Source organism: Methanobrevibacter sp. (assembly GCF_017468685.1).
Classification (GTDB): Archaea; Methanobacteriota; Methanobacteria; order Methanobacteriales; family Methanobacteriaceae; genus Methanocatella.
Genome location: NZ_JAFUHT010000009.1, coordinates 1 through 55578 on the forward strand (window position 1 = coordinate 1; position 55578 = coordinate 55578).

General features: G+C 33.0%; 49 protein-coding genes and 1 rRNA gene. 20 read left to right on the forward strand and 30 right to left on the reverse strand.

Features of this window, described 5'->3' with window-relative positions:
• Positions 1-140 precede the first annotated feature (140 nt).
• A 5S ribosomal RNA gene (gene rrf / locus IJ258_RS01380) occupies positions 141-258 on the forward strand.
• Positions 259-370: 112 nt separating this feature from the next.
• Positions 371-1372, forward strand: a complete 1002-nt coding sequence (locus IJ258_RS01385; RefSeq protein ID WP_394355649.1) for a transcription initiation factor IIB — start codon at positions 371-373, stop codon at positions 1370-1372.
• Positions 1373-1798: 426 nt separating this feature from the next.
• Here IJ258_RS01385 and IJ258_RS01390 read toward each other — a convergent pair whose 3' ends face one another.
• From IJ258_RS01390 to IJ258_RS01405, 4 genes are all read right to left on the reverse strand, one after another.
• On the reverse strand, positions 1799-3451 hold the full coding sequence (locus tag IJ258_RS01390) for an AarF/ABC1/UbiB kinase family protein (protein ID WP_292801895.1): 1653 nt from the start codon (positions 3449-3451) through the stop codon (positions 1799-1801).
• 34 nt (positions 3452-3485) lie between these two features.
• On the reverse strand, positions 3486-5411 hold the full coding sequence (locus tag IJ258_RS01395; protein ID WP_292801897.1) for an endonuclease MutS2: 1926 nt from the start codon (positions 5409-5411) through the stop codon (positions 3486-3488).
• 79 nt (positions 5412-5490) lie between these two features.
• On the reverse strand, positions 5491-7905 hold the full coding sequence (locus IJ258_RS01400; protein WP_292801899.1) for a U32 family peptidase: 2415 nt from the start codon (positions 7903-7905) through the stop codon (positions 5491-5493).
• On the reverse strand, positions 7892-10393 hold the full coding sequence (locus IJ258_RS01405) for a U32 family peptidase (RefSeq protein ID WP_292801901.1): 2502 nt from the start codon (positions 10391-10393) through the stop codon (positions 7892-7894). The genes IJ258_RS01400 and IJ258_RS01405 overlap by 14 nt, the downstream gene beginning before the upstream one ends.
• A 469-nt stretch (positions 10394-10862) precedes the next feature.
• On the opposite strand from IJ258_RS01405, the gene IJ258_RS01410 reads away from it, so the two are divergent.
• From IJ258_RS01410 to tmk, 4 genes are all read left to right on the forward strand, one after another.
• Positions 10863-12428 (forward strand): nitrogenase component 1, encoded by a 1566-nt coding sequence (locus tag IJ258_RS01410; protein ID WP_292801903.1) that lies wholly within the window; start codon positions 10863-10865, stop codon positions 12426-12428.
• Between the two features lie 45 nt (positions 12429-12473).
• On the forward strand, positions 12474-13844 hold the full coding sequence (locus IJ258_RS01415; RefSeq protein WP_292801905.1) for a nitrogenase component 1: 1371 nt from the start codon (positions 12474-12476) through the stop codon (positions 13842-13844).
• 22 nt (positions 13845-13866) lie between these two features.
• Complete coding sequence (locus tag IJ258_RS01420) at positions 13867-14739, forward strand: nitrogenase iron protein NifH (protein ID WP_292801907.1); 873 nt, start codon at positions 13867-13869, stop codon at positions 14737-14739.
• A 206-nt stretch (positions 14740-14945) separates the two neighbouring features.
• Positions 14946-15524: a dTMP kinase gene (gene tmk, locus IJ258_RS01425; RefSeq protein ID WP_292801909.1), complete on the forward strand. Its 579-nt coding sequence runs from the start codon at positions 14946-14948 to the stop codon at positions 15522-15524.
• 120 nt (positions 15525-15644) lie between these two features.
• On the opposite strand, the gene IJ258_RS01430 is transcribed toward tmk, so the two are convergent.
• Complete coding sequence (locus tag IJ258_RS01430; RefSeq protein ID WP_292801911.1) at positions 15645-15827, reverse strand: hypothetical protein; 183 nt, start codon at positions 15825-15827, stop codon at positions 15645-15647.
• A gap of 46 nt (positions 15828-15873) precedes the next feature.
• Positions 15874-17079, reverse strand: a complete 1206-nt coding sequence (locus IJ258_RS01435) for a PLP-dependent aspartate aminotransferase family protein (RefSeq protein ID WP_292801913.1) — start codon at positions 17077-17079, stop codon at positions 15874-15876.
• A 274-nt stretch (positions 17080-17353) separates the two neighbouring features.
• On the opposite strand from IJ258_RS01435, the gene IJ258_RS01440 reads away from it, so the two are divergent.
• From IJ258_RS01440 to IJ258_RS01450, 3 genes are all read left to right on the forward strand, one after another.
• Positions 17354-17620, forward strand: a complete 267-nt coding sequence (locus IJ258_RS01440) for a rhodanese-like domain-containing protein (RefSeq protein WP_292802004.1) — start codon at positions 17354-17356, stop codon at positions 17618-17620.
• 116 nt (positions 17621-17736) lie between these two features.
• Complete coding sequence (locus IJ258_RS01445) at positions 17737-17961, forward strand: DsrE/DsrF/DrsH-like family protein (protein WP_292801915.1); 225 nt, start codon at positions 17737-17739, stop codon at positions 17959-17961.
• An 8-nt stretch (positions 17962-17969) separates the two neighbouring features.
• Positions 17970-18734: a carbon-nitrogen hydrolase family protein gene (locus tag IJ258_RS01450; protein WP_292801918.1), complete on the forward strand. Its 765-nt coding sequence runs from the start codon at positions 17970-17972 to the stop codon at positions 18732-18734.
• Positions 18735-18760: 26 nt separating this feature from the next.
• Here the strand turns inward: IJ258_RS01450 and IJ258_RS01455 are convergent, their stop codons facing one another.
• The 8 genes from IJ258_RS01455 to mcm form a co-directional block, all read right to left on the reverse strand.
• Entirely contained in the window at positions 18761-18967 is a 207-nt protein-coding gene (locus IJ258_RS01455; RefSeq protein WP_366514555.1) for a hypothetical protein, read from the reverse strand.
• Positions 18968-18970: 3 nt separating this feature from the next.
• On the reverse strand, positions 18971-19933 hold the full coding sequence (locus IJ258_RS01460; RefSeq protein ID WP_292801922.1) for a tyrosine--tRNA ligase: 963 nt from the start codon (positions 19931-19933) through the stop codon (positions 18971-18973).
• Positions 19934-19941: 8 nt separating this feature from the next.
• The gene (locus tag IJ258_RS01465) at positions 19942-20985 is read right to left on the reverse strand and encodes a 60S ribosomal export protein NMD3 (protein ID WP_292801924.1); all 1044 of its coding nucleotides are present in this window, start codon (positions 20983-20985) and stop codon (positions 19942-19944) included.
• 33 nt (positions 20986-21018) lie between these two features.
• Positions 21019-21426, reverse strand: a complete 408-nt coding sequence (locus IJ258_RS01470; protein ID WP_292801926.1) for a translation initiation factor IF-2 subunit beta — start codon at positions 21424-21426, stop codon at positions 21019-21021.
• A 122-nt stretch (positions 21427-21548) separates the two neighbouring features.
• Entirely contained in the window at positions 21549-22364 is an 816-nt protein-coding gene (locus IJ258_RS01475; protein ID WP_292801928.1) for a hypothetical protein, read from the reverse strand.
• Between the two features lie 222 nt (positions 22365-22586).
• Positions 22587-24956, reverse strand: a complete 2370-nt coding sequence (locus IJ258_RS01480) for a hypothetical protein (RefSeq protein ID WP_292801930.1) — start codon at positions 24954-24956, stop codon at positions 22587-22589.
• Between the two features lie 199 nt (positions 24957-25155).
• Positions 25156-28005, reverse strand: coding sequence for a hypothetical protein (locus IJ258_RS01485; RefSeq protein ID WP_292801932.1), 2850 nt, complete (start codon positions 28003-28005; stop codon positions 25156-25158).
• A 407-nt stretch (positions 28006-28412) separates the two neighbouring features.
• Positions 28413-30416, reverse strand: a complete 2004-nt coding sequence (mcm, locus tag IJ258_RS01490; protein ID WP_292801934.1) for a minichromosome maintenance protein MCM — start codon at positions 30414-30416, stop codon at positions 28413-28415.
• A gap of 116 nt (positions 30417-30532) precedes the next feature.
• On the opposite strand from mcm, the gene IJ258_RS01495 reads away from it, so the two are divergent.
• A complete protein-coding gene (locus tag IJ258_RS01495; RefSeq protein ID WP_292801936.1) occupies positions 30533-30952 on the forward strand; it encodes a hypothetical protein in 420 nt (139 codons plus the stop codon).
• Here IJ258_RS01495 and IJ258_RS01500 read toward each other — a convergent pair whose 3' ends face one another.
• Positions 30953-31585, reverse strand: a complete 633-nt coding sequence (locus tag IJ258_RS01500) for an RlmE family RNA methyltransferase (RefSeq protein ID WP_292801938.1) — start codon at positions 31583-31585, stop codon at positions 30953-30955.
• A gap of 1 nt (position 31586) precedes the next feature.
• Positions 31587-32126 (reverse strand): metallophosphoesterase, encoded by a 540-nt coding sequence (locus tag IJ258_RS01505; protein WP_292801940.1) that lies wholly within the window; start codon positions 32124-32126, stop codon positions 31587-31589.
• A 114-nt stretch (positions 32127-32240) separates the two neighbouring features.
• Here IJ258_RS01505 and IJ258_RS01510 point away from each other — a divergent pair, with 114 nt between their 5' ends.
• Positions 32241-33332, forward strand: coding sequence for a formate--phosphoribosylaminoimidazolecarboxamide ligase (locus tag IJ258_RS01510; RefSeq protein ID WP_292801942.1), 1092 nt, complete (start codon positions 32241-32243; stop codon positions 33330-33332).
• A gap of 5 nt (positions 33333-33337) precedes the next feature.
• Here the strand turns inward: IJ258_RS01510 and IJ258_RS01515 are convergent, their stop codons facing one another.
• The 3 genes from IJ258_RS01515 to IJ258_RS01525 all read right to left on the reverse strand — a co-directional run bounded on the left by IJ258_RS01515 (position 33338) and on the right by IJ258_RS01525 (position 36796).
• Entirely contained in the window at positions 33338-33742 is a 405-nt protein-coding gene (locus IJ258_RS01515; RefSeq protein WP_292801944.1) for a hypothetical protein, read from the reverse strand.
• A gap of 18 nt (positions 33743-33760) precedes the next feature.
• Complete coding sequence (locus IJ258_RS01520; RefSeq protein WP_292801946.1) at positions 33761-34129, reverse strand: DUF5518 domain-containing protein; 369 nt, start codon at positions 34127-34129, stop codon at positions 33761-33763.
• A 69-nt stretch (positions 34130-34198) separates the two neighbouring features.
• Positions 34199-36796, reverse strand: a complete 2598-nt coding sequence (locus tag IJ258_RS01525) for an ATP-dependent helicase (protein ID WP_292801948.1) — start codon at positions 36794-36796, stop codon at positions 34199-34201.
• 258 nt (positions 36797-37054) lie between these two features.
• On the opposite strand from IJ258_RS01525, the gene IJ258_RS01530 reads away from it, so the two are divergent.
• Positions 37055-37825 carry an SDR family NAD(P)-dependent oxidoreductase gene (locus IJ258_RS01530; protein WP_292801950.1) on the forward strand — a complete coding sequence of 257 codons (771 nt, stop codon included), beginning with the start codon at positions 37055-37057 and terminating at the stop codon, positions 37823-37825.
• Positions 37826-37954: 129 nt separating this feature from the next.
• Positions 37955-38803 (forward strand): HEAT repeat domain-containing protein, encoded by an 849-nt coding sequence (locus IJ258_RS01535; protein ID WP_292801952.1) that lies wholly within the window; start codon positions 37955-37957, stop codon positions 38801-38803.
• Here IJ258_RS01535 and IJ258_RS01540 read toward each other — a convergent pair.
• Complete coding sequence (locus tag IJ258_RS01540; RefSeq protein ID WP_292801954.1) at positions 38795-39619, reverse strand: carbon-nitrogen hydrolase family protein; 825 nt, start codon at positions 39617-39619, stop codon at positions 38795-38797. The genes IJ258_RS01535 and IJ258_RS01540 overlap by 9 nt on opposite strands.
• Before the next feature lie 43 nt (positions 39620-39662).
• The gene (locus IJ258_RS01545; RefSeq protein WP_292801956.1) at positions 39663-40391 is read right to left on the reverse strand and encodes a PsbP-related protein; all 729 of its coding nucleotides are present in this window, start codon (positions 40389-40391) and stop codon (positions 39663-39665) included.
• A 70-nt stretch (positions 40392-40461) separates the two neighbouring features.
• Between IJ258_RS01545 and IJ258_RS01550 the strand changes: the two genes are divergently transcribed.
• On the forward strand, positions 40462-40941 hold the full coding sequence (locus IJ258_RS01550) for a hypothetical protein (protein ID WP_292801958.1): 480 nt from the start codon (positions 40462-40464) through the stop codon (positions 40939-40941).
• On the opposite strand, the gene nucS is transcribed toward IJ258_RS01550, so the two are convergent.
• Complete coding sequence (gene nucS, locus IJ258_RS01555; protein WP_292801960.1) at positions 40938-41720, reverse strand: endonuclease NucS; 783 nt, start codon at positions 41718-41720, stop codon at positions 40938-40940. The two genes, IJ258_RS01550 and nucS, sit on opposite strands and share 4 nt — an antisense overlap.
• Positions 41721-41872: 152 nt before the next feature.
• Between nucS and IJ258_RS01560 the strand changes: the two genes are divergently transcribed.
• The 3 genes from IJ258_RS01560 (at position 41873) to IJ258_RS01570 (ending at position 44156) form a co-directional block, all read left to right on the forward strand.
• Positions 41873-42793, forward strand: coding sequence for an alpha/beta fold hydrolase (locus IJ258_RS01560; RefSeq protein ID WP_292801962.1), 921 nt, complete (start codon positions 41873-41875; stop codon positions 42791-42793).
• Positions 42783-43055, forward strand: a complete 273-nt coding sequence (locus IJ258_RS01565; RefSeq protein ID WP_292801964.1) for a DUF5750 family protein — start codon at positions 42783-42785, stop codon at positions 43053-43055. The genes IJ258_RS01560 and IJ258_RS01565 overlap by 11 nt, the downstream gene beginning before the upstream one ends.
• Before the next feature lie 99 nt (positions 43056-43154).
• On the forward strand, positions 43155-44156 hold the full coding sequence (locus tag IJ258_RS01570) for an alpha/beta fold hydrolase (RefSeq protein ID WP_292801966.1): 1002 nt from the start codon (positions 43155-43157) through the stop codon (positions 44154-44156).
• Positions 44157-44169: 13 nt separating this feature from the next.
• Here IJ258_RS01570 and nadA read toward each other — a convergent pair whose 3' ends face one another.
• From nadA to rnz, 3 genes are read right to left on the reverse strand one after another with little or no spacing between them, the layout of a single operon-like run.
• On the reverse strand, positions 44170-45087 hold the full coding sequence (gene nadA / locus IJ258_RS01575) for a quinolinate synthase NadA (RefSeq protein ID WP_292801968.1): 918 nt from the start codon (positions 45085-45087) through the stop codon (positions 44170-44172).
• Positions 45080-45841, reverse strand: coding sequence for a mechanosensitive ion channel family protein (locus IJ258_RS01580; RefSeq protein ID WP_292801970.1), 762 nt, complete (start codon positions 45839-45841; stop codon positions 45080-45082). The genes nadA and IJ258_RS01580 overlap by 8 nt, the downstream gene beginning before the upstream one ends.
• Positions 45838-46737: a ribonuclease Z gene (rnz, locus tag IJ258_RS01585; protein ID WP_292801972.1), complete on the reverse strand. Its 900-nt coding sequence runs from the start codon at positions 46735-46737 to the stop codon at positions 45838-45840. The genes IJ258_RS01580 and rnz overlap by 4 nt, the downstream gene beginning before the upstream one ends.
• A 69-nt stretch (positions 46738-46806) precedes the next feature.
• Here rnz and nadC point away from each other — a divergent pair, with 69 nt between their 5' ends.
• The gene (gene nadC / locus IJ258_RS01590) at positions 46807-47643 is read left to right on the forward strand and encodes a carboxylating nicotinate-nucleotide diphosphorylase (protein ID WP_292801974.1); all 837 of its coding nucleotides are present in this window, start codon (positions 46807-46809) and stop codon (positions 47641-47643) included.
• Here the strand turns inward: nadC and IJ258_RS01595 are convergent.
• Positions 47632-49152, reverse strand: a complete 1521-nt coding sequence (locus tag IJ258_RS01595) for a DEAD/DEAH box helicase (RefSeq protein ID WP_292801976.1) — start codon at positions 49150-49152, stop codon at positions 47632-47634. The genes nadC and IJ258_RS01595 overlap by 12 nt on opposite strands.
• A 178-nt stretch (positions 49153-49330) precedes the next feature.
• Between IJ258_RS01595 and carA the strand changes: the two genes are divergently transcribed.
• Together carA and carB are read left to right on the forward strand one after the other, a co-directional pair.
• A complete protein-coding gene (carA, locus tag IJ258_RS01600; RefSeq protein WP_292801978.1) occupies positions 49331-50413 on the forward strand; it encodes a glutamine-hydrolyzing carbamoyl-phosphate synthase small subunit in 1083 nt (360 codons plus the stop codon).
• Positions 50413-53589: a carbamoyl-phosphate synthase large subunit gene (gene carB, locus IJ258_RS01605; RefSeq protein ID WP_292801981.1), complete on the forward strand. Its 3177-nt coding sequence runs from the start codon at positions 50413-50415 to the stop codon at positions 53587-53589. The genes carA and carB overlap by 1 nt, the downstream gene beginning before the upstream one ends.
• 18 nt (positions 53590-53607) lie before the next feature.
• Here carB and IJ258_RS01610 read toward each other — a convergent pair whose 3' ends face one another.
• The 4 genes from IJ258_RS01610 to IJ258_RS01625 form a co-directional block, all read right to left on the reverse strand.
• A complete protein-coding gene (locus IJ258_RS01610) occupies positions 53608-54201 on the reverse strand; it encodes a zinc ribbon domain-containing protein (protein WP_292801983.1) in 594 nt (197 codons plus the stop codon).
• A 191-nt stretch (positions 54202-54392) separates the two neighbouring features.
• Positions 54393-54518, reverse strand: a complete 126-nt coding sequence (locus IJ258_RS01615) for a hypothetical protein (RefSeq protein WP_292801996.1) — start codon at positions 54516-54518, stop codon at positions 54393-54395.
• A gap of 40 nt (positions 54519-54558) precedes the next feature.
• The gene (locus IJ258_RS01620; protein ID WP_292801998.1) at positions 54559-54783 is read right to left on the reverse strand and encodes a hypothetical protein; all 225 of its coding nucleotides are present in this window, start codon (positions 54781-54783) and stop codon (positions 54559-54561) included.
• A 68-nt stretch (positions 54784-54851) separates the two neighbouring features.
• The coding region (locus IJ258_RS01625; protein WP_292802000.1) for a hypothetical protein at positions 54852-55578 on the reverse strand (727 nt) is incomplete at its 5' end.

The window sequence follows — 55578 nt, forward strand, 5'->3', positions numbered from 1 at the left end:
TCGATCCCAGTAGTGAAGTCCTTTTGTGTTTTGTTTGTGTACTATGGTTTTCTATGGGAATTTCATTTCGCTGCAAGCCTTTTATATACAAATCTTTACTCTAATTACTTATTATTTTATCATTTTCATAACATAATGAGTATTGCGGTCATAGCATGGGGGTTATACCTGGTCTCGTTTCGATCCCAGTAGTGAAGTCCTTTTGTGTTTTGTTTGTGTACTATGGTTTTCTATGGGAATTTCATTTCGCTGCAAGCTCATTATATTATAATGTACTCTGAATTTATACAACCATCTAAATTTGAAAGTATGTAAAAACTAATTATACTATTTTTATCCTTTTTTAATTAGTTTTGATTGTCGAATACCATTGGAATTTTATTCCTGTCCTGAGGAGGATGATATTATAACAACCAAAACCACCGAAGTTTATCATGAAGTTAGACCGCATGATCTCTTTCATGACAATGAAGTTAAACCTTGTCCTATCTGTAGTTCTACTGAAAGAATAGTTGACGATAGGAAAGCTGAAGTTACTTGTGCCCGTTGCGGATTAGTTTTAGATGAAAACATCATTGACAACGGTCCGGAATGGAGAGCATTTGACCATGACCAGAAGCTTAAGCGTACTAGAGTTGGTGCTCCATCAACTTATGCAATTGCTGATAAGGGTTTGCCTACTGATATTGACAGGCGAAATAAAGACAGTAAAGGCCGTAATATTCCCGAAGCAAATAGGCAGCAATTATATCGTTTAAGAAGATGGAATAAGCGTTTGAGAATTTCTAATGCAAGTGAAAGGAATTTGGCATTTGCTTTAAGTGAACTTGATCGTGAATCTTCCAAGTTAGGCATTCCCCGTTCCATTCGTGAGGATGCTGCTGTGATTTACAGAAAAGCCGCTCGAAATAAGCTCATTCGTGGAAGAAGTATTGAAAGTATGGTTGCAGCTTCAATTTATACTGCTTGTCGACGAAATAATATTCCACGTTCTTTGGAGGAAGTTTCTGAGGTATCAAATATTTCCAAAAAACAAATTGGTAAAAATTACAGGTTTTTGTCAAGAAAACTTAATATTAAATTGAAACCTACTTCACCTATTGATTATATTCCAAGGTTTGCAAGCCTGTTGGATTTGTCTGGTGAAGCTGAATCCAAGGCAATTGAAATTATTAATCAATCAATTAAAAAAGGGTTAAATAACGGTAAAGGTCCTGTAGGTATGGCTGCAGCTGCTTTGTATATATCTTCAATTCTGTTAAATGAAAGAAGAACCCAAAGTGATGTTGCTGAAGTTGCAGGAGTTACTGAAGTGACAATAAGAAATCGTTATAAGGAGTTGTCTGAACAGGTGGATAGTATTATCATCTAATCTATCCAATCATTTTTGTATCATTACCTTGTTCAAATTACTCTTAAGAAAGTTTTCTTTCGCTTCAACACCGGGACTATTTGGAGTAATTATACATAATTCATACACCACGGGGACTGAAACATTTCATCAAGATTCATATCTTGATTATTTTCTATTTTTTTTAAAAGAAATCATTAAATATCATTTTTTACATAATATTATTGTCGTATCATTTTTTGACCAATGCCTACGGTCCTTCTATGAGGGAAGCTTTTGCTGTTGATGATTAGGAGAAACCCAGCATTGGATAGGCTGCCCGTTTCGAGGGTTACTCGAGGAGCGAAGGGTATTCTAGCAATGATTCAAGAGAGTTAGTATACGGGCAAAATTTAATTTAACAAATTTGAAAAAATATATTTTGTATGTTTTTGGTAAAGCATACATTCATTCTCTTTCTATCATATATTGAATAACAAGATATGCACCTAAAACCGCACTGAATACGAAACCAAACAATCCAATTATTGGTATATCGAATAGTGTAGGTCCTTTATCTGCCAGAATTGCAAGTGATGATCCGACAATGATTGCGGATATGATTAATGATACTGATAACTGATTGGTTAGCTCACCGATGCCCATATGTTTCAGGTTAACTTCAAGCTCTCCTTCTTCAAGTTTAGAAATTGTCTTGTTGATTGTATCAGGAAGATCCTTTGCCAAGTGTTCTAGCTGAAGGAAGTAATTCAGACTAGTTTTTGCAACCCTGTCCGGTTTGTATTTATTTAGAATTATTTTATTTGATAATTTTTTAAGTTCTGTTGCTGCATTGAATTTTGGGTTTAATTTCTTACCGGTATCTTCTATAAGTGCAATTCCACGTCCGATCATTACAAATTCTCTTGGAAGAATCACATTATTTTTAACCATTGCATTCAATAAATCTTCCATTAAACCATCCATGTTTTTCAAATCAGCACCATAATAAAGATTCAACAGGTCATTAACATCCTCTTTTAGCTCAGGAGTATTCTGGGCAGGTGTGATAATGCCCATATAAATCAGCTGATTCATGATGTTGTCGGTATTGCCGCTAAGTAAAAGCAAAATCAGTTCTGCCAGATTTGATTTAAAAGTTTCATTCAGGATTCCCATCATTCCTTCATCAATATAGCATAACTTATTGTCTTCAGTTACAATCAGGTTTCCCGGATGTGGGTCTGCATGGAAGAATCCGTCAATCATTATTTGTTTAAAATAAGATTTGACTCCATAATCAGCGATTTTTTTCTTATCGATTTCGGGATATTCTCCTTCCAGTAAATCGCTTACTTCAACACCATTTATCAATTCCATTGTAATTACTTTTGAAGAGCAGTAATCGGTATATGCCTTAGGTATTTTTATATAACTAACTCCTTTGAAGTTTTTTGCAAGATTCTGCATATTCATTACTTCTTCAATGTAATTGAGTTCCTTAAATATGGAACGTTCAAATTCACTGACCATGGCAGGCAAATTGTATGTTCTGGTTTTATAAAGGAACCTGTCTGTTCTTGTTGCCAAAAATTTCATTATCTGAACGTCAGATTTGATTACTTCATATGAATTTGGCTTTTGAACTTTAATAGCAACTTCTTCATTTGTGCTTTTTAAACGAGCCTTATAAACCTGACCGATTGAAGCTGAACCGATTGGGGATTCATCAATTTCAGAATATATATCTTCAATTGGGGATTCCAGTTCATTTTCAATAACTTCTTTAATCTCATCAAATGGGGTTACTGGAGTGTTGTCCCTTAGTTTTTGAAGTTCTTCAGAAATATCCTTGCCGACAAGATCCGGCCTTGTACTTAGCATCTGTCCCAATTTGATATATGCTGGACCTAATTCCTCCAGTACTTTTCTAATTCTTAATGGAACTGATTCATCAGGGAAATATCCTTCTTTTTCAGCTTGATAATTTCTAAGGAATGGAAATTTTTTAAAAAAAGTATTTTCTTCGATTAAATATCCGAAATCATTCTTTTTTAACACTTTATAGATTTCATTTAATCTTTTTATGTTCTCATTTCTAGCACTAGGTTTAACTTTCATTAATTAAAAATAGTAAAAAGTAGTATATGTTTTTTTAGAATTTCTCTAAAATTCTGGCATATACTGCTTTTAAGTCATCATCGGATTTTTCATATATTCTTTTTAGAATTAATTCTGGTGTACTTTTTGCAAGGAAATTCATCTTAGGAGTTCTATCCACAATTAGATTATAGTTTTCATCTAATCCTTTTGCTTCAATACCGTCCACACGAATGTTGGTGTAATTCATCAGTTCCCTTGCCATATGAGTGACAATCACACCGTAAGAATTGGATTCCTTAATCATATCGATGAATGTTGATATTATTTTAACTGCAGCATCAAGTTCTGTGATGCCTTCAAGTTCATCTAATAATACTAACTTTTCACTATTTGTGGTGACGATTGGAATAAACACGTTTAAGAATGATTCAAATGCACCTGCATCAAGGGATCTTTTCTTTGAGAAGTGGTAAATTTCATCAAATAATTTAATTTCCGCTTTTTCTGCACTTACTGGAAGGCCCATCTGTGCCATTATGGAAATTTGTGTCAATGTTTCAAGAAGGGTTGTTTTACCTCCGCTGTTTGCTCCTGTTAGAAGTGCAATATTTTCATCTTGTGTTAATTGATAATCTACTGTTTGAACAAAATCCTTGTCTTTTTTAAGAGCTAACTCTAAATGAAGGGCTCCGGTTAGTTTTATTTCCTCACTGAATTCAGGTCTGCATAAATCATATTCATATGCAAAACTACCTAAACTGAATTCATAATCAAATCTGATTACATCTTCAACTTCAGCAATTGCCTTTTGTTTTATGGAGTTTAGTTCAATAGCTGCAGTTCTTTTAATGTCAAATATATCATTTTCTTTTTGGGATGACTGTTCGAGAGTCACCCTTTGAATTTCTGTTTCATCAATTTGAATAGGATATGTTCTGAGGTACGGATCAAAACTCATCCCAGTTTTTTCCTTAATGATTGCTTTTCGTTTACTGATAATGTCATCAAATATTTTAGTAATCTTTGGAGGGAAGTTATTATTTAATAAATTAAGTATTTCATCTCCTTCAAGATCAACTTGCTTTATGGATTTTTCCAATTCATCATCCATCTCATCTTTAAGTGAAAGAACAAGTTCTTCAATATCAACTTCTCTTTTATCAATAATATTCAATTCATCAATGATTGGAATGATTTCTCCTAAAACACTGTCCTTATTTCTGATTTTTTGGATTTCATGAACTCTTGTAAATAACTCTTTATTTTGAATAAAGAAGTTAATGATTTTTTCAGGAACAATTTCATAATCATTATCTTCAATATTGATCATTATTACATTGGGCATGCCTTCAAAATCAAGAATTCCCTGTGAATAAACATAAAAAACTAAATCATAGTTCATCATTTCTTCTTTAAGAAGTGGGGAATCACTAGCGGTGAGAATTGGGTAATATTGGTTAAGTCCTAAATCAGTAAGATAGGAATTGTCTTCGGCACTTTCAACAAGAATAACTTTGCTTGGATCATATTCGGGTTTAACTTCTTCAACTTCTTTCAAATTTTTCATTAAACCTCTTAATTTAATGATTGGAAGCTGAGAAACATGCTCTTTGGCATTCATTACAAAATCAAGTTTTGAATTAATTTTTCCAATGTCTTTTGAGGGAGAAAGCAATAGGATACGATTTTTGGAATAGCTGGTGTTGGAATATGCCAAAATCTTATTGATGATGTCTTCATAAAGCTCCATGGCACGGTCACTTTTGATAAACTCATACTCAGGATTATTTAACAGTTGATTCATTATTTCAATTGCTTTTCTCTGGCTTATTCCATCAACTGCCGCTATTTTTTCAACATCAACATTATCAACTATTTTTTGGAGTGCATCTTCTCCTCCAACACTATTAATGATTTTTTCAGAGATTTTATCTCCTATTCCTTTAATGTTTTGCAATGTAATTCTTTCTCCTTGCATTTTAACCAAACCCTTTTTGTAAATATAATCTCTATAAATAGTATATATTCAAACTTTGCTGAGAGCATTTGAAAAGTAATCAGAAATTAGCAATCGTATTTTTCAGACTGTATTTTTGAAGTTCTTTTTCATTAATATTGTCATTCAATGCTTCTCTGTAAACATCAATGATTTTATAATAATCATCTTCTTTATATCTTCCATCTATTGAAAAATTACAGTAACCGATGTCTTTTAAGTGATTAACTTTTTTAAGTAGCGAAAGTTCGCTGTCATTAAATATAATCAGTTCCTCATTGGAAATGCTTTTATGAATCGGATATTTGTTATTGTTTCTATCAATCAGGTAATTATCATATTTTTTAACTTCATTTCCATATAATAAATCATATCTTGTTTTCATAAGCTCAACAGAACCATGAACCATCATCTCAAGTTTTTCAGGACTTTTGCAATATCTTATAATGTCCTCATAGTCACTATGGTTAAGCTCAACTGATAATGTTAATATCTTATAGTTTTTAAGGCTGCCTATTGCATAATTGTTTGTGAGATTCATGGAATAGGAACAATACTCAGCATTAAAACTATTGCTCATAATAGGTAAGGAATAGTGCATCTTATTCAGTATTCCTCGAACCTTATTGAATGCCCTGATTAGCTTGTCATGGGTAATGTCTGGCCATTTCCAAATCAGCTCATAATCCTTGCCGTAGGATATTTCCAAAGCTTCCTTAAGGAAATTCACCATATAACTTATATTGTAATTTTCCTCTCTAAGAATTAGGGAGTCATCAGGATGAGGAATTTCCAGATAAACCCTTTTAACATTATCCAAATTTCTCAAATGGTTTAAATTAGTAGTATAAAATGAAAAGTTAACCTCATGATTTTCAATTTCAGTTTCAACCCTATTTAAACTGATTTTTTTTCTTTTACGCTGATAGGATTTAATCACTTCTGATTCAAGTTTTTCAAATAAATTCCTTCGAAGTTCATTAAGTTTGCTTATGGGAATAAACAGTGATCCGTCATAATTGACATTTATTTGTGTGATTTCAAATGGGTAATTGTCAACCTTTGAAAGCTGCTTTCTGACAGTGTCTGTACTAACACTTTTCTTTAAAGGCTTTTCAAAAGTAGTGTTTCCCTTAACTTCTGCTTCAATGACTTTTCTATTTGCGAGAGTCAATCGGGATTTTAAAACAGGGTACTTGTTTTTCAATGAAAATGTGAGGATCAATTTTGATTTTACATAACTTGAGCCGTTGCTTTCAATTTCCTTAACTTTCTTGGATAACCTGTTTCTCTTTGTCAGGTATACATCAGATTCATTTAAGTTAAAATCACTTTTCTTGTTTTGTCGAACCCTTTTTACAATTAACACTTTATTTTTACGGGTTAAATCTTTAACCTGCTTGAATTTATCCTTGTTGAAATGATTTAAAGTGGTGACTATTGGATTTTGAGATATTTCCAATCCGTAATCGTTATTGTTTTTGACAATAAGCAAACCATCTCCCTTTTCAGGAATACTTGTTATATAGTCATGTAATCTTATTGCGATTTGATTTTTGCTGCTTTTAATGACTCTCCCTATCTTCAAACCTGTATGTCCTGGACGAATGCTTCTTTTGGATGTGTTCATGAACTGGCCTTCACTGAATCCTCTATTGAAAACAAGACTGATTTCTTCACTACTGCTTGTTTTTCCGCTTTTCAGTTTGTTCAATGCTTTTCTGTAATTGCTTATGACAATGGCAAGGTATTCCTTGCTGCGCATTCTACCTTCAATCTTGATGCAGTGTATTTCTGATTCGCTAATTTCCTTTAGCTGATTAAACAGGCTCAAGTCACATGGTGATAAATAGTAATCATGCTTTTTGATTCCATCGATTCGGTATTTCTGTCGACAAGGTTGAGCACAGGTTCCTCTGTTGCCGCTTCGACCTCCCTTAAAACTGCTCATTAAACATTGTCCTGAGTATGAATAGCATAATGCTCCATGAGCAAATACTTCAAGTTCCATATTTGTTTTAATATTTTGAATTTCTTCTTTTCTCATCTCACGTGGAAGAACAACACGTTTAACTCCTTTGCTTTCAAAATAATCTAGTTTCAATTGATTTTCAATTGTCATTTGTGTTGAAGCATGAATCTTCAAATCAGGCAAGTATTCATTAATCAGTTCTATCAGTCCTAAATCCTGAACCAAAACGGCATCAACACCAATCGCATGTAGGTGGGTTAAATAATTCAGGACATTGTCCAATTCTCTTTCTTTAATTATGGTATTCACAGTCACGTAAACCTTAACATTATGCATGTGTGCAGTGTTTACTGCTTCACGGATTTCATCTAATGTGAAGTTCTCTGCAAACTTGCGAGCACCATAATTTTTCCCGGACAAATAAACGGAACTTGCACCTGCATTAATTGCAATCTTCAAATGTTCCACAGATCCGACAGGAGCAAGCAATTCAGGAATTCTCATGTAATCTACCTTCAATATAATTGCCCTTATTAATGTAAGACTGTGAAAAATCCATAATCTGGTATTTATACTTGGTTAGTTCATCCTGATTTTTTCCATTAAGACTTTCATTATATATGGATAAAATCTGGGAGGTGTACTGTTCATTTGAGTATCTGCAGTCCAGAATCAATGAATCCAATCCCAATTCCTTAATTTCATTCATCTCTTCAATCAGACATAAGCAGTCCTTATTGATGATGTGGCTCTGTCTGTTATAGTCAAAGAAAATTTTATATTTGAATTTTTTCCTTTTTTTATCCTCAAGGATAGCATAATCAGCATCATTTGAAATTATGAAATCCTTGCCATCATTCAGATTGGTGAAATCATCCTTACTTACAATAACTTCCAGGTTTCCATTAACAATCATTTCCAAATCAATATTCCTGTCATGATTCTTATGCACCAGTTCCTGTATTTCATCTCCTGATAACTCAGAGGATAATATCAGTGATTTGAATCCTGATTCATTTAAACTGCGCACGCAAAAGCTGTTCCAAACATTTAAATTGTGATTGCCGTAAATAGGACAGTCAAAGATTTCACTCATGCCCGGAAAATCGCCCATGACAGAAATGATGATTCCCTCATTTTCAAGTTCCTTGACAATCTCATTGCATTTGAGAGCATCTTCCTGTGAAATAAATGATGATAATACCCAAACGAACTCGGTTGGAGATGCCATTAAACTACCCTGCTTTAAGGTTTCCTTAATGTTTGTGAAATAATCCTCAGGATTATTATAATGGCAGTTGCCGTCAAAGTAAATGCGTTTCAAATCAAAACCTGAAGCGGCTCTAATCTGTGAAATGTCATCAATGAAAATTGACAGTTTAGGGGATTTCCTTTTAGGTTTATCTTTAATGTTATCATAATCATCAAAGAATTTGCTTAAATCCTTTCTAACTTTTTTAACAGACTTCTTGGTAGGAGTGTAATGATTAAGCAATAAATCAGTAGCATTATCCAAAATTTCACGTCTGATTTGATTGATTTCGCGGATAGGTATGAATATGTCCTTTGGCATATTGTTAAACCTAATATTATTGATATAAAATGGTGTTTGACCAGTTTTTTCAAGCTGTTTTGTAATTATTTCTTCAGTTACTGGTTTGTTTTTTGCTTTTTCAAACTTGCCTAAGCATTTATGACGGAAATTAATCAATTCATCATCAATGTGGAATTCAACCTTTGTAAATAGATTTAAATCCTCATCCCAGGTTAGGGATAAATTGATTCCCACATTATTTCTGATGGTTTCCTTTTCAAACTGCTTTAAGTATTCATGTGTTGATTTTGAATAACTGATGAAAACTTCGGTTCCGACTTTAACAAGACGTGTAGTGTCAATGACAATTTCATTTTCATCCTGTTTTATGATGTTTTCAAGATAAATTCCTTTAATCTTGCCGTTGTACTTGAAAGCGATTCCATCTCCAGGCTCTAAAATGACTGGGATTTCATGGTTTTTAACTTCTATTGTAACTTTGGTCCCATCAATATCTACAATATCTCCGATATATAGTCCTTCATGGCCTGAGTGGCCTCTGCCCATAACATCTCCGGGCTTGTCGCCCATCATGTATCCGTCAGTGAACTGGCGATTGAAAACAAGGTGTAAATCTTTTTTGTAATCTCCGGGATTTCCATCAATAATGTTTCTGTAACTGTTGACGATTGTTCCTATATAATCTCCGGATTTCATCCTGCCTTCCAGCTTTAATGATTTGACTCCGGCATCGGAAATTTCATTTAAATGATTATAGGTAGCAAGATCATGAGTGGATAGGAGGTAACCGTTTCCAATATTATATCCTCTGTATTTTAAACGGTATTCTCGTCTGCATGGTTGAGCACAAGCTCCACGGTTTCCGCTACGACCACTATTGTATGAGGACATGTAGCATTTTCCGCTGACACAATAGCATAATGCACCATGGCCGAACACTTCAATGTCCATATTGATATTGTCCTCTTTTAATCTCTGAGTAGTCTCCTGGATTTGCGGGATAGTCACTTCTCTTGGAAGAACAACACGTTTAATATTGTTTTTGCCAGCCCATTTAATTGAAGCATAATTGTTTAATCCCATCTGTGTTGAAGCATGAACTTCCAAATCTGGAATGAATGTTTTCAAAAGCCATATTAATCCGAAATCCTGAACAATAACTGCATCCACTCCAATTTGGTATAATTTAAATAGATATTGCAGAACATCAACAATTTCAAAATTATTAATTAATGTATTAACTGTTACATGGACTTTTGCCCCATTTAAATGAGCATAATTGACTGCTTTTTTGATTTCTTCTATGGTAAAGTTTTTAGCATATGCTCTAGCTCCATAATTTTGCCCAGCTATATAAACTGCATTAGCACCGGCATTTACTGCGATTACTAATACATCATAAGAACCTGCAGGAGCCAATAATTCCTCTAAAACCATTTTATTTTTACACCTTGATTGTTTATTCATAATTAACTTTGTTTAATTTGGTATTTAAAAATACTCTAAAACCGTAACATTTATATACTAGAATTATCTACCTTATTACTACCAGACTAATTTTTATAACAATAGTTATAAAAAAGTTTACAAAATGATATGGAAGGTGTAAAAATTATGTGTAGATGTATAATAATGGTTCATAAATGTTGTCACATGTGTATGCCTTTAGTCATGCGTATGTAAAATTTTTTTATAAATGCAATTACTATTGTTGAATATTTAATCTTTAAAAATATTTTCCATTTTAATGTCTGTCTTATTTTTTTGGAATATACTGATTTTTAATGGGATTTATTCAATTGAACTTTTATGAGGAGTTTGATTATTATTTTAACAATTGTTAGAGAGTAGTATGTTTGATTATGAAATATAACAATTGTTATATTTATTATAGGAAGGTGTAAATATGGTTAATGGACATGGTGGACATCATGGAAATGGATCATGTAGAAAAAATAAAATTAAAAGAATACTTGATTTAGATAAGGATACTTGTCCTAACAGGGAACAACGTGCCAATGGTACAAATGTTTACTATGGGAAAGCATCTGAACTATTACAAGATGCAAAAGAAGGAAAAATTACAATTCCTGATAGAAAATTCCAGCAATCTGGTGGATGTGTTTTGAATTTCTATCTATCAAACAGAGTAACAACTATTCGTGATTCTGTTACAATATTTAATGCTCCTGTGGGATGTTCTGCAGGATCATTAGGATATCGTGAATTGTATAGAGGAATTCCAGAATCATTGGGTAGAACTAATGAGTATAACAATGCTTGGTTGACAACAAATCTCCAACAGGATGATGTTGTTTATGGAGCCTCTGAAAAATTAAGGGATGCTATATTAAAAGCTGAAGAACGTTATAACCCTCAGGCAATATTTATATTGACATCCTGTACAACAGGTATAATTGGTGAAGATATTGAAGGAACAGTTGATGAAGTTCAACCAGAAGTAAATGCAAAAATTGTTCCTATTCATTGTGAAGGGATAAGGAGCAGACTTGTGCAAACTGGTTATGATGCATTTTGGCATGCTGTTTTAAAATATTTGGTTAAAGAACCTGAGAAAAAACAAGAAGATCTTGTGAATGTTGCGAGCATGTTGTCATACACTTGGCAGGACAGGCTTGAAATAAAAAGATTGCTTGGAAAATTAGGCTTGAGAGTAAATTTCATTCCTGAATTTGCAACTGTTTCTGATTTTGAGCAATTATCTGAGGCAGCTGTAACTGCTCCGATTTGTCCTACATACACAGATTATCTTTCAAGAGGATTGGAGCAAAAATACGGGGTTCCATATTTCCTTTATCCTTCTCCAACTGGAATTTCAAGTACTGATGAATGGTTAAGAAACATTGCAAAATACACTGGCAAAGAGGATGAAGTTGAAAAATTAATAGAGGAAGAACACAAGATTTGGAAACCTAAACTTAAAGCAATTCAGGATGAATTTGTAAGTTTGAGGAAAAATGGCGAAAAGCCAACAGTTTTAGGTTCTCTTGGTCAGGGAAGATTAGTGTCACAAATGCCGTACTTTGATGAGTTAGGTTTAGCAACTCCTGCAGCAATGGCACAGGACTTTGATGATTTATTAATTGAAGAACTTGAAGATATCATTGAAAAAAGTGGAGATTTCCAATTGATGGTTAATACATTCCAAGCTGCCGAACAAGCTAATGTAACAACTAATTTGGATCCTGATTTGACATTAACATGTCCATTCCAAGGGGGAACTTGGGAAAGAGACAATAATGTAACTAGAATTCACTCATTAAGGGGAGATCCTGAACCTACTAGTGCTCAATCAGGTTATGCTGGAGCAATAGCATTTGGTAACTTCTTGTTACATGCATTTAAAAATAAATCTTATCATAAGACTTTGGCTGAAAAAACTGAAAAAAGTTATAAAGACTGGTGGTATGAACAGGATAATCCTTTATACTACTTAAATGAAGGTAAATAATTTAATGGATATTATTTAGTTCTTAAAATTTATGGGGGTGATTAATTGTCTAGTGAAAACACATTAGAAAATAAATCCGGAATTGATACTAATGTATCATATTTTGAAAGAGAAGCGGTTGAAGCACCGAGATACAGTTGTGCTCTTGCAGGTGTATATGGGACAACTCTGGGAATAAGAGGCGGTATTCCAATCCTTCATTCAGGTGCAGGATGTGGGGTAGGTCAGCTATTCGGAACATTATATGCTGGCGGAGAATCTGCAGGAGGAAATGAAGGGGGAACAAGTACTCCTTGTTCCTGTCTTGTAGAAGAACATGTGATTTTAGGAGGTGAAGAAAAACTTAGAAACTTAATTGAATCAACTATTGAAATAGCTAACGATGAATTATTTGTTGTAACTTCAGGTTGTGTTCCATCATTAATTGGTGATGATGTTGATCAAGTTGTTGATGAATTTAGAGATAAAGCGGCAGTAATTCATGTTAATGCACCAGGATTTAAAGCAAATTCTCCAGAAGGATATAATCTGTTCTGGGACGCAATTATCGATCAATTATTGCCTGATGAAGCAGGAGATGTTGAGGAAAAAACTGTTAATATTTTCGGAATTGTTCCATACAATCATGTTTACTGGAAAGGAGATTTATTAACTATCAAAAATTTATTAGGGTCAATTGGTATTAAAGCTAACATAATCTTTTCAGAAAAAAATGGTTTAGATCATATTAATCAAATACCTCAAGCTGAATACAATATTGTGGTAAATCCTTGGTTAGGTGTTAGGGCTGTAGAAAAGTTAGAAGAAAAATATGGCACTCCATTTATTAAATTCCCAAATGTTCCAGTAGGTGCAAAACAAACTGCAGAATTCTTGAGAACAGTTGGTGAAAAAATTGGAGTTCCTGAGCAAACAGTAGAAAATTTCATTTCTCAAAAAGAAGATTGGTATTATAGATTATTAGAATATCCTGGCGATGCAATCATTTTGGTACGTCCAAATTCATTTTATGCTGTTGCTGCTGAAAGTAGTTATGCAATCGCATTTACAAAATTTTTGGCTAATGAACTTGGTTATTTGCCGGATATAATTCAGATAACTGATAATCCTCCGATTGAAGTTAGGGAAGAAATTATATCAGAAATTAGAAATAATCTTGACACTGTTGTTCAACCGGACATAATATTTGAAGCAGATACTTACAAGATTAGAAAAAATCTGGAAGATAGGCCATTCTTATTCCTATTTTCAAGTTCAATTGAAGCACCGACTTCCATTGAAGATTATAATGCTTTGCATATTCCAATTTCATATCCAATTTACAATAGGGCAGTGCTAGCTAAACATTACGGTGGATATGAAGGTGGTTTAACAGTAGTTGAAGATGTAGTAAGCGGATTTGTAGGTCCATTATAAAAAAATTAAAGGAGGTAAGTTAATGACAAAGCAAATTGCAATTTATGGAAAAGGTGGTATTGGAAAATCCACCACAACATCAAATCTATCAGCAGCACTATCAGATTTGGGGTATAGTGTAATGCAGATTGGTTGTGATCCTAAAAATGATTCCACAACAACCTTAAGAAAAGGAAAATCAATTCCAACTGTTTTAGATACTGTTAGAAAAAGATCCAGTGATTTGGATAATCTTGTTCATGAAGGATATAATGGTATTTATTGTGTTGAAGCTGGAGGTCCTGAACCAGGAGTAGGGTGTGCTGGAAGAGGGATTATTGCAGCTATTGAATTATTAAATACAAATGGAATCATTGATGAATACAATCCTGATATAATCATTTATGATGTGTTAGGGGATGTTGTATGTGGTGGTTTTGCAATGCCTATTCGTAAAGGAATTGCTGATCAGGTTTATACTGTGACCTCCTCTGATTATATGGCCATTTATGCCGTGAACAACTTGTTTAAAGGAATTCTAAAATATTCTAATAATGGTGGCGCACTACTCGGAGGTGTTATAGGTAATTCAATTAAATCTCCTCTTCAAGAAGATATGATTAGAGATTTCACTAAAGAAACTAACAGTGATGTAATCAAATTTGTTCCAAGGTCTCCTACGGTTACTCGTTGTGAGTTAGATGGTGTAACAACAATTGAAGGAGCACCTGATTCTGCTCAAGCAGAGGTCTATAGGGACCTTGCAAGAAGAATAATTGATAATAAAAATAAATTTTTACCAACTCCATTTGATAATGATGATTTGTCAGAATGGGCATCTGGTTGGATAAATCAGTTATTGTTGAATCAGAAAATCGAAATTGATAATGTACATGAAGGAAGTTCGGGGATTTAATCCTTAACTTCCATTAAATTAAACACGAAATAGAAAATTATCTGCCAAAATTTAAAAATTCATATTTTATCGATGAAACACGTTTACATTGTCTTTCAAATGGTGTGAGTAGTTAATAGCATGTATCTCCTCTAAATTTAATCAAATTTTAACTACTCACACATCAACCTCTACTTTTAAATAATATTTTTTCCAAATTAATTTTTATGTATATAGTTTTTGAAGGAATTGATGGTGCAGGAAAATCAACTCAAATTCAGATGTTAAAAGAATGGCTGGAAGCTAACGGTTTTCGAGTTGAAACAATGGTTGAGCCGACAGATTCTGAAGTCGGAAAATTAATTAGAAAAATCTTGCAACGTCCAGATGCAACAACAGATAGGATTCAAAAAACTTTAGGACTACTTTTTGCAGCAGATAGGATGTTGATAATGGATAAATTGGAAGATGAGTCAAAAATAATTATTTCAGACAGATCATTTATTTCATCTCTTGCTTATCAGGATCCTGCTGAATGGATTGAAATTTTAAACAGGTATGCTAAAAAGCCGGATTTATTGTTATTGCTGGATTTGGATGTTAAAAAGTCTGTTGCAAGAACATCTGGTGAAGATACTTTTGAAAACGAGGAGTTTTTAGCTACTGTTAAAGAAAACTATTTAAACTTAGTTGAAAATTATGAACATAAGATTATCGATGCAAATAATGGTGTAAATAAGGTGTCTTCAGATATTAAAAAAGCAGTAGCACCATATCTTGGAATTTGTCCGGATTGTATTCTGTGATGTATGCTTGTTATTATTTATATGTAAATTTCAAATTTTAATTAATTTTAATTTAAAATTCACTTCATTAAATGATGTTTAATTTAATTTTGATAAAAATAATTACTCATTTTTTTCAATTTAAATTATTTCAAAACAAATAATAAAAGAGGTTTTTAAACCCCCTCCTATTTCATTTAGATTTTCAATTTGTTTATTGAAATCAATCAATTTACAGGCAACACCTTCAAGGTATGGAATATATGCTGTTGATGGCTCATGTTTACATATGGTTAAACATTTTCCACATCCATCACAACTCATTGAATCTAAAAACAATTAGTCATTAACAATACTTAACGCTTTGAACTTATATTTTACTAAATAATCCTGTTTTTTCTAATGCTTGGCGTAAATCTTCTATTATATCTTCCACATCTTCTATTCCAACAGAAAATCTGAAAAATCCATTATGGAACTCTTTAGGGTATAAATATTGTCTTTCATCATCTTCTCCTATGAATACAATTAAACTTTCATCATGGCCTAATGAAACAGCTGAAGTTATGATTTTTAAATGGCTCACAAATTCATTGTGTTTGTCATGATTGGCTTTCAATCCAAATGCAATCATTCCACCATATCCATTAAACATTTGTTTTTTGGCTATTTCATGTCCTTTGTTTGATTCAAGTCCTGGATATGATACAAAACTTATATTTTCCTGTGATTCTAACCATTCCGCTACTGCTTGTGCATTTTCATTATGGGCTTTCATTCTTAAAGGTAGTGTTACAGAGCCTCTCATAATCAGCCATGCATTAAAAGGACTAATTGTTGCTCCTAAATTAACTTGTGACTGTTCTCTGATTGGTGTTAACAGTTCTTTGTCATTGGCTATTATTGCTCCACCCATTGAGTCTCCATGTCCGTTAATGTATTTGGTTAAACTTTCGATTACATAATCTGCTCCTAACTCAAGAGGGCGTTGGTTAAATGGAGATGCAAAGGTGTTGTCTACTGAAAGAAGTGCACCATGTTCATGGGCTATTTTTGCAATTTCTTCAATGTCAGATATTCCAATTGTAGGATTTCCCGGAGTTTCTATATGGATTAATTTTGTTTTGTTGGTTACTGCTTTTTTTATTTCTTCAATATCGGTTGTATCAACAATTGTGGTCTTTACTTTAAATTTTTCATTAAATAATTCATTTAATAGTCTATAAGCTGCAATGTAAGTTACATTGGAGAATACAACATGGTCTCCACTTTCCAATAATGAAAAGAATAATCCTGAAAGAGCTCCCACTCCACTTGCAAGAACTATAGCATCTTCACCATTTTCCAAATTTGCTATTTTCTCTTCCAGATATTTTTGATTTGATCCTCCATTTCTGGTATATAGTATGCTATCTGCACTACTCCAGTTGATGTTTGTCGGGTCATAGGGTAATTCATAACTGTTTCCCATGGTTATTGGACGTTTAATTGCATTTGTTTCTTTGTCTACATCATTTCCACTGTGCACAGCACGTGTTTGAAATCCAAGTTCTTTTCCATATTTTCTTTTTTTCATGATTTTTACCTAAAGTTTAATTATGAATTATTTTGAAATTTACAATATATAACTATTGTTATATTTTCAAAATGTTTATATAATATGTGGAAGAATATCTAATTTGATGAAAAAATAACTATTGTTATATTTTTATATTATCTTTTTCATTGCTCGGCGAATCAAAAGAAGTGATGAAAATGGTAAAAATAGTAAATACAAAAGACTTGTTAGAAAAAGACTAACAAAACATTCAAATAATCGATGTTAGATATGAAGAAGCATTTTTGGAAAAATTGAAAACTCAATAAACATCCCTCATTCAGAGCTAACGTACAATTTAGAACAACTTGATAATGCAAAAGAGATTATTGTGTATTATAAGACTGGTGAGAGAAGTGATGATACTACAGAAGAGCTAATCTCTTGGGGTTATGAGGCATTTAGTCTTGAAGGTGGTTTTAATCAATATTGGGAATATGTCAAAAATTTAATGGCTGTTGAGCTTGATGTCAAAGGCCAGTTGTGTCCGGGTCCAATAATTCAAATTGCAGACATTTGAATATTTTGAGAAAGCCTGAAAAAGTAAGTGTCAAAATACTCTAATTGAAAAAACATTTGGATTCATGATGCCTAGGGGCACTAAAAAATTAGGATTGTCAAAATGAATATGGTGGAATGGGTGCAAAAATTATTAGGTCTATAATGAATCAAAAGGTGATACTGTCTCTTGAAGAGTTAATTGAAAGTGCAAAAAATCACGCTTTTCGCATTGTAGCCTGTCTAATGTCAATGAATATACTGGGAAGTTATCAAGAGGAATTAATTGATGGTGTTGAACTGGGTGGTGTTGCTACATTCATTGGTTCTTGGGAGAAAAGTGATATGAGTTTATTTATTTAGGTGGTATTTTGAAAATAGCTCTAGGACAAATGAAAATCTCAAAAAATATTGAAGAAAATTATAATAAATCAATTGAGTTTATTAAAAAAGCTAGTGAAAATAATGCAGATTTAATTTGTTTTAGTGAGCTTCAGTTATCTCCCTTTTTTCCACAATATCAAAAGAAAGATGTAAGTGAATACTTGATGCCATATGATTCTAAATACATTAGGGGTATTCAGGAGGCATGTGCAAAATATGAAATATATGCTTCACCAAATTTATACGTTCGCCAGAACGGTAAAAATTATGACATGAGCTTTTTAATTAATGATTATGGTGAAATCATTGGTAATCAAAAGATGGTCAATATAGCAAACAACAAATATTTTTATGAGAAATATTATTATTTTCCTGGTGAAGATGGTTTTAATGTTTTTGAAACTAAATTTGGAAAAATTGGAATTGTGGTCTGTTACGATAGACATTTTTCAGAAAGTATTCGCCAAGAAGCATTAAAAGGAGCTAATCTAATTTTAATACCTACTGCAAATGCGACCTTTGAAGACACAGAGCTATTCAAATGGGAAATTAGGGTTCAAGCATATCAAAATAATGTGAATATTGCAATGTGTAATAGGGTTGGCCGAGAAAATAATATGAATTTTTGTGGTGAATCATTAATTTGCGATTATTCTGGAAAAACAATTGCTGTGGGTTCAAGCAATGAAGAAATCATATATGGTGATGTAAACATCGAAAACAGTAAAAATAAAAATTTTTTGAAAATATAATTATAAAAAATAAGTTTGGGAGAAGATTATTCTCCTTGTAATTGTTTTAATCTTTCTTTAATTTCATTTTCCAAAAATTCTTTTGCTTTTACAAGCTCGTCATATTCTCCGATAATTTTTGGACCAAATTCAGTTTGCTCCAATTTAATGTCGAACTTTTCAAAGGCATGTGCAAGCATTTTTTCACCAACACCATTTGGCAAACCCATTTCGTATTCTTGTTTTTCTTCCACCATTTAATTTTCCTCCATGTATTCTCTTACAGGAGCAAAGAATTCAATTAAGAAGTCTTTAATTCCATTTTTCAAATCCATTGGATGTAAGTTGCCTTCGCTGAAGTCTTTAATCAGTTCATCATGAGTCAATTCAATATCTCCACCGAATTTTTCAGGCCTTTTGATGAGTAAAGTATCTTGATTTGGGAAAACAAAGGTTTCTGCAATTTCAATCATTGGATTTCCTTCAACTTCTCCTTGCGGACAGAAACTTTTCTTGATTTTTTTAGTGATTACTTCAACGCTGTCATCTACAGCAATGTAGTTTCCTTTACTTGATGACATTTTAGCATCGCCGTCAAGACCATGTAATAATGGTGTATGAATACAAACAGGTACATTTTCACCTATTTTTTCTAAGTTTTCACGTGCTAACATTTGGATTTTTCTCTGTTCCATTCCGCCAAGAGCAATATCAACTTCTAAAGCAGCCATATCCACGGTCTGCATGATTGGATAAATTACACTTGCCACTTTTGGGTTGTCATCAGCACGGCTTACTTGATCCATACTTCTTCTTGCTCTTTTTAAAGTAGTCATGGTGGCCAATTGGTAAACTTTATCTGTATAATCTTTATCTAATTGGAAGGATGAACCTAAAACATATTCAGTAGTTTCATCCAGACCTAATGCCTGGAAACATTTTTTATTGTATTCAGCAGTTTCAGCTATTTCTTCAACGGTTCCTTTTCCATTTAAAAATGCATGGTAATCTGCTAAAAGAATCTTAATTTTAAATCCTAATTTTTGGAGTTGTTTTAATTTTTGTACAGTTACAGCGTGTCCCAAATGGATTTTACCTGAAGGTTCATAACCTGTATAAGCTATAGGTTGGTCTTTTTCAAGCACTTCTTTCAGCTCATCAGTATCTATAACTTCCAGGGTTCCTTCTTCAATCAATTGAATCTTTTCTTCAATGTTCATTTTATCACTTAGTTCAATAAATAAATGTAATTGTCAATTTTAATAAGTTTGATTTCGTCTCCAATATTGTAGTCAGCAAATTCCTCTTTCATTTCCAAATCAACTGCGGAATAATCGCTTGGATCTAGAATTTGTATGATGCTTGGAGATTTTGAAATGATTGTGGTTGTCTCTATTTCATCAGATTTTTTAACAAGTTCAATGTCTTCCATGTTCTTCATTGGAATGTTGTGCTTTTTGGCTGTTGAAATGTCAACTCCAACAACACTATTTTTGCCGAGACTATTTACCTGCATGGTTTTGTCTTCAAATTTAATGAAATCATCAACTTCAAATTCAGGGATTCTTACTGAAATCCAGACTCTGTAAAGACCTTTTCCTGTGGATTTGTCTTCGCTGATAAGTCTTGGAGATTCTTTAATTATTCCTCCAAATTCCTCTTTAAGTGCTTCAGCTACTTTATGGCCGGTTTTGAATGATCCAATATAATAATCATAGCCTTCTTTTAGTTTAGCTATTTGAGGACAATATGCCAATTTGTCTTTTTTTGACTGTTTGACTAAAGTCCTTTCAACAATTTCATCGGCTTTAGCATATTCTTCAGGTTTTATTTCTCTTTTGTCTGCTCTGAACTGTATAACAGTTTCGTAATAACCTGATTGTACTTTACTGCATGTCGGACAGACTGTCTTTAGGATTTTAACTTCACTTTCATGAGTTTCTTCAATCTGAGTTCCATGAACTTCTCCGATAACTTCAACATAACACTCTGCCAGTGTGCCTTTCATCTGGTCGATTTCAAGGTTTATGATTTCATTTTCAACTTCATCAGCAATTTTAATGTTTCTTTCCAGTGCACGGTATATGATTTCTTCTTCGGGAATGAATTCATCACTCCATTTTCCCTCTTCAAGTTTACTATTGCAGTGGCTACAGATTTGAACTTCAATTCTTTCCGGTATTTCAATCATCTGAAATTCTTTTAAAAAACAGTCAATACAGACGTCTCCAACCATTTCCTTATCTGTACTTCCGCACTCTGGACAAAACATATTATCAATAAAAAATAGGTAAAAAAAGTAGAATTATAATGATTTTAAAGGTGCTGTTGCACCGCATGCAGCACATTTAAGTAAGAATATTCTACCTTCTCTGATAATTCTTGTATCTGGTCTGTTACATTCGTGACAAATAACGTATTTGTCTACGTAATCTTCAATTCTTTCATTAATTAAATAATGAGTAAATTTACCTTGTAAGATTGCTCTTTGACCTTCAATATTTCCTGCAGTACCTAATTCTCTCATCAAGAATTTTAATAAATGTTGAGGGTCTCTGTTTAAACCTTCTGCAACATCTTTAAAGTTTTTAATAAAAGTTCTATTACCTTGGATATCTGAATAAGCTTTAGGAATTTTGAATCTTTTGTGTTCAAATACTTCAGGAGGTAATTGGTCTATTGCTCTTTCTAATAAATCTTCATAATTATCCATAATTATCTCTCCTAATGAAATTAGTATAAGTATAATATATTAAATTTGGTTTTAATCATTTATTAATGTATTGTTAATGGGATGATTAAATTAAAAAATAGAAAAATAAGATAATTAATATCTTATTTAATTTTAACTGTTATTTTTCGTTTTTCTTTAGTGACAGTGTTGATTGCAGTAATATAATGTTTGCCTTTTTTAAATGAGTTTATTTTAATTTTAGCTATTCCTTTATTATTGGTTTTAATTTTGTAGGTTTTGCTTTTAACTTTGATTTTAACTTTTTTATTTTTAAGAATTTTGCCTTTTTTATTTAAAAACTTGATTTTAAATTCTTTATTTTTTTGATTTATGGATTTTGATAAAGCTTTAGTAGGGATTGTTGATTTTATTGTTATTTTGTTATATGTAAACCAGAATGATCCGCTATTTCCTTTTCCATCTCCTTCAGCAATGCTTGTGTAGATGTTATGTTTTCCGATATTATATTTTAGTGAAATTGACGCAAAGCCCTTACTGTCGGTATAAACTTTTTTATAGGATTTGTCATCAATTATAAAATAGACCAATAATCTCTTTTCAGGTTTGCCGTTTTCATTTAAGACTTTTACTTTAAACTCGGTGCCGTCTTTGTAATACATTTTTACATTTTTGGATACAATTTTAAGGCTGTTATCATAGCATACGTCATCCTGATCAACGTCATAGTAGTATGTCTCTTTAAGTTCAGTTTTGTTTTTATCTGCAGAGATTAATGTGTTGTCATTGGAATTTTCTTGATTTTTATCATTATCTTTCACTTCATTAATTTTTTCAAGGGATATGTCTTGTTCGGAAGCTTGTGTTAAATTTGTATCATAATTTTCAGCACAAACATAAGAAATGGATATGAAAAAAATCGTAAAAAGCATAAATCCTATCAGATATTTAGTTTTCATTAATCATCCTCCTAATGTAATATAATTTTTGCATTAAGTCATATATAAAAGTTTATTATAATCAATACGGTATGGATTTATTTTTTTTTTAGTTTTCAGAGGTTATTCCATCAGTTTTTTGATCCATATTTATTTTTTTTTTGGTTTTAACTGATTGGAGTTTTATTTTAATTCAGTGGTGTTAACTATCTAAAAATAAGAATAAAATAAGGAAGTTAATCCTTATTTTTTGACTTTAACTGTTTTTTTAACGGTTTTATTTAAGTATTTTGCAGTGTATTTTACTTTTTTACCCACTTTAAGTTTTTTCAATACTTTTTTCTTGATGGTTACTTTAGCAACACCTTTTTTATTGGTCTTACCTACATATTTTTTGCCTTTAAATGTGAAGGTTATTTTAGTTCCTTTTTTAGGAGCTTTTCCATTGATTTTTAAGGTTGCTTTTAAGACAAGTTTTTTAGCAGATTTTTTGACTTTAACCTTTTTTAAAGTTAATTTAATGACTGTTTTAGCTGGAGTTACTGATTTTGAAGTTACTTTAAATGTTGTAGTTTTGGTGCTGTCGTTAAATATTCCGTCTGATTTGAATAATACTGTTGCTGTATAGGTATTTGCTGTTAAACCTGTGATTTTAAGACTACCTTGACCTTTATTGATGTTGACTGAGTAATTTTTGTTTGCAACTTGCACTATAACTTCTCCAGTGAATGCAGAGTTTGTGGTAATAACTATATTGGCAGCATTGCCTTCTTCAATATTTGCAGCGGTGATTGATAAGTTAGGGTCAATATTTTCTTCTAAATCAACGATGATATTTCCACTAGCAATTTCTGTGAGTTTTCCGTTTTCTTTTTCAATAGAAACGATTATTTTATGAGATCCTTCTGTAAGACCTTCTAGTTTATCATATTTTATATAATATTCTCCTTCCTGATTATATAAATCTTTTAAGTATGATTTATCGGCTTGTTTTCCATCAATTTCAATTATGATGTTATCGATTAACGGAAGTGCAGTGAATGTGATTACTGAAGCATTTTTATCTTTAATGGTTTCATTAATTAATGTCCCATAGTCTTCAGCAGTTAATGTTTTGAAAGTCACTTTGCTTTCAACTTTGGTTGCAGCTTCATTACCGTCAAAATACATTACAACAACAGTGTATGTTCCGTTTAATGTAGGGTTTATGTCTTTGGCTCTTATTACAAGAGCATCTTCGTTTTCCTCAATACTTGGTTGTATGTCTCCAATATCTTTTTCCCAGGTAGCAATGATATCTCCATCATCGTCCTTTATGGTTAAATTGATTTTGCCTTCTAAAATAGTTTCAGGATTTTTAATTTCTCCGTCTTCTAAACTAATGAAAACAAAATAGTCTTCATATTCAGTATAAACTGTTTCATCTTCTAAAGTAATAACGATGTTTGAGATTAAATTAATTTTTTTGTCAGTTATATTTTTGCCTTTATATGTAATATTTATGGTATGTTCTCCAACTTCAAGAAGCCTGTTCAATTCTTTAAATCCGATGATATAATTATTGTCTTCATCTCTTCTAGTGTTGTTAAGTTTTATTGTGATTGGTTCTTCATCATCAACATAAATTGTTATATTGTCATCTTCACTAGCAGATGAATCAACTGTAATAAAACTTTCATTACTGGTGATTACTTTAGTTCTGGAATCAACAATAATTGATACTCCATCTATTTCTGCAGTTTGTGGTTCATATAATGTTAAAATAATTTGTTCTGCTTCTTCTTCAGTTGAATTATATTTAACTGCTCCATTATTATCATAAAAATAACTTTCTATTATATAAGTTCCTGCTTTATTTATGCTTAAATCCTTTAGATAGATAATATAGTCATCAACATCTCTATCTAATAAATCTAAGGTCTTATTAAATGATAGTGTTTTATTAATCCAAATTTCAAATCTACCATCTAAATTTTCATTGTTAACTGTAATCTTGATTAATTCGGTTTCTTCCCAATTGTTTTCCATGATGATTCCTTCATCAATGTCAACAGAGTAGTCAACTTCAATATCTTCTGATTCATACTCATCATCGATTTCAGTTAATGTCATGGTGGATTCAGTTAAAGTGACCTTGCATACAATTGTAAACATATCTATAAGTTCAGGTTTTTGATTTTTGATTTCGTAATATTTGAAAGTGAGATTATCGCCGTTTTTAATCTTGCTTAAATTATCAAAAATATCTCCTATGGATATTGTACCACTTAATCCATCTTCATCTTCTTCCCAATGATTGTCATCAGTGATATCGACATCTAATCTTACAATGTTCTCTCTATCTGTAGATACTTCGACATAACCTTTTGCCTCACTTGGCAAGTAGATATCTGTAAGGGTGTTGTTATCATCCGGATCGAGGGATATTTCGTCCTCATTAGGATCGAAATAATACTCGTACTCATCATCCTCATCATAGTCATATGCTATGATATCTGCATCATCACTAACAGTCATGTTGTCTGATGCAATATCATCTGCCGCATTAACGGCTCCTATTGTTAAAACTGTCAATAACAGTAATGTTAAAAGCATTATGTTTTTTATCTTCATATTTTACACTTCATGTTTTTATTTAATATTCACATGTGAATATAATAATATATTAATCAATTAAGTATTATATATGTTACATTATATTTTATAATAGGAATATTGTTTATTTTTTAATTCTATATGAAAATTTTGAAAAAAGTATAATTGCCTGGATTTTAAGCATTAAAGTAATTTGATGTAGAATAATTTGTAGAAGTTAATATTCCTCTGAATCGTCATCATCTCTTCTTTCATAGAGGAAACTTAAAAATAGAATGATAATCAATATGATTAAAAGTATAAACATTGTATTCATATTATCATCATATTTAATGATGTTTTTGGTTACTTCGTAACTTTTAGCCCCATGTCCGCTTCCTTGTGAACCTAAATCTCCATTAAATCCTTTCCCATTTAATGATATTTTTCCGTTGTATGTGCCGTTTCCACTGCCTGTTGCATTTGAATCTCCACTTCCGGTTCCGATTCCGCCGGTATTGTTTCCAAAACCGTTGCCATTAGTTGTCTTATTGGTTTGTTTATGTGATTGTGGAACTGAAGGTTTTGAATGGTGTGTGATTTCTAATTGTGTTTCGAGTGCTTTGGATGTATATCTTTCATTTCCCTTGAAATTTATTTCAACATCATAACTGCCGGATTTTAAATTATCAAACTCAACTGTAAGGTGTTTGGTGTTTTTATTCACTGTAAATTTCTTCTGTACTCCGCCAGCACTTACAATCAAAACTGCATCAGTTTTTGATTTGCCGATATCTATTGTCAGGTCAAGCTTATTTCCTCCATTTTTATGATAGCTAATTTTTGGAGCTTCTTTTTTCACTGTGACCTTTGATTTTAAAGTAACGTCATTATATATTTCATTTCCTTTAAGGGTGAATGTTGCAGTGTAGGTTCCTGGGTCTATGTCTTTAAAAAGCACTTCTTTTTTGCTTTTCACTAAACCTTTTTTAACATTGATTGCTTTTTCTTCATTGTTTAAAGTAACATGGCAATATCCATTCAAATCTTCCTTGCAGGATGAAAAATCAAGTGTGAATAAAACATTGAAGTCATCTGAAGTATATTTTTTAGCAAAAATCCTATTGGCTTTTTTAACTTCAAATTTTGCAGTATCATAAGTGTTGTCCGCTAAATTGATAATTTTTATAGTGTATTTTCCGGCTTTCGGAAGCATCTCATTTTCAAACTCATAGTTCCACTGCTTGTGCTGGTAAACATTCATCAGATTATCTCCGATGTATACTATTCCGTTTTCATCACTTACAATGATGCCCACGTCCTGTGTACCAATTGGATTTTCCTCATCATCATCGTCCCAGTCGTCATCGTCCTCAGGTTTGTATGTGTCCATTCTAACGACAAATTCAGTATCATCAAAATAAGTATTGTTTTTAACATTTAAGATATGGACTGTCTTTTTCTTTTCATTAACGATTAGGGAAGTGTTGAGCTGATAATAAACTCCATTCGGATTGCTGTCGGAGTCGATTTGTCTGAATTTGAAATGCATGGTATTGTCTTTAAATTCAACATCAACATCATAAGTGTATAATGCCTTAAACTCAAACCTTATGCTGTGGCTGCCTGTTTGGATGTCTCTTTCATTTGTCTCTTCAATTGATGACCTTTCAAAGAATGTTTTGATGTTGATTATGTTATTGGAGGTGTACTCATCAAAGATTTCAACATCATCTACAAAAACGGTCAAATTATATGAATAAGGTAAATTATCTATTTTAAGATTAATGTCTTCTGTATGAATGATGTTTATGACTGCAGAAGACTCGATAGGGATGAATTGTGTGTTTTTGTTGATAATGTTCAATTTGGTATTTGCCACATATTTGTCATTTAAAAATGCACTGCTGTCCTGTGAATTTAAAAAGTTGAGTGTTAAAGCATTGTTTTTTAATGATATTTCAGGATTGAAACGGGAATACTTGTCTGAAGGAGTGAATTCAAATGAAATGTCATGAGTTCCCTCATCAAAATAATTTCCATTGCTATCTTTTGTAGGTATGTAACATGCATTTTCCCAGCTCAATAAGACTGAATTGTCATAAACTTTCCTGCCGTCAATATATACTGTAAGATTTCCTCCCCCTTCACCTTCAAGATACACTGGGATGCTTCTGGTGTAAGTTACATCAATTGGAGGTGCATTTAAATTGATTATATTTAATTCTGGAAATTTACAAACATTTAAAGTGGTATTTATTATGATGATGTATCTGTTTGGAGTATTGACTCTTTTGGATTTTGCAAAATTAACTGTAATCTCTGAATTGGAAGTATCTGCATTCACATCATAGTCTGCATATACCTTATCAGATTTCACTATGAGGACAAGATTATACGAACCTATTGCCAACTTGGTGGTGTCAAGCTCCTCATCATTAATATTTTCATCAATTTCATATGAATTAAATAATTTGTCGTCAATATAAAAATTTGCTTCACCGGAACGTATCCCTTTAAGGTTGAATGAAAGTGAATCGGAATATGTTATATTCAGGTCATCTGGATAGAATGTTTGGACTATAGGATCTATGGATTTGATAATGTTGAACTGTGAAGTGAATCTATAAATTAGGTTTTGCGGGTTTTTGCTGTTGCGCATAAAGTTAAAGTCAAAAGATACTCCTGAATCGCTGATGTATGCATCAGGCTTATATATTGATGTGGTATTGATGAATTTGAATTCATAGACAATATTATGTTTTCCTAAAGATAGCTGCTCTTCATCATCATTAATCTTAACGCTTGTTGGAATGTCTATTTGGTCGTAGCTCACATTGTCTAATTCCTCATTGATTGGGGAATCATGTCTGTCAATATAAACATTCAGGCTCCAAGATTCATTAACCTTAACCTCAACGGGAATATAGTCATCTTCTTCCACTACTAATATTCCATCATCATCGTCGATGTTTGAATTATATTCCGTATCTTTGAGTAATGAATCTGCAGTGTCATTTAAGTCATCATGAGCACTGACAGTACCTATAATTAAAAAAATTAATACGACCAACAACAATTTTTTCATAACATTTCTAAATTTATCTTTAATAATTATTAAAGTTATTGTTATCGAATATTGTTGTATTCGATGCTTTGATCAGCTTTAAACAGTATGTGATGTCTTTTTAAGTCTTATTTACAAATTTTGGTGCCATATATTTGTAATATTGTTTGATATTATTTTTATTTGAAGTAGGATATTTTTAACATTCTTTTTTACAGTTATGGGTAATGTTAAATGATTTTTACATAATTTGACGGTTATTTTTGTCTTTAAATATTTTTTCCACCATTCGGTTGGTGGTTTATTTTTACATGGTTTTAATTTTGTAAAAATAAGAAAATAAAAATTGTTTGCTGTCAAAATCAAGAATTGTATATTAAAAACTATATTCAATTAATCTTGACAGGGTTAAATTTAAAAATTTAAATTTAGACTACGCGTCTAAAGTATCCGGTTGTCGGTTGATAAATAACTCCTTTTTGAATAAGGTTTCTTACGATTTGTTCGGTTTTATCCTCACTGACACCATATTTGTCGCTCATGTTTGAAAGTAAAACGTTCAATGGTGCATCACCTGCAAATTCTTCTTCAAGGAGTTTGATTTCTTCAGTCACTCTTTGGATTTTGTCCCTATCTGATTTTGGTGTTCCTCCACTAACGATATCTGCATCAATTTCACCGGTTTCAGGATCAACACCAACTTCCTTAAGACATGCCATTTGCAGTCTTACAGCTTTTTCAGCATCTTCCTTTTCAACGAATTCTTTAAGTTTAATCTTAGCACTTGCTTCAGATAAACGAATGATAGCTTCAAGCTGTCTTGCAGTAATTGGAACTGCTCCCTGTTCTTCGGGATTGCTGTTTCTTGTATTTACATAGAATTCTTGCAAGATTTGATTTGCTTCATCGGTTAATTGAGGATTGACATTTTTACGGGCATAAGCAATATATTTTCTAAGCAGTTCAGGTTCAATTTCATAATCAACAGTATTCTCTTTGTGTATCTTTAGAATATGCTCTGCTAATTTTGCATCTCCTTCTCTGCTTGGTTTATCTTCAATAACAAAAATCAAATCGAAACGGGAAATAATAGGAGCAGGCAAGTCAATTTGCTCTGCAAGTACTTTGTATCTGTCAAATCTTCCAAACTTAGGGTTTGCAGCTGCAAGAACAGAACACCTTGAGTTCAATGTTGCCATAATTCCTGCTTTTGCAATACTTACAGTTTGTTGTTCCAATGCTTCGTGGAGTGCTGAACGGTCTTCTGACCTCATCTTGTCCAGTTCGTCAACACATACGTTACCCTGGTCCCCAAGTACCAATGCACCTGCTTCCAGTGACCATCCGCCAAGCTCGTCTCTAACTGCCGCTGCAGTTAAACCCGCACCACTGGTACCTTTACCACTTGTATAAATACTTCTTGGAGCAAGTCTGGATACATATTTTAATATTTGGGATTTACCAATACCTGGGTCTCCAACAATAAGAATATGGATATCTCCTCTCAATTTGGTTTCATCTTCAAGCTGTTTGGCCGCTCCTCCAAATAACTGAAGTGCAATAGCTTCTTTAACGTCTCTGTATCCTCTAATTGATGGGGCAGTTGATTTGATAATTTTATCGTAAATGTGAGGGTCTTGTGACAATTCAATAATCTTTTCTTCATCCTCTTCTGAAAGTTGTAATTCCTCAAATTCCTGTTCTAAAGGTTCGATGTGATTAACATAAATGTAATTTTTGAATTTTCCACTTCTTTCTTCTCTGAATGTCTTTAATGTACCGGTTATTCTTACCTTATCTCCAGGATTCAATTCATCAACCAAATCGTCTTCCAGAATCATAAGCATCTGCTTAGGTTCAGTTCCTCCGGAGAGATTCTCTAAAGGTTCCTGCATCCTTGCAGTTTGAGTGTCAATGTATTTGGATTCTTCCTGAAGCAATCTGAATGACCTTCCACCACATTCACTACACAAGGAAGGTTCTATAATTGTATTTGATGATGTTTGTTCGACCTCATGTAATCTCATACATCCTCTACATTCAAAAACACCAGTTTCAATACGAGGTCTTATTTCATCTGTTTTTCTTACAATTCCATCTGCTGATACAAATGTTCCAATATATTTACTTAATAAATCTTTTAATGGAATTATGTTGCTTAAATGTTCAAAACGAATATTTATATCTGCATCTTTTACTAACGGGTCGATGTTTTTAATAGCAATTTGTGCTGCTTGAATAACCTCTTCAGGTTTTTCAATTAACAAATCTGCAAGTTCTGGATCAAATATTTCTAATGATTGATAGTTTACGGTAAGTGATCTCTCATCAGGGTATTTTTCAAGTATTTTAAATACATCATCCTTGTAAGATGTCGCAAAAAATTCTTCAAATTTTGCAGTTGATGTTTGTGTTTTAGCTGTAGAGTTCATCACCATAATATTAATTTTTTATACTTATTAAAATGTTGGTGAGAGCATTTGAAAAGTAACATTAATATAGTAATATCAATAAAATTAATACTAATAAATTATTAATTGAGGTTAATATGAGAAAATCTAGACTAAGCTTATTTAAATCTACTTCAATGTTAATTTCCGTTGTTGGAATTATCATGATTATTTCAACAATTATTGTAGTGGCTTATGTAGGTTATAGTATTGTTTCAACAGGAATTACAAATGAAATTTCCTCTGGAACTCAATATGATGAGCTTGCTGAGTTAAGAGCCTCATATAGCAATCTGTCTGTGAAGTTTGATAGTATCAAATCAACATATTATGCAGGCGGTGCTGATGATGTTAAAGTTTATAATGATGCAAAATTGGAGTTGACACGGGCAAATTCAGCTATTGAAAATGTTCAAAGCGCTCTTGATGCAGGCAAACCATCAAATGAAGTTGACAGTAGAATTGAATTTGCTAAAGAAAAACTCGATACTGCTAATAAAGCCTATAATAATCTTTAATTATTTTCTTTTTCTCTTTTTTTTGTTAGGCATATATTCCAGACCAACAACATACATTTCAGAACTTTTTTTACGTGAAGAAGCAGGTTTTGTTGTCCTCACATGTCTAAATTTGCCTTTAAGTGAATCCAACATTTCCTTATACTCAGGGCCTTGAAATACTTTCATAATCAAATTTCCTTTTGGCTCCAAGATGTTTTCAGCTATTCCAATAACTGCATAGGTCAAATCGATTGATCTGAGTTGATCAATATTTTTAATCCCGCATAATGACGGTGATGCATCAGACATTACGACTTTTGCTTTTCCTCCGATGAGGTCCATTATTTTCTGCTGAACTTCAGGAGTTGTAAAGTCTCCTCTTAATCCAAAATAGTTTTCTTCATGGAATTTTTTGAATCTGTTCAAGTCAACGCCAACAACGATACCTTCTTCACCAACTTTTTCTAAAGCCACTTGTGACCAGCCTCCTGGAGCTGCTCCAAGGTCCACTACAGTATTTCCTTGTTTGATTAATTTATACTTTTTATCAAGTTGTTTGAGTTTATATGATGCTCTTGAACGGTAATCTTCCTTTTTAGCCTTTTTATAATAGGGGTCATTGTGTTTTTCCATCTGCCATTTGCTTCCCATTTTAATCCCTCTTGTATTGGTCAAAATCAAGTGCGCTACATACCGGTGCGCCAATCTTTACAATCTCCACATCAACTTCCCTGTTGTTGATTTCAAGTATCATTACTGTTCTGTCTGCAAGTCTTGGAACAATAGGGCTTCCTGGATTTAAAAGTAAAACTCCGTCTTTCTGTTCTATTTTTGGCTGGTGTGAGTGGCCTGAAACTAAAATGTTCACATCCAATTCTTTAGCCAGATACAATAATTGGTCACTGTCTGCTCTTGGATAGACTTCTCCATGTATGATTCCAATTTTTAAGCCTTCTGCTTCTATTACTTTGGCTTTTGGCAAGTCAATTCCATTGACTCTGTCCATATTTCCCTGAACTGCCATGACTGGAGCAATTTCTTCCAGCTCTTCAATAACTCTTGGTGAAGTTAAATCTCCAGCATGTAATATCAAGTCTACATTACTGAAAGCTTCAATTACTTTTTGAGGCAATACTTTTGCTCTATCTGGTATGTGGGTGTCTGAAATTAAACCAATTAACATTTTTTTCATTCCTTAATAATTCAAGTTATATTTTGTTTATTATTACTTTTAAAATTAATTAAAAAAACTATATAAATTGTTAAAAATATACTTATATATATCATTCTTTTAGGAGAAGATAAAATGGGAGAAGTTAAAAAGGAAGATATTTTAGAAATTTTGGCTAAATATGACAAAAGTGAAATTACAATAGCTACTCTCGGAAGCCACACATCTTTACATATTTTGCAAGGTGCAAAAGAAGAAGGATTTAGAACAGCTATTGTATGTCAAAAAGGAAGAGAAGTTCCATATCAACGTTTCGGAGTTGCTGATGAATATATAATCGTTGATGAATTCAAAGACATCGTAAATGAAGATGTACAACAAAAACTCAGAGACATGAATGCTATTGTTGTTCCTCATGGATCTTTTGTCGCATATGCTGGTCTTGACAATGTTGAAGACAAGTTTAATGTTCCAATGTTTGGAAACAGGGATGTGCTTAGATGGGAGGCTGAAAGAGACAAAGAAAGAGCATTGCTTGTTGAAGGTGATGTCAGAATACCTTTCAAATATGATGGTCCTGAAGAAATCGACAGACCTGTAATGGTTAAATTCCCAGGTGCAAGAGGTGGAAGAGGTTATTTTGTAGCATCTTCAACTGAAGAATTCAATTCAAAAATCGAAGCTATGAAAGCAAGGGGATGGTTAGAAGACAGTGATGTAGAAGCAGCTCACATTGAAGAGTATGTTTCAGGTTGTAATTATTGTATACACTATTTCTACTCAGCACTTGATGATACAGTTGAATTAATGGGTATGGATACAAGATATGAATCAAGTATTGACGGTTTTGTAAGAATGCCTGCAAAAGACCAATTGGACATTGATTTAAGCCCATCTTATGTTGTAACCGGTAACCACCCTGCTGTAATTCGTGAATCATTACTTCCACAAGTATTTGACATTGCAGACAAGTTAACAGAAAGTGCTAAAAAATTAGTTGCTCCAGGATTGAACGGACCATTCTGTATGCAAACATTAGTAAATGATAATCTTGAAGTAATCTGTTTTGAAATCAGTGCCAGAACTGATGGTGGAACCAACACTTTCATGGACGGATCTCCTTACTCATACTTAACCTATGGTAAACCAATGAGTATGGGTAGAAGAATTGCTCTTGAAATAAAAAGAGGAATAGAAAGAGATGAACTAGAAAAAATAATAACATAGAGTTATTATTTTTTATTTTTTTTCTTATTTTTACCGATTTGCTGTTTTTTCTCGTATTGTTCTAAAGCTCTCATACGATCTCTTTTTGCCCATGCACCAACAAGACCAACAAAAGCACCAACAATAAGGATGAGGACTGTCACACTTAATATTCCATTTTCAGTAACGAAAAATCCATCAAATTGACCCATATATCCCTGGAATGTTAAAACTATAATTGGGGTTGATGCAAGTGCTCCCATGAGGGTTCCTTTTTTAATGCTGTCCTGACCATATCCTGCATATAAAAGACCCATTGCTGAGAAAGGATATAACCAATCGTTAATTTGCCATCCGAATAATATAAATGCTGCAGCTATTGCTGCACCAAACACTAAAGCTTTAATGTTAATACCTAAATCATATTTCATATATATTTCTCCAAAAACTTAATCTTTAGAAGCTATTGCTCCTCCAAATGCTCCTGTAATTCCCATAACAATCGCATAATATATTAAATATCCAATTACTGTAAAAATGCTTGCAATTCCAGAGATGGTAAATCCTGTTAATCCGCCAAAGATGCCAAATAGGCTTCCTCCGAAAGTTGCAACCAAAACAAATAATATTGCAGAGATAATTGTTCCTAATGCTCCTGCAACGGCAGCATTCCACAGACCTCCCAATGCTCCGCTATGGGCAATGTAGCCTGTAATAAAACCAACAATTAACAATCCAATAAATTCATATTGTGCAAAAAATGATTTTACGATAACTGCTAAAATGAAACCAATAAAAACTGCACTCCATTTTGTCATAATAATCACCTTTTAATATAATTATATGAATTAATTAATAAAAGTATTTATTTATTTTTTCTGAAGTCTTTAGTAAATGTCTTTTAATTTGTCTTTAATCTGTTCAAGTATGGCCTGATGCATTCTTTTGGTAAATTCGCCTTTGTCATTTTGGTTTAATACATCAAGATAGCCTTGTGAAACCAGATTGAATGCAAAGGGACTTGGTATGACGGTATCTATTGTTTTTATTTCTATTTCTCCACTGTCAATCATATTGATTACTTTTAATGCATTCTTGATGTCCATATAATCTTCCATTGCTTCTCTTCTAGCTTCCTTTAAAATTGAGAAATTATCATCCATTTCCTGAACGAACTTAAGTAAAATCTTGCCTCTTACCTGCTGTCTTCCAACTGATTTTGATTCGCCTTTGTATCGCCTGAGTGTCATCAATGACCTTCCTGCACAATGACGGAACCTTGAAGCCAATGTTTCTGTTTTATTCAGGGAATTTGATAAAATTCTTTCAAAATTCTCAGGGGTCAATTGTCTAAATGATTCCAAACCTCCAATTGTACCATCTGAGCTTAAATAGAATCCATTGTCTGAAATGGATATTGTAATATTCGTATTGTATCTTTGAGCAACAACATAAGCAACGGCACGGGACAGGGCATCATTGACCTTGCGACCAAATAATGAATGGAATATTACGAATTTCCTTCCGCCAAAGCCCTTATAGTATTCAATGAGCAAACATCTGTTTGAAGGGATTTTGGCATATTTGTATTGCTCAACAAAATATTCATAGATTGAATTTGCTGCAAAGTCATCAACATACAGGTAATCATAAATGAATTCCATAATCTCTTCCTTGCTTCGTCTATATTCAAATTTTGATTCCATAAATGACCTGAACTTCTGAATATCCATTGCAAGATCAAATGATAATGGTAGCTGCTGTGAAAACCATGATGGTATTGTCGGTGGGCCACTTGCAGGAGTTACATTTATTGTCATTCCCTTGCCGTAGTTGAAGCGATAGGTTCTTCCACCTAGAACAAAGGTATCTCCTTTTTTCAGTCTCTCCATGAATGACTCTTCAATTTTACCGACGGTTTCACCATCGCATTTGACAAGAACTCCTGAAGAGTCAGGTATGGTTCCGATATTGGTGGAGTATAACATTCTGGCCAGTTTTCCACGTTTTCCGAAAGTGTTTTCTTTATAATCAATCCAAATCTTAGCGTAAACGTAACGCTCTTCAAGTTCAGGATATTCTCCTGCCATATAACTTAACACGTCCTCATAATCATCTCTTGTGAGATCTTTATAGCAGTAGCTTTTGCGAATCACGTCATATGCATAGTCTATATCCCATGGATTTTCAATGCTCATTCCATAAATGTGCTGTGCCAGAACATCCAGACAATTGGTTGGAATGTTGATTTTATCAATTTTTCCTTCCTTTGCATTTTTAAGCAGAACTGAACACTCAACCAAATCATCACGGTCAGTTACAATGATTCTTCCTTTTGACTTTTCATGCAGCCTGTGTCCGCTTCTACCGATTCTTTGAAGTGCCCTTGCAACGGATTTGGGTGAATTTATCAAAACTACCAGGTCAATATAACCTATATCTATTCCAAGTTCAAGAGATGTTGATGAAACAACTGCCTTCAGTTTCCCTTCCTTTAACTTGTTTTCTGTTTCAAGACGAACTTCCTTTGAAAGTGAGGAATGGTGGGCCATGATATTGGAGTTATTATAGTTCATCGGATACATTTTCTTTAAGTTGTAAACAAAACGTTCTGTTCCGCTACGGGTATTTGTAAATATCAGTGTTGTCTTGTTTTCCTGTATCAAATCATCCAGCAGGTCATACATTCCCAGGCGAGTGTCCTCCTCATCAGCTAGTACAATATCGCTTACAGGACACATCACTTCCATATCCAGTTCCTTTAGATAATTTATGTTGACAATCTTACAGTTCCTCTCAACACCATATTCATAACCGACCAGGAATTTCGCAACTTCCTCAATAGGACTGACGGTTGCAGATAATCCTATTCTTGTATATTGGCCAATCATGTGCTGCAATCGCTCAAGGGATAGGCTTAAATGAACTCCTCTTTTGTTTTCAGCTAGTGAGTGAATTTCATCAATGATGACATATTTCACATGACTCAGCTTTTCTCTGAATTTCGGAGCCACAAGTAAAATGGATAATGTCTCAGGAGTTGTAATCAGGATATGTGGCGGTTTTTTAAGCATCTTCTGTCTTTGGTACTGTGAGGTGTCTCCGGTTCTTACGGCTTTTCTGATTCCAAGTTTCCTGCCTGCTATCTTTTCAATACCATTTAAAGGTTCATCTAGATTCTTTTCAATATCATTGTCCAATGCTTTCAGGGGTGAAATGTAAATGCAGTAAACCTTATCCTCCAGTTCCTCTTTTTCAGCAAGTGTTGTCAATTCGCTGATTACTGACAGGAATGCTGTCAATGTCTTACCTGAACCGGTTGGTGATGAAATTAAAATATTGTTGTTTTTGTGAATGTCAATGATTGATTTTTTCTGGGCAGGTGTGAAATCACTGAATTGTGTGTCAAACCATTTTCTGACCCATGGATGCAATATCTTAAAGATTTGCTTTTTGCTATACTCTTTAGTTTGTTCTTCAATCATTTTTCACATTCCTCAATTCTTATTGACATTATATTTTTTTGATTTTCAGTATTTTAAATATGATGCTTATTTTGTTAATAATTTCTATGTTGGGAAGTGTCCGGTATTTTTAACAATCTTTAATTGAAAAATGTATAATAATTTTGACATCAATTGAATATTATTCGGTAAACCTGTAAACTATTAAATAAAAATTGTTAAATAGTATAATTTTGTATATATATTATACATAGGCTAATGCCTAAGGTGGTATAAAAAATGAATGATTTATTTAATTTACAAGGACAAGTCGCTGTAGTAAGCGGAGCTTCCTCCGGTATCGGAGTAGACATGGCAAAAGCATATGCAAGATATGGTGCAGACATCGTCGTTACCGGAAGAAGAGTCGAAAGATTAGAAAAAGTAGTTGAAGAAATCAAAGAAATCGGAGTTGACTGCATAGGTGTAGCTTGTGATGTAACAGACACCGAAAGTGTAGAAAACTGTGTAAAAGAAATCATGGACCACTATGGAAGAATAGACATTCTCCACAACAACGCAGGATACGGAGCAACCAAAGAAGCAGAATTATTAACTGACGAAGAATGGAACATGACTGTAGATGTAGATCTTACAGGAACATTCAAAATGTCCAGAGCAGTAGCACGTGAAGCAATGATACCACAAAAATACGGAAGAATCATCAACACAGCATCAATGTTCGGTTTAGTCGGAACCATGGCAACACCAACATCCCCATATGCAGCAGCAAAAGGTGGAGTAGTAAACCTCACAAGACAATTAGCAGCAGAATGGGCAAAATACAACATTACAGTAAACGCAATCTGTCCTGGTACATTCCCAACAGAGCTCACACGTGAAACAATCGACAATGATGAATACAAAGCATACACTAAAACTGTAGTTCCTGTAGGAAGATCTGGTGTCGACGGGGAATTAGACTCAACAGTAGTATACCTTGCATCCCCTAAATCCAGTTACGTAACTGGTCAGGCAATCGCTGTTGACGGTGGATACACCTGTATTTAAATTGAAAATTTATATTTTCAATTTTCTTTTTCTTTTTTTTGATGTTTGCTTAGGGTCTACAAGGCTCATAATTAACTTTTCATTTTTCTGTAAGGGGTATTTATATATTCTTAAAATCTAATTATAATCATGTCAAATTTAAATTTTCAAGATGCTATTAACAATTTATCAAATGATGATGTTAAAGTCAGAAAAGAAGCTATTGAATCATTGGTAGGCATTACTGATGAAGATGCTATTGAACCGTTAATAAAAGCTACAACTGATGATAATGCTCAGGTAAGATTTAAAGCAGCGGAGATCCTTGGAAGTATGGGGGATGTTGCTGTTGATAAATTAATTGAAGAATTTAAAACATCACAGGGTAAAGATAAACGTTTTCTTGCTTTTGCACTCAAAGAAACTGAAGATAAAAAAGTCATTCCCTATTTTGTTGAATCAACAGAAGATGAAGATTTTGGTGTAAGAAAAGTTGCAGTGCGTGCATTGGGTGAACTTCAAGCAGAAGAAGAATTGGATTCAATTTCAAAATGTCTGGAAGATGAAGATTGGGGAGTTAGACTTGCAGCTATTCAGGCATTAGGTGATTTGGCCACTGATGATGCAATTAAACTAATCAAAGATGCAAGAAAAGCTGAAGAGGATAAGGACTTTAAGAAGTCATGTAATAAAGCTTTAAAGAAAGCTAAAAATAGACAGGAAGCAAAGGCATCTGGTAAAAGCATTGTTAAAGTAATTCCTATGAGCACCATTAAAGAAATGGAAAAAACAAATGTTCAAAAGGCTATAAAGGAATATGAACGTTATGTTGAAGCTAAACAGGCTAAGGATGCTCCATATAAAAGATTATGTGTTTTATACAGAAAAGCTAATGACTATGACAATGAAGTAAGGGTCATAGAAACTGCAATCGAAGTATTTGCAGGTAATGACAAGAAATTATCCTACTTCGAGAAAAGGCTGGCTAAGTTAAAATAGTACTCTGTAGAGGTCTTCCCTTTTGTTTTTTAAAATAGGAAGTTCCTCTCTAACTTTTTTTATTTCATTTAAATCAATGTCGCAAATAATCAATTCCTCTTTTTCCCTGGCTTGGGTTAAAACTTCTCCCCACGGATTAGTGACAATTGAATGTCCATAACTGTGATATGTTGCATCTTTATTTAATGCTGGTGCAACGCCCACGCAGAAGACTTGATTGTCAAGCGCTCTTGAACGGAATAGCAGCTCCCAATGTGCCGGTCCTGTGGTTTGATTAAACGCTCCAGGATAACACAAAATTAAAGCTCCATTTTCAACCATTATTCTTGCAAGTTCGACAAATCGAACATCATAGCATATTCCAATGCCTATTTTTCCAAATTCAGTTTCAGCAATTGTAAACTCATCACCAGCAGTCAAAACATCTGATTCCTTAAAGGTAATCTTATCTTTAACATCAATGTCAAAAAGGTGCATTTTTCTATGTTTTGCAATTACGTAGCCGGTTTTATCAAATAGATAACTGGTATTGTATAACTTATCCGATTTCCTTTCAGGAATTGATCCTGCTAAAATATAAACATTATTGTCACTAGCTAGCTTGGAAATTTCATTTAAAGTGTAACTGTCATGCTCTTCTTCACAATATTCAATGAATTTATCATTGGAGTATGGGCAATTAAACATTTCAGGTAAAATTATAAAATCAGCATTTTTTTCAACACTTTCGGCTATCATCTGACTAGCTTTTTTAAGATTTGCTTTTTTGTCGTCAACAACATTCATCTGACAAAGAGCAAGTTTAATTTTTGTCATTTTAACACGTAAAAATAGAAAAAAAGTATGAATTAAATCATACTTATGCAATATCTGCAGAACTTATAGTGCTTTCAATAGCTTCAGAAGTAACGGAATTTTCAGAATCTCCAGTTATCTTAAAGACATATAATTCGCCGTCACTAAACATTGAAACATATCTGGTATAATCTCCATCAGCATTTTCCAAGAGGATGTTTGATGAGTTTCTACCATCTAATGTGATTGTTTCTACAAGTTCAACATAAGCACCTTGTGTTTGTGCATAGTTGATTCTGTCTTGAGTGATGTCTTTTAATGATTTGGCATCATTTGAAATGTTATAATATTCAATTGTAACATTATTTTCATCTTGGAAGAATATTGCTCCAGGATGTTCTGCATCACTTCCATTTATTTCTTTCCAATTGCTTGGATATTTAAATGCAAAATCATTAGCGCTGTATTCAAGTAAATCATTATTATTGCTTTGAATTACCGGATTAGAGTTATTGCTAGTTTGATTATTTGATCCCATCAAAAAGATTCCGCAAATAACAATTAAAGTTATAATCAAGATTGCACCGATAACCATTTTGTTATCTTTAATAATACTAATTGTATCCTCGTCATCTGAAGATTTTTTTTCAACTTTAGGTTCTTTTGGTTCCTGTTTGAAAATATCTTCACGTTTAGGAGCTACAACTTTTGGTTTTGGAAATTTATAACCACAATTTCCACAAACAGGAGCACCATCATAACTAGGATTTCCACATTCAGGACATTTTTTCACAGTTTAACCTCCATTAAAATTTACATTTATTAATTATAATATAAAAATATATTTAATGAAGAGTGATATTATGGCAGATGATAAAACTATAAATATCGATGATATAAATTATGCAGTTTATAAGATTGGTGAATGGAAAAATCATTATGAAATTAATCAGATCGGATTATCTCATGAGATTCCAGTTACTAAAAATACAATAACTCATATTAAATTTTCTATGGATGAAATTAGAGCTTCTCAATTTGATTTATCAGATAAAAAAGTTAATGGGTTTGTAGCAATTGCACTGCAATTAAATCCAAAAGTTCAGGAAATGAAATTGGATGACATCGTTGAACTTGAAGAAAAAGAATATCAAAATATATTGGATGAATTGGAAAATCTGGAAGTTTTAGATGAAAATGACTCTATTCCTCTTGAAAGCGATGAATATCTTATTTATAAATTGGAAAAAGATTGTCATGTTACCACTTCAATTCCTGCAAATGAATATACAAAGCAATTTTATAAAGATGAATTAAAAAGAATTGAAGATGCACTGGACTAAAAGAAATCCAGTGTTACTTTTTTATCTCTTTTTAGCTCACGGGGAGGTTCAACTGATACAAATTCAATGCCTTCCTCTTCAATCATCTCTAAAGCATCATCCATAATTGATGGGGCAACAAGCAATCCTCTTATTTTTTTCTTTTCAGCTTCAACTTCTCTTAAATAATCATTTTCAGTATTTTCTAAGTCCTGAATGTATCTTCTAAGTTGTTTTACTGCAGTTACTCCTGCTTTACGTGCTTTTAGCTCCAATATCATTAGGTTATTGTCACTGTCTTTTCCTAAAATGTCAATAAATCCGTGTTCAACACTATATTCTCGAGCAGTTGGGGTAAAACCCTCTTCAATAACATGAGGTTTTTCCATTATCATATCACCCATGTCTTTTTCATATCCTGCCTGTTCAAGTTCTTCAAAGTCTTCGATATTGGCATAGTTGATGAATTGGATTTGCCTTATCTCAACAGTTAATAATTCTTTTGGGGTTCTCCTGTGACTTTCTAAGAATAAATTGTCATTTTTTATATAGGTTCTGGTTCGTGATTTAGGAGGTTGCCAATTTACAGGCTCTACCTTTTTTTCTTGATGGATTAAAAATGCTCCATCCGGCTTTATCATAATTATACGTTCTCCCCAGTTTAATTCACTGAGGGCTCTTCCTTCATAGTTTACTTTACAGCATGCAAAAATAAGTATTGTGGCTCTTTTCCTAAGTGCCTCTTCAATCAAATCATATGCATCTTCGCAATTTGGATTTTCTAAAATTTTATATTTCATCACAATTAACATTGTTTAGATTAATTTAAATAATTTGTTTTTAAAACCAATATACATAGTTTTGTGGAGGAATTTAAATTTACGATGATGAATATTTTGAAAGTAAAAATGAATATTTTACTTTAAAATCCTTTGAATTTGAAAATGGGGAAATGCTTGATGATGTTAAAGTGGAGTATATGACTTTCGGAACTCCGATTTTTGATGAAAATGGAGTAATAATCAATGCTATTGTTTATTGTCACGGTTCTTTAGGTAAATATTCATCAATGAAAAAAATTGCTCCTTTGGTTGGCAATGGGGACGTTTTTGATGAAAACAAATATTTTTTTATCTCAATAACTGCTTTAGGTTCTCCCAGTTCCTGTTCACCATCAACAACCGGTCTGAATAATAAATTTCCAAGATATACTATTTTGGATGTGGTTAATTTTCAAAAGCAATTCCTGAAAGAAAAATTTAACATTGAACATGTTTTAGGTATTATTGGAAATTCAATGGGCGGTTTTGTCGGTTTAACTTCAGCTATTAAGTATCCTGATTTTGCAGACTTTTTAATAACTGGCGTAAGCAGTTATAAGGTTGCAGGCCATGATTTCATTCTATCAAAATTTGTTGATGAAATCATAACTTCAGATCCGGATTATGCAAAAGGGGAATTAACTTATTCATTGATTAGGACTTTAAGATTGGCCAATTTAGCGGAATTTAATTTTGGTCTTTCAAAGGAATCTTTAAGGGCAATGTCTAATGTTGAATTGGCTGCTGAGTTTGAAAACTTTGGAAATGAAATGCTTGAAACCGATATTTATGATTTAAAATATTGCAATGAGTCCTGCATGAATTTCAATGTTGAAAATGATTTGGATAAAGTCAAATCAAAAGTGCTGATTATCTCATGCAAACAGGACCCTCATTTTCCACCGGAATTGGATGGGATTCCTATGAGTGAGATGATTGATGATTCTCAATTAATAGTTATGGATTCTAAGTTGGGTCATTTATGCTTCAATGAGCTGGAAAGCATTCGCAATGAATTAAAAGAGTTTATGGAGAATTTTGATGATTGTTAAAGTAATTGATTATGGTCAAGGGGAAGTTAATTTTGTCGAATATTTAGTTTCTGATTTGTCTTGTGAACAATTAAATTATCTGAACGATAATCTTGAAGAGAAAACAAGAATTGAAGGCAATGACCTTATAATTACAATGAATTTTGATGATGAGTTATATCCTTTCGGAAGTGAAGTTGCAAAATTCAGATTGGATGACTTTATTTCCCGTGAAGAAATTGAAATGAATATATTTTTATCAAGTTTTTTAGAAGATATGTGATAATTTTTCATATATTGTTATATTATGTACATTGATTTTAAGGTAATTTTATATACTTTGTTTAATTTATTATTATTAACAAGAGTTTGTTGTGATCGTATGGTTGAAAATAGTGAATCAGTTGTTGAATATGACAAATATATTTTAGATAGTTTTGAATTTGAATCAGGTAATGTACTGGACAATGTTGTTGTTGAGTATATGGCAAAAGGAACTCCAAAATATGATGATGAAGGCAATATAAAAAATGTTGTCGTTTTCTGTCATAAATTCAATAGTAACTACTCTTCATTAAGTGATCTTTACAGGATTACCGGTGAGGGAAAACCATTTGATTTTAATAATTATTATTTCATATCAATCACTTCTTTAGGTTTTACGGAATCTTGTTCTCCTTCATCTACAGGATTAAAACACAAGTTTCCAAAATATACTATTCTGGACAGGGTAAATTTTAAAAGACAATTTCTTAAAGAAAAATTTGGCATCGAAAATGTGCATGGTTTAATCGGTCGTGGCGTTGGAGGTTATGAGATTTATACCTGGGCGTGCGAATATCCTGATGAAATGGATTTTATTATAGTCAATGGCAGTTCTTATAAAACAAATGGCTATAGGTATGTTGTTTCAAAAGCTATGGAGAGTATGATTGAATCATCTGACGATTACTATTCTGATGTATATAATGATTCATTATCCAGAATTATGGTTTCCATTAACAAACTGTTGTACTCTAATTATTTTTCTAAAAACATATTTCAAAACATGTCAAATGCAGAAATTGATGTTTTAATGGATGATTTCGTTGATGATGGATTATTTGTAGATATATATGATTTTAAACTTCGTAATGATGCAATATTGGAGTATAATGTTGAAGATAAATTAATTAATATTAAAGCTGATGCATTAATCATCAGTTCAAATAATGACATGTATTATACTCCCGAATTTGATTTCATGCCATTGGAAAATCTGATTGAAAACTGCAAATTAATTTTATTTGAACCGAAAAGGGATTATATTAGTTATGAAAATGATCCTCGCATTGATGAAGAATTATGGGAATTTTTAGATAATTTAAAAGTAAAAAAAGAGTAGCTAGTTATACTAGCTATTTTGAAACATTTAGCATATGTTCTACTGCTTTTCTTGATTTATCAGCAACATCTTTAGGTAATGTCACTTCCGGAGCTTCATTAACGAGGGAATCTCTAATTTTTTCAAGAGTGTGCAGTTTCATAGTCTCACAAATTGCTCCTTCAAGTAAAGGATATAACTTTTTGCCTGGAACTTCTGAATTGATTCTTGTAATCATGTCAATCTCTGTTCCAATAACAAATTCTTCCTTATCGCTTTCAGCAATGTATCTTAACATTCCTCCAGTTGACATCACTTTGTCTGCTGCCTTTTGAACATCTATATTACATTCCGGATGGCAAATTATTTCAGCATTAGGATATTGCTCTCTTTTAAGCTCAATATCTTCAATGTGGAATAGTCTGTGAACATAACAGTGACCGTCTTTAGGAACAGGAATAATTTCCTTATCAATTTTATCGCCAACATGTGTTCCTAAGTTTTTGTCAGGTCCGAATAATATTTTATCATGAGGTAGGCTTTCAGTAACTTTAACTGCATTTGCTGAAGTACATAATGTGTCTGCGTGCTGTTTAGCTTCAGCGATACTGTTAACATAAAGGATAACTCCGGCATCAGGATGTTCCTCTTTAGCTTTTAGCAATTCTTCTTCTGGAAGCATATGTGCCATCGGACATTCAGCTTCAAGTGTAGGTATGACTATCTTTTTGTCCGGATTTAGAATAAAAGCAGTTTCTGCCATGAAATCCACACCACAGAATATTACTAAATCTTTATCATCAATTTGGGAAGCTTTGATACACAATTCAAGTGAATCTCCAAGAAAATCAGCGATTTCTTGAACTTCTTTTGGTTGGTAGTTATGTGCAAGGATTATAGCATTTTTCTCCTCTTTTAATTTTAAAATCTCGTCTTGAAGTGCACTACTCATCTTTTTCACCTTTTTTTACATATTTTCTAATATCATTCATTATTATTATTTTATATTTGTCCTTATCATTAAAATTATTTACCCAAAATGAAACTTTTAATCTGTTTTCTTCAAAAGTTATCTCTCTTGCATAAACATCGGGTTTTGGGTTTTTGGCGATTTCATCATAACTTTCCATTTTCCTTATGATGTATTCTCTGAAATTTTCAACATCAATATGGGGTGGTAATCCAGTTAATATATCCACCCTATACTTTTCAGGAGTTTTAAACAGTAAATAAGGAAGATTTGTCAATGTGGAGTTTGGAATAATCTCTCTGACGCCATAGTCATCGACAATGATTGTTGATCTGAGTGTGATTCTTTCGATAAATCCTTTTTTGTTGTTGATTTCAATTGTATCTCCCACTTTGATACTTTTACCTAAAATCAATACTATTCCTGAAAAGAGGTTTGAAATAATGTCTTTTGCAGCAAAACTCACTGCAATACCGACAATACCTACACTTAACAGGGTTCCTGCTAGGTTAATTCCAAAGAACTGTAAAATTATCATCAATGCAATGAAATATATTATTGAATTGATTATGTCACGTACGAGATGAACTGCAGTCATGTCTGATTTGAATCTATCCATTCTATTCATTGAACGTGCAATTATACGGGTTACAATAAGTGTTATCCCGATAATTACAAGAATATAAATCAATGTTAGTGTTGGTTCATCAAGTAAGGGAATGTTTATATCACTCATAATTCAACTTCCATAAAATCTTTGGCTAATTTTGTGTTTTCAAAAATCTCACGAGCTTCCTTAAGCATGATCTCACCATATTCCGGACCATATCTTGTGCTGATATGTGTTAAAATCAATTCTTTGCTGTTTGAGTCACGGGCGATGTATGCTGCATCGATTGATGTCGAATGCCCATATTCTTCGGCATTTCTTTTTTCCTTTTCAATGAATGTGGATTCATGAATAAGTATTGTAGAATCACGGGCAAGCATAATCATCTCTTCACAAGGCCTGGTATCTCCTGAATAAGTTATTTTTTTACCTTTTCTTGGTTTTCCCAGTACCTGTTCTGGCTTTATTATATTTCCATTAATTTCAACTTCTTCACCGTTATGTAACTTTCCAAATGCAGGACCAACAGGAACGCCCAATTCAATTGCTTTTTCACGTAAAAATCTAGGTTTTTTCTTCTCTTCAATTGAATAAGCCAATGCCGGAACATTGTGCTTTACTCTTTGTGCTTCAATAAAATATTGTTCATTGTCTTCAATGATTCCTGAATCAATTTCGATAAACTCAACAGGATAATCGATTGCACAGTAACCTAAAGAATAAATTGCATTTTTAACTTTGTCCAATCCTTTTGGCCCGTAAATTGTTAATTTTGAGTCTCTACCATTTAAACTCATTGATTGCAGAAGTCCTGGAAGGCCCAGAATATGGTCTCCATGGAAATGGGTAATGAATATTTTAGAGATTTTCATAGGACTTACATTAGTGTGAAGTAGTTGTCTTTGAGTTGCTTCACCGCAGTCAAATAATATTATCTCTCCAAATGCTTTAAGAGCAATTGAAGGTTGGTTTCTTTCTTTTGAATGAACTGCAGATGAAGTTCCTAAAAATATTATCTCCATAATGTAATCACTTTTATATTTCTTAGAATAATATATATTCATAATTATATTAAATTTTTAGGTGATGCAATGGATAAGATTATGGAGTATATGCTGGCAGAGGATGAAGGGTTTGGAGACATCACCTCTAATGCTGTAGTTGAAGATGGAAAAATTGTATCTGGAAGCATTGTTTCAAAAGATGATGGTATTCTAGCAGGTATTGATATTATTCGTGAATTATTTGAAGAATATGGGGTAAAAGTTCAATTTTGGCTAAAGGATGGAACAAAAATATCTTCAGGGGATGTTTTGATGTCATTTTTAGGAGATGCTAGAACAATTTTATTGCTGGAGAGAACTGCTCTTAACTTGTCCATGCGAATGAGCGGTGTGGCAACTGCAACCAATCGCTATGTCAATCTGGTTAAGGATTATGATGTTAGAGTTGCAGGAACACGTAAAACTTCACCTGCTCTCGGTAAATTCGATAAATATGCACTGAAAGTTGGAGGTGCAGACACTCATCGCTTTAGCCTGGATGATATGGTTTTAATCAAGGATAATCATATTGCAACCTGCAGGTCACCTCTGGATGCACTATTGAAAGCAAAGGAAAACGTCAGCTTTTCTAAAAAAATAGAAATTGAAGTTGAAAGTTTGGATGATGCAATAGAATGTGTTAAAAACGGTGCGGATATAGTTATGCTTGACAATATGGATACTAATGAAACAAAAGAAGTTATTGATGAACTCAATAAGTTAAACATTCGTCAAAACTCATTAATTGAAGTTTCAGGAGGTATCACTGATGAAACAATAGTGGATTATGCAAAATTAGGTGTTGATATCATCTCAATCGGTGCATTGACACATGCTTCTAGAAGCCTTAACTTTAGTTTGAACATTGAAGATTCACAATCTTAATTTCAACACTTCTTTTAATTCTTCATCATTCATTTCGGTAATGAATGTTTCATCATTGCTGATTGATTTGGCTGCAAGATCTGTCTTGTGTTTGCTTATGGCATCAATAGTCTCTTCAAGTGTTCCTTTGGTGATGAATCTGTAAACCATCACATCTTTGTCCTGGCCAATACGATGCACTCTGTCAGTAGCCTGATTTTCAACTGCAGGATTCCACCACAGGTCATAATGAATGACGTTGCTTGCAGCAGTGAGGTTCAAACCGGTTCCTCCAGTCTTAAGAGTTGCAACAAATATCTTGTAATCAGGATCCTCCTGGAATGTATCAATTATTTCAGTTTTCTCTTTAAGAGTTTGGGAGCCATGAAGGAACAAAACTTCCTGTTTGAACTTTTTGGAAATCAGCTCCTGAATCAGCTTGCCCATCTCAACGTACTGAGTAAATATTATTACCTTTTCATCGTTATCAAGAATGGTTTCCAGGACATTGACTAAAAGTTCCATTTTTCCGGATTCTGAAATTTTGGGCTTTTTAATGTCTAGAAACTGTGCAGGATGATTGCAGGTCTGCTTTAGGGCAGTCAGTATCTTAAGGATTATTCCTTTTCTTTGAATTCCCTTGGAATTTTCAATATCAAAGAAAATCTCCTCTAAAATAGCGTTATACAGTTTTATCTGCTTTTTGGACAATGTGCAGTAGATGTCATTTACCAGCTTGTCAGGCAGTTCCTTTTTAATGTCATCATCTGTTTTTAAACGTCTCATGACAAAGGGTTTGGCTATTGTCCTTAAATTATCCAAAGTTTCCTCATCTTCAAGTTTTTCAATCGGCATGACATAGTTTCTTTTAAAGTCATCCTTTGTTGATAAGTATCCCTTGTTTACAAAATCAAATATGGACCAGTAATCCATCAGCTTATTTTCAATCGGAGTGCCTGTGAGAGCTATTTTTGTTCTTGCAGGTACTGCCTTAATGGCTTTTGTCTGTTCAGTACTCGGATTTTTAATATTTTGCGCTTCATCAATGACGCATAAAAACCATGTTTCATCCAAAAACATGTCCAAATCAAGGCGAACAACACCATAGGAAGTTAATATGATATCATAATCCTCCAATGGAAATGTCCTGTTGGATCCGTGGTAAATGTAATAGGTCAAATCTGGAGTGAACTTCTTAATCTCATTTTCCCAGTTTGAAATCAATGTGGGAGGAACAATAATCAGTGAGGACTTGTTTTCCAAAAGACCCTTTTCTTTATAAAATAGAATTGTAGATAGTACCTGTATTGTCTTACCGAGCCCCATATCATCAGCCAGAATGCTTCCGAATTTGTATCGGATATTTTGAATGAGCCATGAATAGCCGATTTTTTGATAAGGTCTCAGTTCTCCGGTTAATGTTTCGGGGGAAGCATATATTTTAGTTTCCTTGATTAGCTTTTGAAACCTCTTGTATTCTGCAGGATTTTTTAATTGCCTTTTGGCCAGTCTTTCAGTATTTCTACTCATATTTGGTTCCTTTATTTTTTTAAGTTATACTATTTATTTTGAATGTTAAATATCTTTCAATTATTCACAAAAAATTTTCAGAAATCTGAATTAAAGCACTAAAAAACAAAGTTTAATAATATATTAAAATAAAATATAATAAAGATAGTAAATTTTTATATTTTATTATGGTGATTTAATGGTAAAAATAGCTAAATTGGCTTTGGAAGATGGAACTGTTTTAAAAGGCGAAGCATTCGGTTATGAAACCACCAAATTGGGTGAACTTGTTTTTTCAACAGGTATGGGTGGTTATACTGAATCCTTGACTGATCCGTCTTTTAAAGGAGAAATATTAATGTCCACTTACCCGTTGGAAGGAAATCACGGAGTAAGTGAAGAGTGGTATCAATCTGATAAGGTTCAGGTTGAAGGATTTGTTTGTCGTGAAGTCTGCCGTGAAGTATCAAACTGGGGACCTCAAAAAACATTGGATGAATTCCTAAAAGAATTCAAAACCCCTGGAATAAGCGGAATCGATACACGTGACTTAACACTTAAAATCCGTGAAAGAGGTTCACTTAAAGCAGCAATAACAACTGAAGATATTGCTGATGATAAATTGCTTGAAATGGCACGCTCCCAACCAAGCATTGAAGATATTGATGTTGTGCCGTTAGTGTCCACAAAGGAAATCAAAATGTTCAATGAGGATGCAGACAAAAAGGTTGCATTAATTGACTGCGGTGTCAAAAAGAACATCATAAACTCCTTTTTGGAAAGGGATATTGGAGTGGTACTTTTCCCATATGACACTGATTATAAAACAGTCCTTGACTACTCTCCTAACGGTTTAATGATTACATCAGGACCCGGAAACCCTGACAGAGTAAGTGAAACTATAGAAACCATGAAGAAACTCTCAAACAGATTGCCGATATTCGGAATCTGTATGGGTCAGCAACTGATTGCAAAATCCTTTGGAGCAAAATCATATAAAATGAAATTCGGTCACCGTGGAGAAAACCAACCTGTAAAAGACTTAGCAACTGGAAAAGTATTCATAACATCACAAAACCATGGTTTCACAATCGATAAGGAATCATTGAAGGAAACTGATTTGGAATTGGCTCAAATCAACTTAAATGATGGAACTCCTGAAGGAATTTCACACAAGGAATTGCCATTGAAATGTATCCAGTACCACCCTGAAGCAGGCCCTGGTCCAAACGATACAAGACATATTTTTGATGAATTTAATCAAATGATGGAGGATTACTAATGCCAGTTGATAAAGATATTAAAAAAGTATTGATTATTGGTTCTGGACCTATCCAAATTGGACAGGCTGCAGAATTCGATTACTCCGGTTCACAAGCATGTAAATCACTAAGAGAAGAAGGTATTGAAACAGTACTTGTCAACAGTAATCCTGCTACAATTCAAACTGACTTAGGAATGGCAGATACTGTATATACTGAACCATTAACTCCTGAAATTGTTGCAAAAATCATAAAAGAAGAAGAAGTTGATGCTATTTTACCAACAATGGGTGGACAAACCGGATTAAACATTGCAACAGGACTTGGAGATTTAGGATTACTCGAAGGAATCAAGGTGTTAGGTTCCGATGTACAAACCATTAAAGATGTGGAAGATAGGGACTTGTTTGCAAACCTTATGGATGAAATCGGAGAGGAAATTCCTAAATGTCAAGCTGTAGAAAGCGTTGAAGATGCGCTTAAAGCAGTTGAAGAAATTGGATATCCTGTAATCGTCAGACCTGCATTCACATTAGGTGGAACCGGTGGAGGAATTGCTCACAATGAGGAAGAGTTAATTGAGATTGCAACTCATGGGCTGGATATGAGTTTCATCAATCAGGTTCTCATTGACGAATCAGTTCTTGGATGGAAAGAAATTGAGTTTGAAGTAATGAGGGATAAGGAAGACACCTGTATCATCGTATGTACCATGGAAAACATTGACCCGATGGGTATTCATACTGGTGACAGTGTCGTAGTTGCTCCAATCTTAAACTTATGTGATGAAACCATTCAAAAAATGCGTGATGCATCAATCAAGATTATAAGGGCTTTAGGAATCCGTGGAGGATGTAACATCCAATTTGCACTAAATCCTGAAACCGATGAATACAAGGTAATTGAAGTAAACCCACGTGTATCAAGAAGTAGTGCATTAGCATCAAAAGCAACAGGTTATCCAATCGCTAAAATATCCTCAAAAATCGCTTTAGGAATGACTTTGGATGAAATCAAAAACGACATTACTAAGGAAACACCTGCATCATTTGAACCTGCAATTGACTATGTGGTTATCAAAATCCCAAGATGGCCGTTTGACAAGTTCAAAGGAATCAGTCGTGAAGTAGGAGTTCAGATGAAGGCAACCGGTGAAGTGATGGCAATCGGAAGAACCTTTGAGGAGGCATTCCAGAAAGCATTAAGATCACTTGACATGGGCTTTGACGGATTTGAATATGTGGAATACACAGAAGAAGACTTAGCTCATCCAACTGATTTAATATACTTCCAAATCTATTCCGCTATAAAAGATGGAATGGAAATTGGTAAAATCCGTGAACTCACCAAAATCGACAATTTCTTCTTATATAAAATCAGAAACATCGTCAACTTTGAAAACGATGTGACTGCTGAAAAATTAGATGATGAAGACTACTTAAGAAAAGCAAAACAGATTGGATGTTCAAACAAACGCTTAGCAGAATTATCCGGTCAGACTGAAGAATACATCAGAAACCTGCTTAAAAGATACAACATCAACCAATCATATAAGATGGTAGATACCTGTGCAGCAGAGTTTGAGGCAAAAACACCATACTACTACAGTAGCTATGATAAAGGTAATGAATTAACCTCAACCACTAAGAAAAAAGTAGTTATTCTCGGTGCAGGGCCAATTAGAATAGGTCAGGGTATAGAATTTGATTACTGTTGTGTACATTCATCTCTAGCATTAAAAGAGGATGGAATTGAAACAATACTCATCAACAACAACCCTGAAACCGTAAGTACAGATTATGACATTTCAGATAAACTGTTCTTCGAGCCATTAACATTTGAGGATGTAATGGGTGTAATTGAACAGGAAAAACCTGATGGTGTAATTGTCCAATTCGGAGGACAGACTTCAATCAACCTTGCAGTGCCTTTAGCTAATGCAGGTGTTAAAATATGGGGAACACCATATGAAAGCATTGACAGAGTAGAAGACCGTGAATTATTCGCAGAACTTCTGGAAAAACTGCACATTCATCAGGCACCATATGGAACAGCAAACTCCTTTGAAGAGGCAAAAGAAATTGCTGAAAGAATAACATTCCCAGTTCTTGTACGTCCATCATATGTTATTGGTGGAAGAGCGATGGAAATCGTTTACGATACCAACGAACTTGAAGAATACATGAAAGAGGCAGTAAAAGTATCTCCTGACCATCCAATTCTTGTCGATAAATTCCTTGAGGATGCAATTGAATTGGATGTTGATTTGCTATGTGACGGTGAAGATGTATTCATTGCAGGAATCATGGAGCACATTGAGGAAGCAGGTGTTCATTCAGGAGATTCTGCATGTGTAATACCTCCTCAAACAATACCTGAACATATATTGAACACAATCCGTGAAAACTCTAAAAAATTGGCACTGGAATTGGATGTCAAAGGATTGATGAACATTCAATATGCAGTAAAACTTGATGAGGAAATGGTTTACATTATCGAAGCAAACCCTCGTGCAAGTAGAACAGTTCCATTTGTAAGTAAAGCAATCGGAGTGCCACTTGCAAAAGTTGCAACATGGATAATGAACGGCGCAAAACTCAAAGACTTTGACTTGACCAAGGAAATCAAAATAGACCATGTTGCTGTAAAAGAATCTGTATTCCCATTCCTTAAATTACCTGAATCCGATACTGTGCTTGGACCTGAAATGAAATCCACAGGGGAAAGTATAGGTATTGATGAAAACTTCGGAATGGCATTTTATAAATCACAGCTTTCAGCGGGAATGGAATTGCCTACTGAAGGTAAAATCTTCATGAGTGTTAAGGAAACTGACAAGAAAAAAATCAGACCTATTGCAGAAAAAGCTGCAACTCTAGGATTTGACCTTGTCGCCACTGCAGGTACAGGAGATGCAACAGGTTTGGATAATGTTGAAAAAGTCCTAAAAGTTTCCCAAGGATCTCCTAACATCAGGGATGCAATCCTTAATAAGGAAATTGATTTAATCATTAACACTTCCGAAGGTAAGCAATCTGCAAAAGACGGTTATATTATCAGACGTCTAGCTATTGAGTTAGGCATACCATATGTGACTACATTGGCAGGTGCAAGAGCAGCTTTAAATGCTATTGAGGCTGTACAAAATAGTGAAATGAATGTTAAATCATTAAACAAATATGCTGATGGAGAATAATTATTCTCTATCCTTTTTTTAATTATTTGATAAATAATTTTTAATGTTAATACCACAAGAAGGACACTCTTCCTCGCCGATTTTTAATCTGTTTTTACACTTAGGACAGAAGTTAAGCTGAACCTTATATTCTTTGTTTTGGTCAATGACAATATTTACTTCGATTCTTTCGGTAATATTTGTTTTTAAAACGTTCATGTCCCAGTTATTATCCATCAAAAGTTTCTTATAATAGAAAGCTTCGGTCATCGTATCGTAGCTTCCAATGCTTTCATCACCTTTTTGAATGTAGAACTTGCGGATTTTATGATTAAACAGAATTTCTCCTTCCCTTTCTGTTTTATTAACTTTTGTTCCCTTAATTCTTCCTTTAGGTCTTCTTTCTGGAAATGGTGGAAGTTCCATATTTTCATACTTGTTTTCAAGGTCGCATTCAACAAGCAGATCATAATCGAAATTACAGAAAAACAGTGCGTCCCTTTCATATAATGCATCGGATAATTTTCTAAACTCTCCATAGTCCTTATTATTATATTTGACTCTGTATACATCACCAGTTTTTACAATATTCCTGTAGAAGTATCTAATTTCCTGAGAGTTAATGCAAATCACCCTGTTGGTTTTAAAAATAATTAATAGTGGAGGTATTAAGTTAAAAAATCATGACTATTACAAGTATATTTTTGATTTTAAGATTTAATAAAGTTAATGAATGGCGGGGTTAGTAGAAAAAATCTAATGATTGAATCTTCTAAAAGTATCATTAGATTTTAAAATTTAAAGTTTAAATTCTATTTTTTGAATTATTGTTTATTTGAATCTTTAATTTCAATTTCCATTTTTTCTCTTTCTTTCCTTTTACGTTCTCTACGTTCTTCAAAGCGTTTGTTCATACTTGCTTTGGTCATTTCTTTTGGTACAAAAATCATATTTTCACCTTTTATATCATTAAATTATATTTCATAATATTTAAAGTATTTTATCATCGAATTTAACCCATTGAAATCCATTCAATTTTGTTATTAATGAAATATGGCTATTGACACTCACATTTTCATCTTCTGAAGATATTTTTTGTTTTATTCCGGTTAATCTTATAATTTCATCAGCTAATGTACAAAGAAGATTGTTCGGTATGAATTCAATGGATTTAGAGGTATTGTCCAAAACATCAAATCTAAAAAAATTAATCATAATATTTAAATCAGAGTACTCTTCATCTAATATATTGATTAATTCTTCTAAAATATTGTCTTTTGATGTTATTTTTTCTTTTTCAAGTGTAGATTTAATTTTTGAACTATTTCTTCATTAGTTTCATTGATGTATTTAGTAATATATTCTATGAATTCTTCATTTACTCCAGTGAAAAATGCATATCCTTCATCATTCATTGCATAAATTCTTATTATTGTATCTTCAAAATCGATTTTTGATTCGATTTCTTCAAATATTATTCCATTTTCATTGTTACAATGAATATTCAACTCAAAAAATGATGGATAAGGACTATTTATATTATGTCCTGCAATTATTATTCCTGTTCCAGCAAATCTGAGTTCATATGAGAATATTTCCCAAAGAATTTCACGATATTTTTCTCTATCTTCAGTTTCAGGAATGATGTCGTTAAATTCGAAATTGAATTTAGAATATTTTTTAATGAAAGGATAGATTTCTTTTCTTTTTTTAGTTGAAATTACTTTGTTGAATCCATATTCTTCAATTTCAAGAAATATTGTTTCTTTAAAATCATCAACAATGTATGATAGGTATTCCTCGAAATCAGATGTTGGGGAGTAATTGTGAGTGAAGCTTAAAAAGCTATCTTTAATATCTTCAATTGTTTTTAATTTATTGAAATCGGTTTTCTTTTTAAATTCGTTAATTATGGTGGTTATAGGAATGTTTTCAAACTCCATATTTCCGTTAATCATGATCTTTGCAGGATGAATGTCTGATATTTTGAAAATCTTTTGAACTCCATCA

Excerpts from the sequence above, each read along its gene's own strand:
- IJ258_RS01390 (WP_292801895.1), bottom strand. The coding sequence starts at position 3,451 with ATGAAAGTTAAACCTAGTGCTAGAAATGAGAACATAAAAAGATTAAAT.
- IJ258_RS01395 (WP_292801897.1), bottom strand. The coding sequence starts at position 5,411 with ATGCAAGGAGAAAGAATTACATTGCAAAACATTAAAGGAATAGGAGAT.
- IJ258_RS01400 (WP_292801899.1), bottom strand. The coding sequence starts at position 7,905 with ATGAGAATTCCTGAATTGCTTGCTCCTGTCGGATCTGTGGAACATTTG.
- IJ258_RS01405 (WP_292801901.1), bottom strand. The coding sequence starts at position 10,393 with ATGGTTTTAGAGGAATTATTGGCTCCTGCAGGTTCTTATGATGTATTA.
- IJ258_RS01410 (WP_292801903.1), top strand. The coding sequence starts at position 10,863 with ATGGTTAATGGACATGGTGGACATCATGGAAATGGATCATGTAGAAAA.
- IJ258_RS01420 (WP_292801907.1), top strand. The coding sequence starts at position 13,867 with ATGACAAAGCAAATTGCAATTTATGGAAAAGGTGGTATTGGAAAATCC.
- tmk (WP_292801909.1), top strand. The coding sequence starts at position 14,946 with ATGTATATAGTTTTTGAAGGAATTGATGGTGCAGGAAAATCAACTCAA.
- IJ258_RS01430 (WP_292801911.1), bottom strand. The coding sequence starts at position 15,827 with ATGAGTTGTGATGGATGTGGAAAATGTTTAACCATATGTAAACATGAG.
- IJ258_RS01435 (WP_292801913.1), bottom strand. The coding sequence starts at position 17,079 with ATGAAAAAAAGAAAATATGGAAAAGAACTTGGATTTCAAACACGTGCT.
- IJ258_RS01445 (WP_292801915.1), top strand. The coding sequence starts at position 17,737 with ATGGGTGCAAAAATTATTAGGTCTATAATGAATCAAAAGGTGATACTG.
- IJ258_RS01460 (WP_292801922.1), bottom strand. The coding sequence starts at position 19,933 with ATGAACATTGAAGAAAAGATTCAATTGATTGAAGAAGGAACCCTGGAA.
- IJ258_RS01465 (WP_292801924.1), bottom strand. The coding sequence starts at position 20,985 with ATGTTTTGTCCAGAGTGCGGAAGTACAGATAAGGAAATGGTTGGAGAC.
- IJ258_RS01470 (WP_292801926.1), bottom strand. The coding sequence starts at position 21,426 with ATGGATAATTATGAAGATTTATTAGAAAGAGCAATAGACCAATTACCT.
- IJ258_RS01475 (WP_292801928.1), bottom strand. The coding sequence starts at position 22,364 with ATGAAAACTAAATATCTGATAGGATTTATGCTTTTTACGATTTTTTTC.
- IJ258_RS01480 (WP_292801930.1), bottom strand. The coding sequence starts at position 24,956 with ATGAAGATAAAAAACATAATGCTTTTAACATTACTGTTATTGACAGTT.
- IJ258_RS01485 (WP_292801932.1), bottom strand. The coding sequence starts at position 28,005 with ATGAAAAAATTGTTGTTGGTCGTATTAATTTTTTTAATTATAGGTACT.
- mcm (WP_292801934.1), bottom strand. The coding sequence starts at position 30,416 with ATGAACTCTACAGCTAAAACACAAACATCAACTGCAAAATTTGAAGAA.
- IJ258_RS01495 (WP_292801936.1), top strand. The coding sequence starts at position 30,533 with ATGAGAAAATCTAGACTAAGCTTATTTAAATCTACTTCAATGTTAATT.
- IJ258_RS01500 (WP_292801938.1), bottom strand. The coding sequence starts at position 31,585 with ATGGGAAGCAAATGGCAGATGGAAAAACACAATGACCCCTATTATAAA.
- IJ258_RS01505 (WP_292801940.1), bottom strand. The coding sequence starts at position 32,126 with ATGAAAAAAATGTTAATTGGTTTAATTTCAGACACCCACATACCAGAT.
- IJ258_RS01510 (WP_292801942.1), top strand. The coding sequence starts at position 32,241 with ATGGGAGAAGTTAAAAAGGAAGATATTTTAGAAATTTTGGCTAAATAT.
- IJ258_RS01515 (WP_292801944.1), bottom strand. The coding sequence starts at position 33,742 with ATGAAATATGATTTAGGTATTAACATTAAAGCTTTAGTGTTTGGTGCA.
- IJ258_RS01520 (WP_292801946.1), bottom strand. The coding sequence starts at position 34,129 with ATGACAAAATGGAGTGCAGTTTTTATTGGTTTCATTTTAGCAGTTATC.
- IJ258_RS01525 (WP_292801948.1), bottom strand. The coding sequence starts at position 36,796 with ATGATTGAAGAACAAACTAAAGAGTATAGCAAAAAGCAAATCTTTAAG.
- IJ258_RS01530 (WP_292801950.1), top strand. The coding sequence starts at position 37,055 with ATGAATGATTTATTTAATTTACAAGGACAAGTCGCTGTAGTAAGCGGA.
- IJ258_RS01535 (WP_292801952.1), top strand. The coding sequence starts at position 37,955 with ATGTCAAATTTAAATTTTCAAGATGCTATTAACAATTTATCAAATGAT.
- IJ258_RS01540 (WP_292801954.1), bottom strand. The coding sequence starts at position 39,619 with ATGACAAAAATTAAACTTGCTCTTTGTCAGATGAATGTTGTTGACGAC.
- IJ258_RS01550 (WP_292801958.1), top strand. The coding sequence starts at position 40,462 with ATGGCAGATGATAAAACTATAAATATCGATGATATAAATTATGCAGTT.
- nucS (WP_292801960.1), bottom strand. The coding sequence starts at position 41,720 with ATGAAATATAAAATTTTAGAAAATCCAAATTGCGAAGATGCATATGAT.
- IJ258_RS01560 (WP_292801962.1), top strand. The coding sequence starts at position 41,873 with ATGCTTGATGATGTTAAAGTGGAGTATATGACTTTCGGAACTCCGATT.
- IJ258_RS01565 (WP_292801964.1), top strand. The coding sequence starts at position 42,783 with ATGATTGTTAAAGTAATTGATTATGGTCAAGGGGAAGTTAATTTTGTC.
- IJ258_RS01570 (WP_292801966.1), top strand. The coding sequence starts at position 43,155 with ATGGTTGAAAATAGTGAATCAGTTGTTGAATATGACAAATATATTTTA.
- nadA (WP_292801968.1), bottom strand. The coding sequence starts at position 45,087 with ATGAGTAGTGCACTTCAAGACGAGATTTTAAAATTAAAAGAGGAGAAA.
- IJ258_RS01580 (WP_292801970.1), bottom strand. The coding sequence starts at position 45,841 with ATGAGTGATATAAACATTCCCTTACTTGATGAACCAACACTAACATTG.
- rnz (WP_292801972.1), bottom strand. The coding sequence starts at position 46,737 with ATGGAGATAATATTTTTAGGAACTTCATCTGCAGTTCATTCAAAAGAA.
- nadC (WP_292801974.1), top strand. The coding sequence starts at position 46,807 with ATGGATAAGATTATGGAGTATATGCTGGCAGAGGATGAAGGGTTTGGA.
- IJ258_RS01595 (WP_292801976.1), bottom strand. The coding sequence starts at position 49,152 with ATGAGTAGAAATACTGAAAGACTGGCCAAAAGGCAATTAAAAAATCCT.
- carA (WP_292801978.1), top strand. The coding sequence starts at position 49,331 with ATGGTAAAAATAGCTAAATTGGCTTTGGAAGATGGAACTGTTTTAAAA.
- carB (WP_292801981.1), top strand. The coding sequence starts at position 50,413 with ATGCCAGTTGATAAAGATATTAAAAAAGTATTGATTATTGGTTCTGGA.
- IJ258_RS01615 (WP_292801996.1), bottom strand. The coding sequence starts at position 54,518 with ATGATTTTTGTACCAAAAGAAATGACCAAAGCAAGTATGAACAAACGC.
- IJ258_RS01620 (WP_292801998.1), bottom strand. The coding sequence starts at position 54,783 with ATGATTAATTTTTTTAGATTTGATGTTTTGGACAATACCTCTAAATCC.